Genomic DNA, 44,359 nt, shown 5'->3' with positions numbered 1-44,359 from the left:
GACAGCAAGGCAATACGTGCTGAATATCTATACAGAAAACCGGGCTTATGCAAGACCTTTCAAAACAGAATTCGGATAAGAATCCTTTCTTTCCGGTTAGAATCTGCGTATTACCTCAAGTCGCATCGTGGGGTAAGGGGATGGTGGCTACATATTGATGTTGTGCTGTTGCTTTTTACTGAAAGCTGCTACTAACGACTCATAAATCTACCCTTAATCGTGTATTGGATGATAGTTGCGGATTTTAGGTTAATTAATAATGATAGTGGTTAATCCAAGTTATAGGTTTTTCTCTTCTTATTTATAATAAGGAATAGAGTAAGGAATTCATGTTTCCATAAGCAGTTATTATTTTAAGGTGTCCGACAATTCATTTTTTTGGTTAATGCAAATTTATGGATAATATATCAAGCATAGGTGGAGATTTTGTTTCAAGCAATTGACAGGCGGTTACATACACTTGCATGTACGTTACAAGCTATTGCACACCCGTTACATACCCCTCCCAGAAGCATCCCTAAAGGGTTTGCACGTAACATCAGTAAAAGGAAAAGTAACAAAGCTAATGCTATTTTAATTTAATATAGTATCTTTGTCTATATAAAAAGCACCAATAAACCCTGCTTATATTAATGAGTATGAAAGCACAAATCCTATTCCTTTTTTCCATATACTATTTCCTGATAGGAAGCACTCCTGTTATGAAAGCACAGACCGGCAAATTCTATTCAACAGACAAAGAACTTTCCAACAGTCTGATCAATGCCGTATATCAGGACCGGAAAGGATTTATCTGGATAGCTACCGAAAACGGACTTAATAAATTCGACGGGACACGTTTCTCGATCTATCGACATAATGCTACGGATAGCACCAGTTTGAAAAACAACTATGTACGGACATTATTCGAAGACAGTCGCGGTAATTTCTGGATCGGATGCATCAATGGCTTACAGCGATATGACCGCGCCACAGACAACTTTCACGAATTATTCATCTCTCGGAAAGACGGACGAAAGAATCCTCATATCACTTCCATTATTGAACGCCGGAACGGAGATCTTTGGATAGCAACTTCCGGACAAGGCGCCATATCCCTAAAAAAGAACAGCAATCCCGCCTCCTTCCATATCGAAACCGAACTGACAGACCGGATAGGTAGTAACTACCTGAATGTCATTTTCGAAGATTCCCGGCAAAATTTATGGATTGCTACAGAAGAAAAAGGACTTTACCGTTATTCTCCGGAAAATAAAGAGCTTAAAAGCTATAAAGCACCTTATCATATAGCAGGTGATGACGTTTCTGCCATTTGTGAGGATGCACACGGACAAATTTTCGTAGGAACCTTGACAAAAGGTCTTTTCAGACTATCATCCCGGCAGGAAGGAAACTTCGAACCTGTCCTCTACCAAAACCGGATGAATTTGAATATCCGGACTCTCATCATTGATACCCGTGGAAAACTTATCATAGGAACAGACGGTGAAGGAGTAAAAGAATATCAGCCTCAACAAGATATTATTGTGGACAGTGAGATTAATGCGGGTCCCTTTGACTTCTCCAAATCCAAGGTTCACTCGTTAATCGAAGATAAAGATCACAATTTATGGCTGGGCATTTTTCAGAAAGGTTTGATACTAGTGCCCGGCATTTCAAATAAGTTCGACTACTACGGCTACAAATCAATACACAACAACACCATTGGTTCCAGCTGTGTTATGGCTATTCATACAGATGAACAAGCTACAATCTGGATAGGTACGGATAACGACGGATTATATGCCATAAACGATCAGGGAAAACAATTACGCCATTACACCCATCAGGCAGGTAATCCCCAATCTGTCCCCGGCACTATCCTATGTCTCTATGAAGATTCCAATCAGGAACTTTGGCTAGGATCTTACTTCAATGGTCTGGCACGGATGAACAAACAAACCGGAACATGTCAAGATGCCACCTCGCTTTTACAAGGAAATCTTAACGCAGGCAAGCCCAAAGTTTCCTGCATCATTGAAGACAAAAACAAGAATCTCTGGGTGGGTACTTATGGTTCGGGCTTATACAAAATCAATTTACCAACTCAACATGTCACCTATTACGAATCTACCCGCAACGAAAACGATGACTGGAGCATCAACCGACTTCCAAACGATTGGATCAGCTACCTACTGGAAGATAGAGAGGGAATGATATGGATCGGCACTTATAAAGGTCTGGCCGTACTCAATCCTCAAACGGACAATTTTATCAATTATAAAAAGCAAAACAATCTCCTCCCCGGGTATGTCGTTTACAGTTTATTGGAAAGTAGTAATGGAGAGATCTGGGCTGGTACTTCCGAAGGATTGGTCTGCCTGAATAAAGACAGACTAACACCTGTACTTTTCACTACTGCCGATGGACTCCCCAGTGATATTATTTGCGGCCTGGCTGAAGACGAGAAAAAAAATATATGGATCAGTACCCATCAGGGAATCTCCAAACTGAATCCTCCGGAAAAGAAGTTTATCAACTATTATGCAGGCGACGGTCTGCAAGGAAATGAGTTTACGCGCACTGCTGTATTTAAAGATAAACGCGGCAAGATATTTTTTGGAGGTACCAATGGAGTAACAGCTTTCTACCCCCAGGATATCACCGAAATCAAAAAAGAAATGAATGTATTGATTACCGGCTTTCACGTTGCTAACCGCCCTGTGAAAAAAGGGGATAAATCCGGCAACAATGTCATCACTGATACTGCTGTCATGGATACCGAGCAATTTACACTGGCATATAATGAAAATACATTCAGCATTGATTTTTCTGTTTTGGAATTCAGCAATCCCGACCGGATTAGTTATCAATATAAGATAAAAGAATTAGGCGATGAATGGATCAGTACGCAACCGGGAACAAACCGGGTGACTTATAGCAGTCTGAAACCGGGGAAATACACTTTCTCCGTACAGGCACGCGACCATAATAATTTCTCTAATATCCGCACAGTTACTATTGCCATCACTCCACCCTGGTACCAGACCTGGTGGGCAAAAGTAATCTGGGGATGCCTCGGAGCATTACTAATCTATGCTCTTACCATGTATATTCTGTCACGTATCCGCCACCGGCAAGAAGTGATGCGACAAAAACACATGGAACAGATTAACGAAGCCAAATTACAATTCTTCATTAATATCTCACATGAAATACGTACCCCGATGACTCTTATCATCAGCCCGTTAGAGAAACTGTTAGCCGAACATTCCGAGAAACAACCGGTTTATCTCATGATTTACCGGAATGCCCAACGTATTCTACGTCTGATCAATCAACTGATGGACATACGAAAACTGGACAAAGGACAAATGCATCTGAAATTCCGGGAAACAGACATCGTAGGATTTATCAATGACTTGATGCAAACATTCAATTATCAAGCGCAAAAAAAGAACATCACATTTACTTTCGAAAAAGAACTGGAAGGTGCTGATTCTCTGAAAGTATGGATTGATCTAAATAACTTTGACAAAGTATTGATGAATGTCCTTTCCAATGCTTTCAAATATACACATGAGGGAGGAAATATCGAAGTGTTATTGAAAACCGGTCACAACGATGCCTACCGGGGTGCTTTGAAAGATTATTTCGAGATAGATATCACCGATAACGGAATCGGTATTGACAAAAACAAAATAGAACAAATATTCGAACGTTTCTATCAGATTGACAACGACATGACACAATCTAATTTCGGTACAGGAATCGGACTGCATCTTTCACGGTCGTTAGTGGAACTGCACCACGGCATCATCAAAGCAGAAAACCGCGAAGACGGACAAGGAACCCGTTTCATCATCCGCCTGCCGTTAGGTAGTAATCACTTGAAAGCAGAAGAACTGGAAAATCCTGAAGAAACCGGAAGCGAACCAACAATCTCCCAACTTCCCAAAGATTCGATCTATGAAACGGAAGAAGAAAACAAAACTAACGAGTACAGGAAACCCAAAGCAAAAACACGTTATCGCGTCTTAATCGTAGAAGATGATGAAGAAATACGCCGCTACATACGTAGCGAACTGGATAGTGATTTCCGTATCTATGAATGTACAAATGGACGGGAAGGACTGGAAACCATTTTGAAGGAGAAACCCGATCTCGTCATCAGTGATGTTATGATGCCCGAAATGGATGGGATCACTCTCTGCCGGAAAATAAAACAGAATATCAATATCAATCATATACCAATTATATTATTAACCGCCAAATCGAAAGCCGAAGACCAAATCGAAGGGCTTGAAATTGGAGCAGATGCTTATATCGTAAAACCATTCAACACTGAATTATTACGAACTACTATCAGTAATCTGATAGCCAATCGGGAAAGACTGCGTGGCAAACTGGTAGGTGAACAACAAGTAGAAGAAAAAATAACAAAGATAGAAATGAAGTCCAATGATGAGATCTTGATGAGTAAAGTAATGAAAACCATCAATGACCATCTTGCCGACCCTACCCTTAATGTAGAGATGCTGGCAGCCAACGTTGGAATGAGCCGCGTACATATGCACCGCAAATTAAAGGAGTTGACTAATCAGTCAGCACGAGATTTCATTCGTTCTATCAGACTGAAACAAGCTGCCAATCTGCTACGTGAGAAGAATCTAAGCGTTTCGGAAGTTGCATACGCTACAGGCTTCTCCAACCTCTCTCATTTTTCCAATACATTCAGAGACTTTTACGGAATTTCACCGAGTGAATATAAAGAACAACAGATGTAACAAACAGAATTAGACTTGTTACAAACAAGAATCTAAATTAGAAAGAAAGCCGTTATTGATATGACAAATAATGACTAAAGCTACTTATACATAATCAATGCAGACTGTCCGGGAATAATTACTTCCGGTCCGATCTGCGTACCTAATCCACGCACATCTATCACACCATCTTTGCATACCACTGTATATTTACCAACAGGCACTTCCAAACGCGCAGGAGTCATACGGGAATTAAACGCCACGATAATATCTTCCCAACTATCTCCGTTCGCATGATCCTTCAGGCGGAATGCAATCAGGTTTTGTCCTTCCACCGGAAGAAACTCCAGATGCTTCCAAACCTTTTCCGCATCTCCCATACGGAAAGCGGGATGGGACTTACGCAGATCTATGAGTCGCTTATAATACATGAAAACATCTCCGTTCGTCGTTTTACGTCGCCAATCGATAGCATTGACTGCATCCGGACTCTTATAACTATTGCCCACTCCTTGTTTATCGCGCATCACTTCTTCTCCTGCATAGATAAAAGGAATACCTTGCGAAGTGAAGACTACCGTCTGCGCAAGCTTATCAAGTCGAACCAGTTGCTCGGGAGTAGCTCCCGGCATACTTGCTTTCAAGCGATCAACAAGGCACAAACCGTCATGGCAGGAAACGTAGCTAATCATCTGGGTAGGCTGCTCCGCCCACGGTTTCTGACTGTAATTAACAGAATCACACCGTACTTGCGGATGCTCAATAGCACCCACAATTCCGAATTTAACACTCATTTCTGCTCCCGGAACTCCGGCGAGGAAAGCCCCTTTCTCCTTTTTCCACACAGGTCCGCAAAGCCCATCACGCAATTCATCCGAGAATACGGCAATTCCCGGCATGTGGGAAACATTCCCTTTCATTGCCAACGAATCTGCCGGATATTGGGGAGTGTCGGCTGCCCAACCTTCTCCATAAATACAAATGGTAGGATCAACCTTGTTCACCGCTTTCCGGATCTCATTCATGGTTTCAATATCATGCACTCCCATCAAGTCAAAACGGAAACCGTCAATATGATATTCTTTTATCCAATAAAGAACGGACTCTATCATAAACTTGCGCATCATAGGGCGTTCACTTGCCGTCTCATTACCGCATCCGGAACCATTTGCCAATGTCCCGTCTTCTTTCTGACGATAAAAATAACCGGGAACAGTACGTTCAAAATTACTTTCAACGGTATTAAAAGTATGATTATAAACCATATCCATTATCACACGGATACCAGCTCTATGCAGTGCTTGTACCATTTGTTTGAACTCTTTCACACGAGTGGCAGGTTGATAAGGGTCAGTTGAATAAGAGCCATCCGGCACATTATAATTCGCCGGATCATATCCCCAGTTATAGTGGTTTTCTTCCAGTTTTGTTTCGTCGATAGAAGCATAATCAGAAGAAGGAAGAAGATGTACATGTGTCACTCCCAGTTCTATCAAGTGATCGATACCGGTCAATAACTTATCTGAATTCATGGTCCCGTGTTCAGTCAATGCGAGGTATTTACCTTTATTCTTAATTCCCGAAGTAGAATCAACCGAGAAGTCACGATGATGCATTTCATAGATAATCATATCAGCAGGAGATTTCAGAGAAGGACGTCTGTCACTCTCCCATCCCTCGGGATTTGTAGTCTTCCAGTCAATAATGGCAGCACGTTTCCCATTCACTCCGACAGCATGGGCATTGATTCCCGGCGTGTCTCCCTGCCATTTATCATTGATTTTTACATTGAAGGCATAGAATTTGCCAAGCAGGTTCTCATCTACTGAAGTTGTCCAGGTTCCATCTTCTGTGGGCTCCATCTTTACTGTTTCATAAGCATGTCCGCCTTCACCGGCATCATATAGCATCAGGCGTACTTCTTCTGCAGTTGGTGACCAAAGATAAAATTTGGTTGCCAACGGCGTATATTCCATTTCCGTAAGACTTCCCGTACGAACCGGATACAGCTCAAAAGAAGCATATTCCTTTTTCGCAGGGGAGCAGCTCATTACTGTTGTCACTGTAGTCACCCCTAATATTGCTAAATAATTACCTCCCATCTTCATTTAAACCTCCCCTAGATATTTCCTTTATATCTATCCCTATAATCAGTCGCTTTACTTCACCTTATCCGGATTCTTCGCTATAAAATCCTTCCAGCTATTATAACCTTTTTCCATTGTCGGCCGCCCCATTTGCAGGAAATGACAATAGGCTGCTGCCAATCCGTCTGTTGCATCCATAAAAGTAGGCATATCCTCTTTGGGAAAGCGCAACATCCGCTGCAACATATCCGCTACCTGTTCTTTGGATGCCTGCCCGTTTCCGGTGATAGCCATCTTTATCTTCAAAGGAGCATATTCCGTAATCGGAATGTCCCGGCTCAACGCCACTGCCATCGCTACCCCCTGTGCACGGCCCAACTTCAACATCGATTGTACATTTTTACCGAAGAAAGGCGCTTCAATAGCCAGCTCATCAGGCAGATAACTTTCAATAATACTCAATACCCGTTCATGGATATGGCGAAGTTTCAGATAGTGGTTGGCAAATTTACGCAAGTCGATAATCCCCATCGCAATCATTTCGGGCTTGGTTCCTTTCACTCTTAGAACACCGTATCCCATGATTGTCGTACCGGGGTCAATCCCCAGGATTATCTTTTCTTTTACCGGTTGAATCACTCTATCACCTCCATCAGGGTCGGAAACCCGATCACTTTATCTTTAAATATTTTTGCCAGTTCGTCATTCAAACGTACTCCCTGTTCCAAATGCCAACGATGCAGTAACCCACTGCTTTCCACCTCCCATTGCAAAGAATACGCACTTCCTTCTTCCCGATGACTTAATATCCGGCAAATGCGGGGTGCCTTCAACGCACCGTGTTTCTGTACTTCAGGAATATAACTCTCTTTTATCCAAATCATGAAATTGTCGTGAACGTCATCGTCCACTTGAAAAGTTGTATTATAAATCAGCATATCTTAATTTCATACTATTATTTACCGCAAACATAGCAATTATTTCAGAATAATGCATTATATTTGCGGCAACAAAAAAGATTCGTTTACAAACGTTATCATATAAGATAGAAAAGGGGCGTTAGCTCATCTGGCTAGAGCGCGACACTGGCAGTGTCGAGGTGATCGGTTCGAGTCCGATACGCTCCACTTTTTAAAAGAGCAATTTCCAAAAGAGTTGCTCTTTTTTGATAGCCTTCTTGAAGTAATTATATTGTACGAATCAGAACCAAGTTATTTGATAATTATGGAGCGCAAACTTATCATTCGTAATTTTGGAGCTATCGCTTCAGCAGATATTGCATTGAAAGACTTCAATATCTTCATAGGTGAACAAGGAGCCGGAAAGAGCACAGTGGCCAAACTAATTACTATCTTCGAGAATAGTAGGGATAAAGTTTTGAAGGTTGATTCCGACTATTTAATGACTAAGTTCTCCGAGTACAATATTATTTCGTATTTTAATCCGGACAGCTATATTAGTTATTCTTCAGAACAAGGAGATATCACCTACGAAGATGGTTCCTTCAATTTCACTTTTTCGTACCATTCGACAAGCCATAATTTATACATTCCGGCAGAACGCTTCTTCATTAGTACATTCTCCCGCTCCATAGCTACTTTGGTGTTGTCCAAAGCACCTATACCAGTCACATTGTTGGAATTTGCCTCTTTCTATGAAAAAGCAAAGAACCTATTCGTAAATTATCAAGTTCCTATTTTCAATATAATATTCCAAGTCCGTGAGGCTAGTGAGAATCTAGTTTTAAGCAATTATGATAAAATCATTCCATTCAAAGACGCATCGTCGGGTATTCAATCCGTCGTACCCTTACTCATGGTTATTGATTACATCACCAAGGAGCAATCGGACACTCACTTCGTAATAGAAGAACCGGAACTTAATCTCTTTCCTGAAACTCAAATTGCTTTGCTCCAACACATAGTAAAAGAATGTCATCAGCTGACAATAACAACTCATAGCCCATATCTACTGTCGGCTTTAAACAATATGCTAGAAGCCGGTAACGTATCTAAGTTACACCCGGAAAAAGAAGAAGAGATTGCAGCACTCATGCCTAAAAGCAGTTGGGTTGACTTTAATAAAATTACTGCCTATAAGATAGAAAAAGGACATATCATTTCTATCTTAGATAAAGAATATAACATCATTGTCGCCGACCAAATAGACTCTACTTCAGATGAACAGGGAAGGATTTTTTCTTCATTATTAGATTTAGAATAATATGGCAATATTCAAACAAGCCTGCACATGGGAAGTAACAGATAAGTTGCTGGTAGTAAAAGAAAATAAATGCAAATGCGTTTTCTCAAATCCCAATCAGCATCTACTCACAAAAATAAAGGTTGATGGTTGCCAAATTACTGATGGCATCAGATGTGACTACCTGATACTCGACCATTGTCACAACGAATATTTTGTTGAATTAAAGGGGAAAGATCTGCCTCATGCTGTTGAACAACTGGAAGCCAGTATCCAGCAATTATCAGCCCCCAACCATACAATTAAAAAAAAGGCTATTATTGTATCAAGCCGTAATCCCTCCAATGACACTTCGGTACAAAGAGCTAAAGCTATGTTCAAGAAAAAATATGGAGTAGAGCTTATACCCAAGAATATACAAATAGAAATTACAATCAAATAATATCCCGACAAATCAGACTTCCTTTTTTTTGCATAAATAGCAAAAAAAGGACCTTTATTCAAGGTCCTTTTTAATCACTTCGTCCATTTCTTTTATACGTTTCTCACGATCTTTAATGGGACCGTCTTTCTTGTCATTCTTAAATGCGTCATCGGCACGGTCGGCAACCTCGCCGCTCCATTCCTCAAACTGGTCCTTAGCCGGACGACCATTCGGCTCGATATTTTCCTCGGCTATCGAATCATGCCTGTTAATCATATCATCCATAAGTTTTCGTTTTAAAAGTTTATGGCTATAAGACAATACAAACGAAGAAAAGTTTTCTATTTTAATGATTTTTGAAGAAATCAGCCATGTTATTATACTATCAAAGAAACACTCCAGCCCAATCTGTGTCATTCATCCAGATACCTATATAAATTGCAGTTGCCGGCAACGTCCAGTACATTCAGCTCTTTCAAGCGTTTTTCCACTTTCTTTTGTGAAACCAGCCCGAAATTCCGTAACATATCACGCAACTTCCTAAACCCATATTGAGAAGTGATTTGTAGCAGTTCCCGAAGTGTTTTTATATCAGCTTCAGAAATGATCCGCTGCGAGCGAATATCGAATTTCAATTCTGTGATAGGAGTATCAAGTAAAGCCTTTGCCGCTTTTATATCTTCGGGAATAAAAATTTCCGGATTCGTTTCTTCCGCCTCTCTCATGAACATATCATTATCAAAGCCATTTTGGCGGAATTTCATTTCATACGCCCGTACTGTTGCTTTAAGACGGATATTTTCTTCCTTATAAGTCCTAAGGAATCCCGCTTGAGATTTTATTTCCTGTACAAGTCCCTCAAATGCTTTCTGCGCTTGACGATATTTCATGCGTTTCCGGACACTAAAATCCTTAATATTTCCTTGTAAGACGGTATAAAGAAATAGTTGCCGTCTTTCATCATTCCTTATCATTCCGGCAAGCTCCTTTATTATTAACCGGATCAATGGGGTCAACTCTTTCAGTGATTGAAGTAGAAAAAATTCCTCTTCATTTTCCTTCATCTTCTCATCCATCCGGCGTTTGTGTTCTTCTTCGGAAAGACTGAACCGGATATTTCGTTCAAGACAATCCGTCAGACTGTTTTCATCAAGCATTAGATAATCGCCGACTTCTGAATAAATAATCTCTTGCCTTTTACACCAAGTAATAATACGTCTGGTAGATACCTGATACTTGGTTGCCGCTTCTTCAATACCAATCCATTGTTTTGTTGTCATACCTCGTTTTATTTTTAGATGTATGCGTCGCAACCAGATATAAAAAAAGGTGCGAACGATACATGTATTTCCTAGTAGAGGTAGTCGCATACCCATAGATGAAAAATACAGTATGCCCGCACCAGAACTTATATATCGATAGGGATATAAGCTTGGCACGGACATTTGATTTATCATCTATTCGAAAATGCGACTTTCCTACTAATAAATTAAATGTCCTATAAATACAAGTCCGGCTGTCAAAGGTCCGGTCCTTGATTGCAAATATACTTCTTTTTTCTGAAAAGAAAGATAATAAATGACAAGCTTTTTAGTTACAATAGAATTTTATATAAGACAAATAAGTAAACAACTACACGGGAGAATAGTTTCATCGGTGAGAAACTAAAGTTCCATCAGTGTGAAACTATAGTTTCATCAGTAAGAAACTAATAGTTCCAAGCAAGAGAAACTAAAGTTTCAAGGCGATGAAACTGTAGTTTCGAACCGCAAAACCAATAGTTTCAAGGCTTGAAACTATCGGTTACAAGGCAGGTCCCGCCCCGTAAGTACAGGGGTAATAAATAAAATAGCTTATCTGCCTGTGGTTAATACTATTCAGGCAATGAAACTTCATCTGTGATTTTTACTTGATTTGGGTATGCATCTCTACCATACCGTCTTTGCAGTGCGTTTATATCTTCTTAGCTTTGCAGTGACAGCATTATTGCCGTCACAGTGCTGTCACCATGCTGCTGTCACGCCATTAACTTTTCATAATCAAACAGTTAAGTTACAATCTGTGACAGATGACAGCAAATTTATTTTTTTTATTTATTGGAGAGAGTATAAGTTCAACTTATAAATGCAATATTTCTTTTTTATTAATCGGACTTTAGATGCAAAGTTGCTTATTTATTCCGATAGAGTTGCGGACGGAAAGGAACATAAAGAGTGTAATTACTATCCGCCGGCTTTCCTCCCACCAATGCAGGTGACCATTTCGGCATTCCTTTGACAATGCGGAGAGCCTCCTCTGCAAATTCCGGATGAGTGGAACGTAGAATATGAGGACGAAGGATAACCCCTTCTTTATCAATAGTAAACTCACATAAAGCATAACCCGAAACATTCTTCTCCAAAAGCCCTGACGGATAAACCATTTCACTGGCAATATATTCTTCCGGAGCCATCGCAGAGAAATGAGCAGGTTCTTCCACTTGCCTTCCGGAAAGCGTCTTTGAACGGGGACCCACCGGATAAATTCCGATATACATCGGCCGCTTATAAGCATCCGGCTCTTCCTTGGTGCGCTGTTGCAATGCTTTTAATAAAGCAGCGGCCTCCACTGCCAACGTCTGTTCAGAAATATTTTCCCCTCGGGATAACATATAAGCCGACTGACAAACCAACACGAGACGTTCCATCAACGTTCCCTTTTCCGGCGACCATTTACGTCCCATCTGCTCTTTACCTTTAGCATCCGTAGAAGAGAAAAAATAAACAATTCCATCCAAACCAGCCGTAGAACCGTCCAAATCCTGTACCTGCTCTGTCACCAAACGAAAGATAGCCCCTAAAGACTGATATAGGGAAGCACTAATGACAACCGATTTAGTATCCACCGTCACCGTCCCCTTCTCTGCCTGCCAATAAGTACGCGATAATGTGTTCGAAACCAGGGTATAACGTCCATTCCTCTTCTCTACCGACATTGCATACTCCGGCGAAAAGGAAGGGATAGCTGCAAAACGCGCATAAGGCTGTTTCTGGAAGCCCGTATTAAGTAAAGAAAACACACTACGATAATATTCGCCTAACTCGCCTGTATAAGTGGAAAAAGGTTTCACCGGCTCCAAATAGTCAATCTGGGCCGCAAGGCGAAAAGAAAAGGTTAAAAGCAGAAGACAGAAAACAATCTTTTTCATAAGTTGCCGGATTTTCGGTACATATCGGCAACAAAGATACAAATTATTTCGATGGTTCGTGATAAAATTATATCTTTGCACGGTTTTTACTAAGAAACTGAATAACAATACATCAAAAATATGATAGCTAAGATTGAACAACTTCTGAAAGAGGTGGAAGCCTTACACGCCTCCAATGCCGAAGAACTCGAAGCTCTCCGCATCAAATACCTAAGTAAGAAGGGAGCCATTAACGACTTAATGGCAGATTTCCGTAATGTAGCTGCCGAACAGAAAAAAGAAGTCGGCATGAGACTGAATGAACTGAAAACAAAAGCGCAGGACAAAATCAACGCGCTGAAAGAAATGTTTGAAAGTCAGGACAACGATTGTGACGGACTGGATTTGACGCGTTCGGCTTATCCTGTAGAACTCGGTACACGCCACCCGCTCACCATTGTAAAGAACGAAATCATTGATATCTTTGCCCGTCTGGGATTCAGCATTGCCGAAGGTCCGGAAATTGAAGATGACTGGCACGTGTTCTCGGCACTGAACTTTGCCGAAGACCATCCGGCACGCGATATGCAGGATACTTTCTTTATCGAAGCTCACCCGGACGTAGTATTGCGTACACATACTTCTTCTGTACAGACCCGTGTGATGGAAACTTCACAGCCTCCTATCCGCATCATCTGTCCGGGACGTGTATATCGTAACGAAGCTATCAGCTATCGCGCACACTGTTTCTTCCATCAGGTAGAAGCGCTGTATGTAGATAAAAACGTATCATTCACCGACTTGAAGCAGGTATTGCTGCTCTTCGCCAAAGAAATGTTCGGTGCTGATACAAAGATCCGTCTGCGTCCGTCTTACTTCCCGTTTACCGAACCAAGTGCGGAAATGGATATCAGCTGTAATATCTGCGGCGGTAAAGGATGTCCGTTCTGTAAACACACCGGCTGGGTAGAAATCCTCGGTTGCGGTATGGTAGACCCGAACGTACTTGAATCAAATGGTATAGACAGCAAAATATACAGCGGTTATGCCCTCGGTATGGGTATCGAGCGTATCACAAACCTGAAATATCAGGTGAAAGACCTCCGTATGTTCTCTGAAAACGATACACGCTTCCTAAAAGAATTCGAAGCGGCATATTAATAATGTGCTAAATTTACCAGTATGCCAATGTTCCCAATGAAACCGTCGGACGGTGATCGGGACATTGGCATATTCATCAACAGACCAATCAGGCCAACGGCGTTGGTTTCCAATCAATGCGAATCGGTCGATTGAACGATCATTCATTATGGCAAAGGATAGACTCATTACTCCCAGTTATTGTTTCATCTTGGCAGCCAACTTCCTGCTATACTTCGGTTTCTGGTTGCTGATTCCTGTTTTGCCGTTCTATTTATCCGAATTCTTCCAGGCTGGAAATTCCACTATCGGCATTGTCCTCTCCTGCTACACGGTGGCAGCTCTCTGTATCCGTCCATTTTCCGGTTATCTGCTCGACACGTTTGCCCGAAAACCTCTTTATCTGTTTGCTTACTTCATCTTTATGATGATGTTCGGCGGATATTTAATTGCCGGTTCCCTTACCTTATTTATTATATTCCGAATCATTCATGGCGTCTCTTTCGGAATGGTCACAGTAGGCGGAAACACGGTAGTAATAGACATTATGCCCTCTTCCCGGCGAGGGGAAGGCTTAGGTTATTACGGGCTTACCAACAATACAGCCATGTCCATCGGACCGATGTTCGGACTGTTTCTGCATGATGCGGGAGTTTCTTTTGCTACGATATTCTGCTATGCATTCGGTTCCTGTATTTTAGGTTTTCTATGCGCAAGTCTGGTTAAAACGCCCTACAAGCCTCCTGTGAAACGGGAACCGATCTCGCTCGACCGCTTTATCCTGATGAAAGGACTGCCTGCCGGACTTAGTCTGCTGTTACTTTCCATCCCTTACGGAATGACGACCAACTATGTTGCCATGTACGCCCGCCAAATAGGATTGAACACACAAACCGGGTTCTTCTTCACCTTTATGGCAGTCGGTATGGCCATTTCGCGTATCTTTTCAGGAAAACTGGTGGATCGCGGAAAAATAACGCAAGTAATAGCTGCCGGATTATACCTGGTTGTTTTCAGCTTCTTCCTGCTTTCAACTTGTGTATATCTGATTCAATGGAATGATACAGCCTGTACCCTGCTGTTTTTTGGCATCGCATTATTAATGGGTGTCGGGTTTGGAATTATGTTTCCGGCATTTAACACGCTGTTTGTCAACCTCGCCCCCAACAGTCAGCGGGGAACAGCGACTTCCACCTACCTCACTTCCTGGGATGTAGGAATCGGTATCGGTATGCTGACGGGAGGATATATCGCAGAAATAAGTACATTTGATAAGGCCTATCTTTTCGGAGCCTGCCTGACGGTAGTTTCCGCCCTCTATTTCAGACTAAAAGTGACGCCTCATTACCATAAAAACAAGCTACGATGAGAAAGAAAGAACGTTATGAGAAAGTAATCGCCTGGTTTCAGGACAACATACCTGTAGCCGAAACCGAACTGCATTACAACAATCCGTATGAGTTGCTGATCGCTGTTATTCTTTCTGCACAATGTACGGACAAACGGGTGAATATCATCACTCCTCCTTTGTATAAAGATTTTCCGACTCCGGAAGCATTGGCTGCCACTACGCCGGAAGTGATTTTCGAATATATACGAAGCGTGTCTTATCCCAACAACAAAGCCAAACATCTGGTCGGTATGGCAAAGATGCTGGTGAATGACTTCAATAGCGAGGTGCCGGATAATTTGGAAGATCTGATAAAGTTGCCCGGCGTAGGAAGAAAGACTGCCAATGTGATCCAGTCGGTTGTATTCAAAAAAGCGGCAATGGCGGTAGATACACACGTGTTCCGTGTCAGCCACCGTATCGGACTGGTGCCCGACAGTTGCACCACCCCGTTCAGCGTGGAAAAAGAACTGGTGAAGAATATTCCGGAAAAGCTCATACCGATTGCCCATCACTGGCTCATCCTGCACGGCCGTTACGTTTGTCAGGCACGTACTCCCAAATGTGACACCTGTGGTTTGCAAATGATGTGCAAATATTTCTGTAACACCTATAAAGTTACAAAAGAGGAACCAAAAGCCAAGAATAAATAACGATTTAATAGCAAGGAACCGAAATAAATAGTAACTTTGCGGTCGTTCTAAAAGAAGAATTTTAAAAACACTTTTAAATAAAAATAGAGTATTATGCAGACAATTGACAAATTCAATTTTGCCGGTAAAAAGGCATTTGTTCGCGTGGACTTCAATGTACCCCTGGACGAAAACTTCAACATTACAGATGACACTCGTATGCGTGCAGCTCTTCCTACTTTGAAGAAGATTCTGGCAGACGGCGGAAGCATCATCATTGGCTCTCACCTGGGCCGTCCGAAAGGCGTTGCCGATAAATTCTCTTTGAAACATATCATCAAGCATCTGTCTGAATTGCTGGGCGTTGAAGTTCAGTTCGCTAACGACTGCATGGGCGAAGAAGCTGCTGTAAAAGCTGCTGCTCTGCAACCGGGAGAAGTGCTGTTGCTCGAAAACCTTCGTTTCTACGCTGAAGAAGAAGGTAAACCAAGAGGTTTGGCAGAAGATGCAACTGACGAAGAAAAAGCTGCTGCTAAGAAAGCAGTAAAAGAAAGCCAGAAAGAATTTACCAAGAAATTGGCTTCTTACGCTGACTGCTACGTAAACGACGCATTCGGTACTGCTCACCGTGCACACGCTTCTACAGCATTGATCGCTAAATATTTCGATGTAAACAACAAGATGTTCGGTTACTTGATGGAAAAAGAAGTGAAAGCTGTTGATAAAGTATTGAACGATATCAAACGTCCGTTCACTGCTATTATGGGCGGTTCTAAAGTTTCTTCTAAAATCGAAATCATCGAAAACCTGTTGAGCAAGGTAGACAACCTGATTATCGCCGGTGGTATGACTTATACATTTACTAAAGCTATGGGCGGCAAAATCGGTATCTCTATCTGTGAGGACGACAAACTTGACCTGGCTTTGGATTTGATGAAAAAAGCAAAAGAAAAAGGTGTAAACCTGGTATTGGCTGTTGACGCTAAGATTGCTGACGCATTCTCTAACGATGCAAATACTAAATTCTGTGCTGTTGACGAAATTCCTGACGGATGGGAAGGTCTTGATATCGGTCCTAAGACTGAAGAAATCTTCGCTAACGTTATCAAAGAATCTAAGACTATTCTTTGGAACGGTCCTACAGGCGTATTCGAATTTGACAACTTCACTCACGGCTCACGTGCAGTAGGTGAAGCAATCGTTGAAGCAACTAAGAACGGCGCATTCTCACTTGTTGGTGGTGGCGACTCTGTAGCTTGTGTTAACAAGTTTGGTTTGGCTAGCGGTGTATCTTATGTTTCAACTGGTGGTGGCGCATTGCTCGAAGCAATCGAAGGAAAAGTTCTTCCGGGTATCGCTGCTATTCAAGAATAAGATAATTGTTAAAATCACATAGTTAATTATTAGAAGGGCAGTTCTTTGTGAAAAGAGTTGCCCTTATTTATAAAAACAGAATTCCTCTTATTTATAAAAACGAGGTATGAAAAGACCGATACTATTCTTTTGGTTCATCCTTTTCTTCCTTTACTCTTGTCAGAGTAAGAAAGGAGATAGCTCTTTTTTACCTCTAACCGAACTGCAACCACTTACCCTGGGCATGATGCCTACACTGGACGGACTTCCTTTTCATATAGCCAAAACGCAAGGCATTTACGACTCATTAGGACTGGATTTGACCATTCTTTCATTCAACTCTGCCAACGACCGGGACGCTGCTTTCCAAACCCGGAAAATAGATGGCATGATTACTGACTATCCCAGTGCGGTAGCATTACAAGCTATTCATCATACTGATTTAGGATTCATCCTGAAGAATGATGGTTATTTCTGCTTCATTGTCTCCAAAGAAAGTAACATCAACCAACTGGAACAGCTCAAGGAAAAGAATATCGCCGTGTCGCGCAACACAGTTATCGAATATGCTACCGACCAGCTATTAAGCAAAGCCGGAATCAAGCATGCGGAAATAAACATGCCGGAAATCGGCCAGCTTCCTCTCCGTCTGCAAATGTTGCAGTACAATCAAATTGATGCCTCTTTCCTACCCGACCCTGCCGCATCCATCGCCATGAACAGTAAACATCGTTCATTGGTAAGTACGCAAGAGTTGGGTATCGATTTCACCGCTACCGCTTTTTCACGAAAAGCGCTCAACGAGAAGAGAGAAGAAATCGAGCTACTCATCACAGGATATAACCTGGGAGTAGATTACATAAAAATGCACCCGCAGAAAGAATGGGAGCAAGTATTGATAGAAATAGGTGTACCCGAAAATCTGACAGGACTCGTTGCCCTCCCCGGTTATCAAAAAGCAAAACGTCCCTCCGCTGAAGCGATAGACAAGGCTATACACTGGCTGAAAGAAAATCACCGAATACCCCAAACCTACTCTGAAAAGAATCTGATTGACACTACATTTATTCCCACAGTATCAACTATAATCAAAATCAAATAACAACTAACTCATGCGAAAAACACTACTCCAACTCTTAACCTTTGTATTATGCATTACAAGTATGCAAAATCCTCTCCTGGCACAGGAGCAGACACCATTAAATCAAGTTGTCAACACACTGAAAGAACGGATTAGTCTCTCCGGATATGCCCAACTGGGATACACTTATGACGATGCAGCGAATCCGGATAACACATTCGACATCAAACGAATCATTTTCATGGCACACGGAAAGATCACCAAACGGTGGACTTGTGATTTTATGTACGACTTCTACAACGGGGGCATGTTACTCGAAGTGTATACCGATTATCAGTTTCTCCCCGGACTTACGGCACGTATCGGTGAATTCAAGGTTCCTTATACCATAGAAAACGAATTGTCTCCTACTGCAGTAGAACTTATCAATTGCTATTCACAATCTGTCTGCTATCTGGCAGGAGTAAGCGGCAGCGATAAATGTTACGGAATGACTTCCGGACGGGATATAGGTATGATGCTTCACGGGAAATTATTTCGTGACTTCCTACAATATAAAGTAGCTGTAATGAACGGACAGGGACTGAATACCAAAGACAAAAACAGTCAAAAAGATGTGGTCGGTAATCTGATGGTTAATCCGCTGAAATGGTTGTCCGTAGGTGGTTCGTTTATCCGCGGAACAGGACACGCCATAGCTGACTCTGAATATACCGGAATCAAAGCAGGAGAAAATTACGCCAAGAGACGCTGGAGTGCAGGAGGGGTTGTCACCACTTCCACTTTTAATCTGCGTACGGAATATCTTGCCGGAAAAGACAGGAATGTGAAAAGTGAAGGTTTCTATGCAACAGGAAGCGTGCGCTTCGCCCGGAATTTCGATTTCATCGCTTCGTTCGATTATTTCGACCCGAACAAAGCAGCAGATTTCAAACAAAATAACTATATTGCAGGCGTACAATACTGGTTTTATCCCAGATGCCGGTTACAGGCACAATACACCTTTTGTAATAAGAAAGGAGACGGACAAAAAGATTCCAACCTGATACAGGCACAGGTACAAGTGAGGTTTTAAATTCAAGGACTAAATTTAAGTATTAGGTATCAAGTATTAGAGCCGAAGCATCAGGGTTAAGTTCCAAGAGTAAAGTATCAAGGCTATAGTAAGTAGTACCTTAACAATAGGATTAAAGCAGTAGAGTTGAAGCAAGCCGAATCAAATAATTATAAAATATAAACCTTATTAATAACAGAACAAAAATCATGGAACACAAAATCGCCGAAACCAACGCCCGAATAGACGTGGCCGACGTATTAAGAGGATTGGCAGTAATGGGGATCATCCTCTTGCACAGCATTGAACACTTTAATTTCTATTCTTTCCCGGAAGAAGTCCCTTTTGAATGGATGAAATTTACCGATCAGGCAATCTGGAGAGGATTATTCTTCACATTCAGTAATAAAGCATACGCTGTATTTGCTTTGCTCTTCGGTTTCAGTTTCTATATTCAGGACAATAACCAACAACGGAGAGGGAAAGATTTCCGCCTGCGTTTTTTATGGAGATTATTCATCCTATTCATTATAGGACAATTCAATGCCGCTTTCTTTACCGGCGAAATATTAACCATGTATGCGATTTTAGGAATTATCCTGCCGATATTCTGCCGGATGAGTGACCGTACAGTTGCCATCTTTGCTACTTTATTAATCCTTCAACCTATCGACTGGGCAAAACTGATCTATGCCTTGTGCAATCCTGACTATGTGGCAGGTAAAAGTTTGGCAGGTTATTATTTCAGCATCGCTTTCGACGTACAAAAACATGGCAACTTCCTTGAAACAGTCCGCATGAATATGTGGGAAGGACAAATGGCTAACATGACCTGGGCTTTGGAACATGGACGTATCTTACAAACACCGGGATTATTCCTATTCGGAATGCTGGTTGGCCGCCGCAAATATTTCCTGTATAGCGAACAGAACGAACGCTTGTGGTTAAAAGCATTAGCCATTTCGCTTCTCTGCTTCTTCCCCATCTACGGATTGAACAATATGTTGCCGGAATTCATCGAACGGAGTGCCGTCCTTGTTCCTCTACAGTTGATATTAAGTTCATTCAGCAGCCTTAGTTTCATGGTATTACTGGTGGCAGGATTACTGTTGACTTTCTACCGTGTGAAAGACCGCAGTTTCTTTATGCGTTTCACATCTTATGGTAAAATGAGTTTAACGAATTATCTCGGGCAATCCATTTTCGGTTCTCTTTTGTTCTATCATTGGGGATTCGAATTGGGACGATATTTAGGAATCACATATAGCTTCCTTTTTGGCATCCTTTTTGTTCTATTACAAATGGTATTCTGTTCGTGGTGGCTCCGACACCATAAACATGGTCCTTTTGAGGGTCTCTGGAAACGTTTGACCTGGATTGGAAAAAATAAATAATTAAATAATGATGAACGAAAAAACGATTAATGAACAATACGCATATATACGTACCTTACTTGAAGAGAAAAGGCTCAAGGAAGCTCTGATGCAGTTGGAATCTCTGCTGTGGCAGTGTCCTGACTGGGATCTACGCACTCGCCTGGAACAATTGCAGACTTCCTACAAATATATGCTGGAATACATGAAACAGGGAGCAAATGACCCTGAACGATGGAATCTGTATCAGAAAATGGTATCAGACACGTGGGGAATTGCCGACCAATCACGTTTGCTCATATTGGATAACGCTTCATCAAGATACTATCATGAAGTACGACGTACTCCCAAATCGTCAGATTTGTCAAACTATGGTCTTAAAACCATATTGCACATACTGGAGTCTTTTAATGACGACTTGGCAGTCAGTGGATTACTGTCTGACGAAAAGATGGATGAAGTATTAAAGCGGCATGAGGACACGCTCAAGTTTATGTTTATAAGAACATGGACGAACAGTGCCTGGACTCCCGAAGACGAGGAAGATGCAAAAGCCATGCTTGCCTCGGAATTACTTCCGGGAGATGATTTATGTTTGTTTGTCAGTGCCCTCACATTAAGCTTGATGGAATGTTTCGACTTACGAAAAATAATGTGGTTGCTTGATGCTTACGAGCATCCCAACGTCAACGTCAGCCAACGGGCATTGGTTGGTGCGATGATTATTTTCCACATTTACAGAAGCCGACTTACTTTCTATCCGGAACTGATAAAAAGGGTGGATCTCATGGAAGAAATTCCTTCATTCAGAGAAGATGTCGCTCGCATTTACCGCCAAATGCTATTATGTCAGGAAACGGAAAAGATTGACAAAAAGATGAGGGAGGAGATTATTCCCGAAATGCTGAAGAATGTTTCCTCCATGAAAAATATGCGGTTCGGCTTTGAAGAAAGCGATGAAGAGAACAACGACATGAATCCGGATTGGGAAGATGCATTCGAGAAATCCGGACTGGGGGATAAATTGCGTGAAATGAACGAATTGCAGCTGGAGGGTGCAGATGTATATATGAGTACTTTTGCGGCTTTGAAAAACTATCCGTTCTTCCGCGAGGTGCATAACTGGTTTTATCCATTCAGCAAGCAACAGTCTAATGTGCTCAAGGCAATGAAGCAGGCAGGAAATCAGGGAGGCAGTCTACTGGATTTAATTCTTCAATCGGGATTCTTCAGTAACAGTGATAAGTACTCTCTCTTTTTCACGATCCATCAATTGCCACAGTCACAACAGGATATGATGTTGAGCCAACTGAATGAACAACAGGTTGCAGAATTGGCGGAGAAATCGAATGTTGAGACGATGAAGAAATTCAATGAACGTCCGGGAACGGTCAGCAACCAGTACCTGCACGATTTGTATCGTTTCTTCAAACTTAGTGTGCGCAAGAGTGAATTCAGAGATATTTTTAAAGAGAAGCTCGATCTTCATCATGTCCCTGCACTCGACAATATATTGCACTGGGAAGATGTATTATTCCCCATTGCCGATTTCTACCTGTCAAAGGAACGTTGGGACGAGGCTATTGAAATTTATGAAGAGTTGGAAACGATTGGCGGATTCGAAGGAGAGAGTGCTGAATATTACCAGAAGTTTGGCTATGCATTGCAGAAAAGAAAGAAATATGCAGAAGCTATCCAGGCTTACCTGAAAGCAGACACGTTGAAACCGGATAATATCTGGAACAATCGCCATCTGGCTATTTGTTATCGGTTGAACAGAAATTACCAGGTAGCAATCACCTATTATAAGAAGGTAGAAGAAGCTGCTCCGGAAGATACCAATGTGACTTTCCATATCGGTAGCTGTCTGGCCGAATTGGGGCAATATGAAGAAGCACTGAATTATTTCTTCAAACTGGATTTCATCGAGAACAACTGTATTAAGGCATGGCGTGGTATCGGATGGTGTTCATTTATCAGCCAGAAACATGAACAGGCGATGAAGTATTATGAAAAAATAATAGAACAAAAGCCTCTGGCTATTGACTATATGAATGCAGGACATGTTGCCTGGGTGATGGGAGATATTCAGAAAGCGTCCGTTTTCTATGGAAAAGCCATTACGGCTAGTGGAAACCGGGAACGATTCCTGGAAATGTTCCATAAAGATGAAGAAGCTCTTCTCACACAAGGAATTCGGGAAGAAGATATTCCTCTGATGTTGGATTTATTATAGTCTTCCACATCTTTCAGTTTGGGATATTCAGTAAATGTTCCTGCTTAAAAATACAGAAAAAGGCTGCCTCATTTTCTATTTTGAGGTAGCCTTTGTGCATTATTGGACTAAGTATATCTTATGTATTTCATGTAATCAATAAGTTTATTACACTGATATATTCAGATATATTCAAGATACTTACTACAGCTTTTTCAACTCTCCGTACAGTTTCTGTATGGGAAGCCCCATAATATTATAGAAACTACCGGAAATTGATTTAACCCCGATATACCCGATCCACTCCTGAACGCCATAAGCTCCTGCCTTATCCATTGGCTGATAACGATCTACGTAATACAGGATTTCATCTTCCGACAAGACATCAAACAGCACTTCGGAGGAAGCGGTAAAGCTTTTTTGCCACTCAGTAGTAGTTAGGCAAACCCCTGTGAAAACCTGATGAGATTTTCCCGAGAGAGCGCGAAGCATTTCAATGGCTCCTTCCCTACCCTCCGGTTTCCCAAGTACTTTCCCATCTAACCAGACTATGGTATCTGCCGTAATCAATAATTCTCCCGGCTTCATCATGGTACGGTAGGCATCCGCCTTTTCACGGGCAATATATTCAGGTATTTCAGCACCTACCAATGTATCCGGGTATGACTCGTCTACATCCGGCAATGTTCTGACTACATAGTCTACTCCTAGTCCCGACATCAGTTCTTTCCGACGGGGAGAATTGGAAGCTAATATAATCTGATATTTATTTAAGTTATCAAGCATGGTTTTATTCGTTATTAAACAACGATTATTTATGATTAAGTTACCAACCGAAGGCGTCTTCCACCATCCATAGACCGTGAGCTTTCAGCACCTGCTCCACTACATCACGTCCGCATCCACGACCACCGTCTGCATAAGAAATATACTTTGCAACGGATTTCACTTCCGGCACGGCATCTTTCGGGCAGCATGGCAGTCCGCACTCACACATCACTTCAATATCCGGCACGTCATCACCCATATATAGAATTTCATCATCGGTCAATCCGTACTTATCACGAAAAGCACGATAATCATGTATCTTCACAGCAGAACCCATGTATAAATCCTTCACTCCCAGTCCCTCAAAACGGATACGTACCGCTTCTGTCCGGCCACCGGTGATGATAGCTATGTGAAGTCCTTTTTTCACAGCCAACTGGATGGCGTACCCATCTTTGATATTCACCGTGCGCATCGGTTCTCCGGAAGGATGCAAAGGTACGGTTGTCGAACTCAATACTCCGTCCACATCAAAAGCTAAAGCTTTGATACGGGATAAATCATAATTGATGGTGCTCATGGATACTTTTGCTCATTAGTTTATATATTTCCTGCAATGCCGGAGAATCTACCAACATGGCAAGATGATTACTCATCACATTCTCATCGTAACGAACAGCGGGTCCGGTCTGTGCATCACGTGGCGCCAATTCGTGGACTTTACGTGCTGTTTCATCTATCAGCGGAAGCATGACATCGAAAGGCAAGTTGTATTTTTCAAGCAAATCAGCTGCTAATGCATACATGTGATTGGTGAAGTTACAGATAAAAACAGCAGCCAAATGAAGGCTCTTACGTTGCTCGGAAGAAGCCTCGTAGACCTTTTCCGAAAGTGTGGCGGCAACAGCCTTCAACAATTCCACGTCTTCCGGCCTTTTCGCTTCAACAAAGAAAGGCACTTCCTGAAATTTAACTTCACGTTGTTTGCTGAATGTCTGCATCGGATAAAATACTCCGTAACGTTCTGCATGCCCTTCCCAAACGCTCATCGGAATGCTTCCTGCCGTATGCACCAACAAAGACGCTTGCTTTCCTTCTGTTATCTGCGGTAACAAATCTACTAAAGCATCATCTTTCAACGATACGATATACAATTTTGCATCTTTGGAGACTGCCTGTAAATCTGTTGTATATTCAGCTTCTACTTTCTCGGCTAAGGTACGGGCAGATTCCATAGTCCGGCTATATACCTGTACAATGCGGAAACCTTTACGATAAAGAGCTTTCGCCAGATTAGTAGCCAAGTTACCTGCACCGATAAACACGATCGGTGTATCTTCTATACTTCTTTTCATTATTCTCTTATCGTTTTGCAAACCAGAATAAAACGATTCCGATGATGAGCAGTGTCAATGGCAACAGATATCCGGATAACGAACCCAATAAGGACATGACCAAACCGATATTCATCACTAGCCAAAGCCCAAGCAACACAAAACCAATTGATTTATCGCGTTTGAAAATAAGGAAACAGATCGAGGCGTACAATAGCATATTGTCCTTATTCATCACCCAGGGTAGCCCAATGGAAGAAAAATGAATCAGCTTATCGATCAGAAAAAGTGCTCCGATTACAATAAAGGTAACAGCAGTAGCCAGATAGGTATCTTTACTATTATTCGCTTTAGCAGCTCCCATACTTATTTTCCTCCGAACTTGTTAATATGAATTTTCTCCCATTGAAGATGTTCTTCATTGAAAGGTTTACGTTCCATCCCTTTATGTCCGATAGCAATGACAGAAAGAATCTGAAGTTGCAAGGGAATATCCAAAATTCCATGGACAAATTCATCGGAAGGCATTCCGGTGGCAGTGAAACGTTCACGAACCTGCACCCAGCAGCTTCCCAAGCCGAGATCTTCGGCCTGCAACTGTATCATGATGGAAGCAATGGAAGCGTCTTCAATCCAAACATCACTGGCCAACGGATCGGCCATTACCACAATTGCCAAAGCTGCATCGGCAATGAACGAAGAAGCCTGTTCTTTGCAATGAGACAATTCTTTCAATACCTCTTTATCATCAACCACTACAAACTGCCAACTATTACTACGTTTGGAAGAAGGGGACATCAAAGCTGCTTTCATCAACGTAACGACCTGATCTTGTGTCAACTCTTCATCGGTGAACTTCCGCATACTACGACGGTTCTTTATCAATTCACTGAAATTTTCCATATTATTTCCGGTTTCATTTGATTAATGTATGCAAAGATAATGCAAACCGAGCGTAATAGGAAATAAAAGTTTATACTAAATGAAGAATATATTGTATCTTTGCACAGAGAAATAATTTCATTATGAAAAAGCGAATTACACAGGACGATTACGTTAAAGCGAATCGTAAAGCTAGCCGTGAGGCAGAAATTGAGATGTACGGACACCCTATTTGTCACAAACGAGTGCACCAGTCAAAGAAAGTATATAACCGCAGAAAGATAAAGGCAGCCGACAAAAAGCTGCCTTATTTTTTTGTCTTCAAAATAGCGTCACTATCCTCCAGACATAGCGACACTATACAATAGAAATGGCGTCACTATCATGATAGGATAGCGTCACTATATTTAGGGGATTAAAAAAGAAGTTTATCTATTTACCTATCTATCTAATAATCTATACAATCCGAGTTAATTCTCCGGTCGTAGAATCAATAATAAACCCGTAGACTGTCACATCTGAAGGGATCAAAGGATGACGCACAATAAAATCTACCGTTCCTCTCACCGACTTTTCTGTATCTTCGAAACCATCCAGCCACGAATGAAAGTCAACTCCGCAGAAACGCATCATATCAATATAATCCGGATTGATTCCGCGTGCTTTCATTTTTTCGAGCATTACTTCACTGTGCATGTGGCAAGCTCCACAGTCAGAATGAGCAATCACCATTATTTCCTCTACCCCCAACTCAAAAATAGCTACAAGTAAACTACGTATCACGCTACCGAAAGGATGGGAAATAACGCCACCTGCATTTTTTATCATTTTCACATCGCCATTCTTAATTCCTAATGCTGCTGGCAGCAAAGCAGTCAGTCGGGTATCCATACAGGAAAGAATAGCTATTTTCTTATCGGGATATTTATTGGTAATATACGATTCGTATCCCTTGTTCTCAACAAATTGCTTGTTGTAAGCTAAAATTTCTTCTAACATAGTTCCGCTTTTTAAAAGTTCTGTTCGATTACACAAAGATATAGAAAAAAGGGACATATCATCACGACATATCCCCTCTTTAATCTAAATTTAATCTGTAAGAGTACTAATACCCATTGTTTCCATATTCTTCTGCATTATCAATCTGACTCAAGAAGTTAAAAGAAATCGGACGCAAATAATGCTTGTTTTCATCAAAATTTTCAGCTGCACGAGGATTACCAACAGCAAGACGTTGTTTAAAAGAATCTTTGTGACGCTTCATCAATACCCAACGTTGATATTCTCCACATAATTCACGAGCATATTCGTCCATAACATCATTCTGTGTAGCATTACTCAATTTCATAGCATTGTAAGATGCATCATTGCGAGCGGCACGCTTTTTCAGTACATTTAAATATTCAGCAGCTTTTCCGCCATTTCCTAATTGTTGGTTAGCTTCAGCTGCAATCAGATATACTTCAGCCATACGCATAATGAACACATCACCTGTCTTACGTTGCAAATTGCTACTATATGAATCTTCCGACAACCAATTGTATTTGTTGAAACCAGGGTACATATTTTTGTCATTAGTAACTTTTATATCTGTTTTACGATATTGTCCGTTATCAAACAAATCATCAATATTGATTACATAATATCTACGTTTCGCTTTCTCCGCATCCGAAAGTCTTTCCTTTGATAAGTAGAAACAGATTCTATCATCATCTTCAGCTACAGGGTAAGGTATCACATAGGGGTTCTTCACTTCCTGCAATTTGGAAGGATCACCGCTATTTTCACCTTTCGGCCAAACCTTGGCTATCATTTTGGGCGCCCAAGTTCCATCATAATATGTATAATTCAAATCACCATAAGGATAAATATACTCATTATGGAATTTTGCATCCAATCCATAAGTATCGATTATATTTTGAGTAAGAATTGTAAATGAACTAATATTATCATTTACGCCATGTTTTGTTCCAATTTTTGGTTTTGTACCATCATCCAATGTCTGCTTCTTATTAGTAAATAAATAACTACCTCCTGACTGTACGGCAGAAAACTGTACAAAAGCCGTAGTAAAGGTTACTTCCCACCGCTTATCATAATCAGCATCAAAACAATCCAGCAAATATTTGGAAGGTGCCAACGTATTATTATTAGTACGTCCATACCAATAATTTTGATTATCCGGAGTAGGATAAATAGTGAGAGTATTTGGCTTTGGATACATATAAGTAAAGTTGTTATTACATTGTGTTCCAGCATTCCAATTCTCCAAATTCGTAGCATCCGGACCGGCAGCAATAAATAAAGCTTCTTTATTATTTCGATTATTTGCCGGAGCCCAAACATCTTCCACATCATCATACAGACAGTCACCATACGCTAAAATCATGTCCTCTGCCACTTCTTTAGCACGTTGCCAATAAGATACTCCCTCTTCTGTCAGCCCATATTCGCCACCACCTTGAGCATAAACGCGAGCCAAAAGTCCTAACGCGGTTTTCTTAGTCACACGCGCACGATTATTATCATAAGGAGTATCTTCAAGATTATTGGCCGCAAATTTCAAATCATCAATTATCTGCGTATATAGTTCTTCAATAGAGTTACGCTGCGGAGTCAAAATAGGATCTTGAGACGATTCTTCCAATGTTAACGTTACATTTCCATACGTATTCACCAATATGGAATAATAAAACGCACGAAGACAGCGGGCTTCAGCCACTAAAGTCGTTATATCTTTTTCATTGCCATCCGTTAGTAATTCAGCCCTGTTTACTACTGCATTACAATTACCGATCATAGAATAAGCCTGACCGAATAATTTATTTGTAGCATTCGTATTCGTAGCTAAACCATCATAATAAATCACCTGCTTGGCATAATCCGGATTACCGGCAGGAGTAATCCAGCAGTCCGTACCACCTTCAGCCACAGACAAGAAATCATAGACACTGAATAACTGCCCGTAAAGTGATGAATAACAATAAGACTGTAATCCTTTAAGCCCATCGAACGTTGCAAGAATTTCATCTCCTGTTTTTTGGCTTGGATTATACTCATCAAGCGAGCAGGCAGACATTGAAGCCACAGCGAATGTAAGCGCTGCTATTTTATAGATTGTACTTTTCATTTCAATACTTTTTTTAGTGAAAAACTAGAATGTAACATTTACACCAAATACAAATTGTTTGGTCAATGGGTACTTCAGAGAACCATTCATTTCGGGATCATAGTCTTTCAGCAAATGGCTTTTCGCAAATACAAACGGATTTGTAATGGTAGCATAGAAACGACACTTCTCTATACCGGCTGATTTTAAGATAGATTTCGGCAGACTATATCCCAATGTAATGTTCTTAATCTTTATAAACGAACCGTCTACATAGCGTAATGCGTAATATCCCGTATATTGTTCGAGACCTTTATTAGCATTGGCGGCAGGAAAATCATTTGAAGGGTTGTTTTCAGTCCAGTAATTGAAATAGGTCGGGAAGTTACGTATACCCTTCGGGTCATAAGACGTCAACATATCATAAGCAAACATCTGTCCGTAACGTGCATAAACAAACACACTTAAATCAAAATCCTTCCAGGTAAAATTATTCTGGAATCCTAAAGACCAATCCGGAGAGTTGTGACCCAGAATTTGATAATCTGCATCACTTGGAGTATATTTATTATCAGAAGTGTAATAAATAACATTACCATTTTCATCCACAGCAGCACTACCCGTTTCTTCATCTATTTTATAGAATCTACCATCAGATTCTTTTACTAAATTAGGTATATTGATTTTCAAATCACCAGGTGCAGCACCAAATACCGCCGCATCAGTTTCCTCACCTTTTTGCCATACACCATCCAACTTATAATGATAATAAGAGTTAATAGCTTCTCCCAATGCCAATGCATAACCGGTGTCACCATTATTAAGCACATCTGAATCTCCACCGGACAATTTGGTTATTTTCTCTTTATTATGATTGAAAGTTACACTTGAACTCCAAGTAAAGTTCTTTGTTATAATATTACGTGTATTAAGAGCCAACTCAAAACCTTTATTGCTAGTCTCACACATATTTAAATTAGTAGTATAATTCGCTTTAGGTCCGCCATCCGGGGAGAATGCTCCATTAATAACAGGAAGTGCCTTGTTCCATATAACATCTTTTGTTTTTGTATTATAATATTCCATACTGACATCAATGCGATTATTTAAGAATGCAGCGTCAATACCAATATTCGTGTTATACGACTTTTCCCATGTAAGCAAATAGTTCGGAATATTCTGTGAGAATTTATAAATCGGTGTCAGAACACCTCCTAATATCATATTTACAGCAGTAGCATCCAATGATGCAGCAGACGAATACGGATCAATACCCGCTGTACTACCCGTAACACCATATCCGAAGCGAATTTTCAGATTACTCAACCAGTTAGTCGTACTCTCCATAAATTTTTCATCAGAAATTCTCCATCCCAAAGAGAAAGCCGGGAAAGTATCCCATTTATTACCTTCTGCCAGTCTGGAAGAGCCGTCATGGCGGACAGATGCAGCGAATAAATACCTACCCATATATGAATAGTTTAAACGGCCGACATATCCCATCCCCTTAGACATACTATAAGAAGTACTTCCCGAAGTTGAGGAATTACCATCAAGAATATTATGCCATAAGAATTTATTATCAGAAACACCTTTTTGATACAAAGTAGTGACATCACTACGATTGTGATTCCAAGATGTAACTGCAGTAAGAGTTATATCATGCACTTTCTTAATTTGGAAATTGTAAGTAAGTATATTTTCCCACTTATAATTATACGAACGGTTGTCCTTAACTTGCGCCTTAATGCCGTCTGCCGTTTGATTTGCCTTATACCATTGAACAGACCCCTCTCCTGTGAAAGTGTTACTACGTGAATATCCCAAACTAGCACCAGCACGAGTAATAAAAGTCAGCCCTTTAAGAGGAGTGATTTCCAAGTAAGGATTAAAATAGACCTTAAGGTTTTGAGCCTGATTGCGGTACAAACTTTTATCCTCATTTAAAAGATAATTATATACTGTAGATGAAGGATCGGCAACAGGTTGCGGATTGATGCTTCCATCTTCATTATACAAGGATCCAAGAGGATTTGACGCCATCAAAGTCTGTAAATCAGAATCAGCTTTATTTTGATGTACATAAGACAGTTGAGCATCAATGCCCACCTTCATCCACTTTTTAATCTTATGATCTACCCGGATTTTAGATGAATAAAGTTTATAACTATCTTGTGCAAACTGCCCATCCTCATTAGAGAAGTTCAGAGAAAAATATGCCTTTGTCTTTTCCGTTCCACCAGCCACAGAAACAGAATAATTCTGTGTTACACTGGTTTTCAACAAAGCATCCACCCAATCTATATATTGGCCATTTTGATGTGCATTCCATTCAGCATCAGTAGTAAACAGATTTTTATCATCAGCAACCGAACTCCAACGTCCATCGCCAGCACCAACAGATGCATCTCTCAAGGTTTGTATATAACTTTCTCCACTACGCATCTCCGGAGTCCTTGACCAGCCGTTTACGCCTACGTATGCATTAAAATTAACAATTGCTTTGCCTTCCTTACCACCTTTAGTAGTAATTAAAATAACACCGTTCGCACCACTTGAACCATAAATAGCTGTCGAAGAAGCATCTTTTAAAACTTCAATGCTTTCAATATCATTCGGATTCAATGTAGAATAATCCCCCGGCATACCATCAATTATAAATAAAGGATTTCCAGAATCCTTCTGGAATGACCGGTTACCACGCAACTGCATCTTTACTCCCGAACCGGCCTGTCCCGATTCACGCGTAATATCCAATCCTGCCACCTTACCTTGTAAAGCCTGCATCGGATTTGAACTTGGATTCATCACTACATCTTCACTTTTTACAGAAGTGATAGCTCCTGTCAAATCGCGTTTTTTCATCGTACCGTAACCCACAACAACCACTTCATCCAATGCCTGTGTGTCCGAAACCATTTTCACATTGACCGGTCCGTTGCTCGTCACAGTCACCGTTTGTTCTTTGTAACCGATATAAGAAATGACCAGTTCTTTTCTTCCCGCCGGAAGATCGATAGAGAAGTTACCGTTAAAATCGGTAATCGTACCTGTACTTGTTCCTTTCACAACGATAGAAACTCCAATCAGCGGCTCCCCGCTTTCATCGATGATAGTTCCTTTCACAGTTTTCGTTTGTGTGACAACTTGCACCATAGTATTAGAAACTCCATCTTCTGCATAAACAGCGTATGACAGAGGGGCAGCCAATAAAGACAACCCTAAAATCATGGAAGCGCGTCTATGATAATTCTTCCATGCTTCAACAAATGCATTACATCTCATTCGTTCTAATTTAAAGTTAATATTAATTCTCGTTGTTTTGCAAAAACTATTCGATTATAATCTTAATTTAAGACGAACCTAATTTTAATACGTACTCACTTTTCATACCATATTTCTCCTATAAAATACATTTTTTCCATTAAATATGCAAAGATATATTGTACTTTACTTCAGGCAGTTCCAACAAAATCTCTGTTTTGTTGTTGAATAAAGAATAAAAAGTGTAAATTTGTACCTAGATGCCACTTAAACTAACCACATATTATCATGGGAAGGACATTCCTGAATTGCCCGGAAAAAACGCCTTCCATTCCAAAGAGTTATTTCAGATTTATGAAGCGACTCCGGGGTATACTCCTTTATTAATAGTAGCAACAGAAGACGGCAGACCTGTGGCACGCCTGCTTGCTGCCATCCGCAAAGCGAAAAAGTGGCTTCCCTCCTCTTTAGTGAAACATTGCGTAGTATATAGCGAAGGTGAATTTCTAGATGAGTCGCTTTCGACCAACAAAGAAAAGGCAGAAGAAGTCTTTGGCGATATGCTCGAACATCTCACACAAGAAGCATCGCGTAGCTGTGTCCTGATCGAATTCCGGAACCTCAATAATTCGATGTTCGGTTACCGGGTTTTCCGTGCCAATGATTATTTCCCTGTCAACTGGCTGCGGGTACGCAATTCGCTGCACAGTATGAAAAAGACGGAAGACCGGTTCAGCCCGTCACGCATCCGTCAGATAAAAAAAGGACTCAAGAATGGAGCCAAAGTAGAGGAAGCACATACCGTGGAAGAAATACACGATTTCTCACGGATGCTGCACAAGGTTTATTCCTCCCGCATACGCAGATATTTCCCTGCCAACGACTTTTTCCGTCACATGAACGATATGCTAATCAAAGGACAACAGGCAAAAATATTCGTAGTAAAATACAAAGAGAAAATCATTGGCGGTTCCGTCTGTATCTACTCGGGAGATGACGCGTACCTTTGGTTTTCCGGAGGAATGAAAAAGACATACGCACTTCAGTATCCGGGAGTGCTGGCCGTTTGGAAGGCATTGGAAGACGCCCACCAACGGGGATTCCGTCACATGGAATTTATGGATGTAGGACTTCCGTTCCGCAAACACGGTTATCGTGATTTCGTTCTCCGATTCGGAGGAAAGCAAAGCAGTACCCGCCGCTGGTTCCGTGTCAATTGGAATTGGCTGAACAAACTCTTAGTCAAATTTTATGTCTAAATGTAATCTCAAGATTGCAAAACGACTCTTCATGCTCCTTCCCTACCATTTTTTCTGTTTAATAATCCAATAATTAAATGCAGAAATATTTCTTTATTAGGTAAGAAATGTCTTTCTTTGTGCTGTTTTATGCCATATAAGCACATGATTAAAACCAAATAAAAAAAGTATAGTTATGAAGATTTCACACATTGAACATCTGGGCATTGCTGTAAAAAGCATCGAAGAAGCCCTTCCTTACTACGAAAATGTATTAGGTCTGAAGTGTTACAACATTGAAACAGTGGAAGATCAGAAAGTAAGAACTGCTTTTTTAAAAGTAGGCGAAACCAAAATTGAACTGTTGGAGCCGACTTGCCCGGAGAGTACTATTGCCAAATTCATTGAAAACAAAGGTGCAGGTGTTCATCATGTAGCCTTTGCTGTAGAAGATGGCGTAGCCAATGCTTTGGCAGAAGCAGAAAGCAAAGAAATCCGCCTTATCGACAAAGCTCCCCGCAAAGGTGCCGAAGGTTTGAATATTGCTTTCCTTCACCCGAAATCAACTTTGGGCGTGTTGACAGAACTCTGCGAACATTAATCATAAACTCTAAAACCAACAAGAACTCATGAGTAATCAACTTGAAAAAATTAAAGAGCTTATTGAACGCCGTGCCGTAGCACGTATCGGAGGCGGCGAAAAAGCAATTGCGAAGCAACATGAAAAAGGGAAATACACAGCACGCGAGCGTTTGGCTATGCTGCTTGACGAGGGTAGCTTCGAAGAAATGGACATGTTCGTTGAGCACAGATGCACGAACTTCGGAATGGAGAAAAAACATTATCCGGGAGACGGTGTAGTAACCGGCTGCGGTACAATCGAAGGACGTCTGGTATATGTGTTCGCACAGGACTTCACTGTTTCTGCCGGTTCACTGTCAGAAACAATGTCATTGAAGATTTGTAAAATTATGGATCAGGCCATGAAGATGGGTGCTCCTTGTATCGGTATCAACGACTCGGGTGGTGCACGTATCCAGGAAGGTATCAACGCTTTGGCAGGTTATGCAGAAATCTTCCAACGCAACATCCTTGCTTCAGGTGTTATTCCGCAGATTTCCGGTATCTTCGGTCCTTGTGCCGGTGGTGCTGTTTATTCTCCGGCTCTGACCGACTTCACACTGATGATGGAAGGCACTTCTTATATGTTCCTCACCGGACCGAAAGTGGTGAAGACCGTTACAGGTGAAGACGTTAGCCAGGAAAACCTCGGTGGCGCAAGCGTTCACTCCACTAAATCGGGTGTGACTCATTTCACCGCCCAAACAGAAGAAGAAGGTTTCGAACTGATTCGCAAACTGTTGAGCTATATTCCTCAAAACAACCTTGAAGAAGCTCCTTATGTAGATTGCACAGACCCAATCGACCGTCTGGAAGATTCTTTGAACGATATTATCCCCGACAGCCCTACTAAACCGTATGACATGTACGAAGTGATCGGCGCTATTGTGGACAACGGTGAATTCCTTGAAATCCAGAAAGATTATGCAAAGAATATCATCATCGGTTTCGCCCGCTTCAACGGACAATCGGTAGGTATCGTTGCTAATCAGCCTAAGTATCTGGCTGGTGTGCTCGACAGCAATGCATCTCGTAAAGGTGCACGTTTCGTTCGTTTCTGCGATGCATTCAATATTCCTATCGTATCGTTGGTAGACGTACCGGGATTCCTTCCGGGAACAGGTCAGGAATACAATGGCGTTATCCTTCATGGTGCTAAACTGTTGTATGCTTACGGTGAAGCTACTGTGCCTAAGGTTACTATTACATTACGTAAATCTTACGGTGGTTCTCACATCGTGATGAGTTGTAAGCAACTTCGCGGTGACATGAACTACGCATGGCCTACTGCCGAAATCGCAGTAATGGGTGGTGCAGGAGCAGTAGAAGTATTGTACGCACGCGAAGCCAAAGATCAGGAAAACCCTGCTCAATTCCTTGCAGAGAAAGAAGCAGAATACACGAAACTGTTCGCCAATCCTTACAATGCAGCTAAATATGGCTACATCGACGATGTGATTGAACCACGCAACACACGTTTCCGTGTTATCCGTGCTTTGCAGCAGTTGCAGACTAAGAAATTGAGTAATCCGGCTAAGAAGCATGGTAATATTCCGTTGTAATCCTACTTTTCACATTAAAACAAGAACGATTATGAACAAAACCAAAATCGGAATATTCCTTTCTTTGCTGTTGCTGATTGGTCTGACTTCTTGTGGAGAGCAAAAGTCGAACAATAAGCTGGTGCTAAACGAAATCCTGATAGACAATCAGAGTAATTTTCAGGACGATTACGGATTGCACAGCGCATGGATTGAAATATTCAATAAATCATTCGGTAGCGCCGACCTGGCAGCTTGCTTGCTGAAAGTAAGCAGCCAACCGGGCGATACAGTTACTTATTTTATCCCGAAAGGTGATATACTTACCTTAGTGAAACCACGCCAACATGCACTATTCTGGGCAGATGGCGAACCTAACCGTGGTACTTTCCATACCAGCTTCAAGCTGAATCCGGAAACAGCTAACTGGGTTGGTCTGTTCGACTCCGGCAAGAAGTTGCTCGACCAGATTGTAGTGCCCGCAGGCACTCTCGGTCCCAATCAATCATACGCTCGTGTAAGCGACGGGGCAGCTGAATGGGAAGTAAAAAGTGGAAGCGGTGACAAATACGTGACTCCGAGCACCAACAACAAGACTCTTGACAGCAATTCCAAGATGGAAAAGTTTGAAGAACACGATGCTGATGGCGTTGGAATGTCCATTTCTGCCATGAGCGTAGTATTCTGCGGATTGATTCTTCTCTTTATTGCTTTTAAGATTGTAGGAAAAGTAGCTGTTAATTTGAGCAAGCGTAACGCTATGAAATCTAAAGGCATTGACAAGCATGAAGCTAAGGAACTGTCACAGGCTCCGGGCGAAGTATACGCTGCTATTTCTATGGCATTACACGAAATGCAGGATGAGGTGCACGACGTAGAAGAAACGGTACTGACCATCACCCGCGTAAAACGCAGCTACTCACCATGGAGTTCGAAGATTTACACTTTGCGTGAAACTCCTCCCAGAAAGTAAGTCACCTTTTAAAAAGTAAAAACGATGAAAGAATATAAATATAAAATCAACGGTAACTCATATAAAGTAACCATCGGAGATATTGAAGACAACATCGCTCATGTAGAAGTGAACGGTACACACTATAAAGTAGAAATGGAGAAACAGCCGAAGCCTGTTGCGAAACCCGTGACAGTACGCCCGATGCCTAATGCTCCTACTGCTCCTACTCAAGTAGTGAAACCGACTGCTCCGTCTACCGGAAAATCAGGAGTAAAATCTCCGCTGCCGGGTGTGATCCTCGACATCAAAGTGAATGTAGGCGATACTGTAAAGAAAGGACAGACCATTATCATATTGGAAGCCATGAAGATGGAAAACAATATCAATGCGGATAAGGACGGTAAGATTACTGCCATCAACGTCAACAAGGGAGACTCTGTTCTTGAAGGTAATGACCTCGTAATTATTGAATAATATGGGAGACTTTATAAACTTTTTAGGAAATAACCTGGCCGACTTCTGGACATACACAGGCTTTGCCAATGCTACGGTAGGGCATGTAGTCATGATTCTCGTTGGCTTGGTATTCATCTATTTGGCAATAGCCAAAGAGTTCGAACCGATGCTGCTGATTCCTATCGGTTTCGGTATATTGATCGGTAATATACCTTTTAATATGGATGCCGGGCTGAAAGTCGGTATTTATGAAGAAGGTTCTGTATTGAATATATTGTATCAGGGAGTGACCTCCGGCTGGTATCCGCCACTCATCTTTTTGGGTATCGGTGCCATGACGGACTTCTCGGCACTTATCTCTAATCCAAAATTGATGCTGATTGGTGCAGCTGCACAGTTCGGTATCTTCGGTGCATATATGATCGCATTGGAAATGGGTTTCGACCCAATGCAAGCCGGTGCTATCGGTATCATTGGTGGAGCAGACGGCCCGACGGCCATCTTCCTTTCTTCCAAGCTAGCACCTAACCTGATGGGAGCCATTGCGGTGTCCGCCTACTCCTATATGGCGTTGGTTCCGGTGATACAGCCGCCTATCATGCGTCTGCTCACCACCAAGAACGAACGTGTCATCCGCATGAAACCGCCGCGTGCCGTTTCTCACACGGAGAAGGTGATTTTCCCGATCATCGGTTTGTTGCTGACTTGTTTCCTGGTTCCTTCCGGTCTGCCTTTGCTGGGTATGCTGTTCTTCGGTAACCTGTTGAAAGAAAGTGGTGTAACCCGCCGTTTGGCTAATACTGCCAGTGGTCCGTTGATTGATACAATCACTATCCTGTTGGGTCTGACAGTAGGTGCTTCTACGCAAGCTTCCGAATTCCTGACGCTCGACTCTATCAAGATCTTTGCTCTCGGTGCATTGTCATTTGTTATTGCAACTGCCTCCGGTGTCATCTTCGTTAAGATCTTCAATATCTTCCTGAAGAAGGGTAATAAGATCAATCCGTTGATCGGTAATGCAGGTGTTTCTGCTGTTCCCGACTCTGCACGTATCTCACAAGTGATTGGTTTGGAATATGATTCGACCAACTATTTGCTGATGCACGCTATGGGTCCGAACGTTGCCGGAGTGATCGGTTCAGCTGTTGCTGCCGGTATTCTGCTTGGATTCTTGATGTAAGAAACATTATATAATAGATAAGAACACCCGTGTTACATTCAGTTGTGACACGGGTGTTCTTTATTACAGCCATAGTGTTATCTTCTCTCCGTTCTGAAACGATTAAACGTCATAAAAAAGGCTGCTACCAGTGTTCAAACCGGAGCAGCCTCTTTCTTTTATTTATGGAATAATCCGGAGATTATTACTGTGCCAATTTGTTGTCAGAACCGAGCACGTTGATGATTTTGTGCTTGTACAGTTTTTCCATGTTGTCACGAGCCGGGCCAAGATACTTACGTGGGTCGAATTCAGCCGGTTTTTCAGCGAAAGTCTTACGGATAGCAGCAGTCATAGCCAGACGTGAGTCAGAGTCGATGTTGATTTTGCAAACAGCAGACTTAGCAGCTTTACGCAATTCTTCTTCCGGAATGCCGATAGCAGCTTTCAGTGCACCACCATATTTGTTGATAGTTTCCACTTCTTCTTCCGGAACTGAAGATGATCCGTGAAGAACGATAGGGAATCCCGGAAGTTTTTCCATTACAGCGTCCAATACTTCGAAAGCCAATGGAGGAGGAACCATACGGCCAGTCTTCGGGTCGATGTGGCATTGTTCCGGAGTAAACTTGTAAGCACCGTGAGAAGTACCGATTGAGATAGCCAAAGAGTCGCAACCAGTGCGAGTAGCGAAGTCGATTACTTCTTCAGGGTCAGTATATGTGTGATGGTCGGAAGAAACTTCATCTTCTACACCAGCCAATACGCCAAGTTCACCTTCTACAGTTACGTCAAACTGGTGAGCGTATTCAACAACTTTCTTAGTCAATGCTACGTTTTCTTCGTAAGGAAGGTGAGAACCATCGATCATTACTGAAGAGAAACCTGAATCGATACAAGATTTGCAAGTTTCGAATGTATCTCCGTGGTCAAGGTGAAGAACGATTTCCGGATGTGCGCAGCCTAATTCTTTAGCATATTCTACAGCACCCTGTGCCATGTAACGCAACAAAGTAGCGTTAGCATACTGACGAGCACCTTTAGAAACCTGAAGAATCACAGGAGATTTAGTTTCAACAGCAGCCTTGATGATAGCCTGCATTTGTTCCATATTGTTGAAGTTGAATGCTGGGATAGCATATCCACCTTTGATAGCCTTAGCAAACATTTCTCTTGTGTTTACCAATCCTAAATCTTTGTAATTTACCATTTTGTTTAAAGTTTATTGTTAGTGAATAAAAATTCTACGCAAAAGTAAGCATTATCCATCGAATAACGAACATCGGAAAGAAAAATATAGTAGAAAAAGGTTTAAATCAGACTGCAAAATTTAGCAGGAATACGAGTGTGACATTAGATTGTAATGTCCACCTTGCAAACTTTGGGATTTATGATTTCTGAATTCTGATTGATGCCTTCGGATTTATATCTCCTTATTTATACCTTATTTATACCTCATTTATACCTCATTTTTCATTCATTTAATCACCAAAATCTGCATAGCAAATCAGAAATCATAAATTAGAAATCAGAAATTTTAGAAAACCTTTTTCTATTTCACAGAAAAGCATTATCTTTGCGCTCTGAAAATGACCATTACACTATTTCTTACCAAAATAGTAACAGAATATAAATTAAAAAAACAGATACTGAAATGAAAAAAGGCCTTCATCCAGAATCATACCGTCCGGTAGTATTTAAAGATATGTCAAATGGTGACATGTTTTTGTCTAGATCAACTGTAGCAACTAAAGAAACCATCGAATTCGAAGGTGAAACTTATCCGTTGCTGAAGATTGAAATCTCAAACACTTCTCACCCGTTCTATACAGGTAAATCTACATTGGTAGATACTGCAGGTCGTGTTGATAAGTTCATGAGCCGTTACGGTGACCGTAAGAAGAAATAATTCGATCTTTCGTGAAAGATGAAAAAAGAGGAGATTCTCGCAGAGAATTTCCTCTTTTTCGTTTTCTATATTCCTTAACGTCAAGCATCATCCAACAAGAAATCGGCTATATGACGATGCCTGACACCCTCCACATTATCCTGCCACAAGCTGTCCATGCTAACTACATATTTAGGATAATGGTCGTTAATGGCGAGCAAAGGAGCAAACTCCCTCTCAACAGTGGCCTGTGAAGCTAACTGATACGTTACTTGCACATAAATCTTTTCTTCCCGACGGATGGCTACAAAATCCACTTCTTTATCATCCTGTTTGCCTACATACACTTCATAACCCCTTCTTTTCAACTCCAGACAGACCAGATTCTCCAACATACCTGCAATCAACCGGTCACGATAGCCCATCACGGAATAAATCAAAGAAAGGTCGCTTACAAAATACTTTTCATTCGTCTGCAGAATTTCCTTTCCTTTAATATCATACCGGGGAATACGTTGAATGATAAAAGCACTTTCCAATGCATTCAGATAATTATAGATGGTATTCATATCCACCTTCCGTTGCTGACTTTTGAAGTAATCAGCTATATTTTTAGCGTTCAGCTTATTGCCTATATTATCGAAAACAAACTTCACTACCCGTTCGAGCAATTCCACATTCCGGATATTGTGACGCTGCACCGTGTCACGAAGAATGACAGAAGAATAGATGTCGTAGACAATTTTATAGATAGCCTCATATCCATAATCGGCAGTATGTATGGCCGGAAATCCTCCCATACGGAGATATTTCTGAAATTCCTCCTTCCGGTTGAGCGTCGGATCATTGGCCTGCAAGTCATGGAAAGTCAGATATTCTCTAAAAGACAAGGTCATGACATGGAAAGCGACATACCGTCCCGTTAAATAAGTTGCCAGTTCGGACGATAACATACGTGAGTTGGAGCCGGTCACATAAATATCCGTATCCAAATCTACCAGAAGTGAGTTGACCACTTTTTCCCAACCGTCCACTTCCTGAATTTCATCCAAGAGAATATAATATTTACCCGCATCTCCCGCCTGTCCCCGAATATAAGCATACAAAGCCTTCGCCTCTTTCAGATCTATCCACTGAAAACTTTCAAAATTCAGATAGATGATACGTTCTTCACGAACTCCTCTCCTCAACAGTTCGTCACGAATCAGACGCAGCACTACCGACTTTCCACTGCGACGAATACCCGTTATCACTTTTACAAACGGCTTATCTATAAAAGGAACAATTTGTTCCATATACTGTTCACGATTAATCATATTCAAAAGTTTTTAGGGTTATAAGCACAAAGATATACTATTTTCGGAAAGTTTTTAGGGTTATAACCCTAAATAAATCCATAAATTCAGATTCTTTTAGGGTTATAAGCCGAAAAATAAATAAAAGAAATATGACTAAATCCGATTTATTACCAAATAAAGAAAGTACCTTTACCCGACTAATTAATAAAAAATGGAAATAACCGATTTAAAACAAATGACAAAGGAAGAAGTTTTCAATTTCATCAGACAACGCCTTTCTTTCAGTAAAGAGCTGCAAGAACAATTCAGGCATGTGAATAAAGACGATCTCGCAAAAGAACATCGCAGATTCGAAATGTCCGGAAATGAATCAAAGACAGGCCAATGCACGATTTTCAACACAGCGATTCTGAACGAGTTTGCCGATCTTGGCATCTATGATTATACTTCTTATCTTTTTCTCGACTTCCACAATGGCACTCCAACCGTTTATCTCAAATACTTCTCCGAAAATGAAAATTTGGAATATACATTTACCGGATATACCACAACGGAAATCATCTTTGCAATTCTTGAACTGACTATCTTCTCCGGAAAGCCCAAAAGAAATCGCAGCTAAAAAAAGAATTGCACGGAAAGACAATACGAGGTCAAAAGACTTTTATGGCTTTCATTTAGGCACGGATTACACGGGTTTCACGGTTCCATTAGACTAAAACCGCGAAATCCGTGTAATCCGTACCTAAATAATATCAATCTAATAGATGGTTTTACTTTTGGCTCCCTCCTTTTTATCATCACATTATATTTGCCACCCGTATAGCATATTTACCATCTTTATACCATACTCTCTATTCTCATACCATATTTCCTGCATTTATTTCCTCTTTTCCATCCTATTCCGAAAAAAACATATATCTTTGTCACACGCTTTCTGCCCATCAGCGTGATGAAACAGGCAAAAGCGTTTTTTATTCCTTAATGGAGTAAATAACGTATTGTTTCCCAAATCGAAACTTAGCAAATTTCATGCACCGGGAAATGATACAACAGATACTCCACGTAGATGATCGTATATCAACATATCGATTAGAGATTTGTTATATATAAACGTTTGGCGTGGGTGTCTGTTGTTTATCATTATCTGGTGCACGGTATGCTAAGACCTCGATTTAGATAATGGTACAACAGCACTCACGCTTTTATTGTATCCGGTCGGTTTCAACAATCCTTATACCCCAACCAATTCCCCACCCGACCGAAATCATAAAAATCGTGGGTGTTCGTTGCACCTCTCCGGACAATACGTTATTTACTCCTTTTTTTATAACACATTAAAACAAAAGCAATATGCCAAAATGGATTAGTGTAGAAAAAGCAGTGATTAAGTATCACATCGAAAAAGAAGCGATCCTGCTTTGGGTGGAAATGGGACAATTCCCTATGTTATACATAGACAATGTTCCGAACGTTGACGAAGAATGTATTCTGGAACTCTTTCGCCGAAGTAAAGCCGGCATTACAGCAGAATATATTGATACGCTGGAACAACTGTGCATAGATAAAACAATGGTCTGCGAGAAATACGCCCACATTATTCAATTGAAAGAAAAGGAAATTCAGCTGCAGAAGGAAATAAATACGTTGATAAACGAAATACAGGCAGCAATGAAGAGACAAAATGAACGGATCCGGGATTTGAAAAAAGCGATTGGAGAGAATAATAATGTTATACGTAGCGACAGTTGGATAAAAAGGCTGCGCAAAAAGTTCCAATAGTGAATAATTATCAGCGTACCAATTACCATGTGGGACACAACGTAAACAATTAGCACATTGACACATTATTGCACGGTTTTTACCACAGAGGACACGGAGGGCACAGAGGTGAATTTGTTTTATGACTTACGGTTGTAAGCACAATTTTGATGCGTAATCCTCCTACCATAAAGTTGAAAAAACATGAAAACATCTGCCACCTGCAACCAAACGCGTGTAATGCACTAGTTGATAAATAGTTGGAGCGTTGCAGATACTGTTGCAGATAGGTTGCAGATAAAGTATCTGCAACACAGTATAAACCTTACATAAGCTAATTCTCCAGGAGGGCAAAAGTTTATTGTATACATTAACTTCCCGTTTCCAGGCGGGGAACTGTCGTTTCCTGCATTAGAAATTACAATTTCCACGGCAGGAAACGAGAGTTTCTAAGGCGGGACACTACAGTTTCCACGTAAGGATACTGTCGTTTCCCCGTAGAGACACCACCATTTATCCATAGAGTCACCCCATTTATCCCATAGCTTTGCACAAAGGAATCAAGGCTTTTTCTTTGATTATATAACGCGTTGCAGATACTTTATCTGCAACCTATCTGCCACAGGTATCTGCAACGTTACAATTATCTATTAACTAGTGTATTACACGCGTTTCGTTGCAGGTGGCAGATGTTTTTATGTTTTTCAACTTTATAGTAGGAAAAACTTTCATTCATTTTTGCACTGAAATGAGCAAAATAGTGCGATTTTAGTTTATTTCTGCACACTTCTTTGCTAAATGGGAATTTATATTTCACCACAGAGGACACGGAGGTTTACTATTTTTATTCCCTATAGAGTAATACAGAGTAATCGTATTTATCGCTCTGTTTTGCTTACGGAAAGAGAGAGAAGAACTCTGTGTCCTCCTTTAGATTTGCACTGTGAAAAATAAAGGTTGAAATATTACCTTTGTGGTTAAAACAAGTTAACCAAGGAAAGTAGGTGACCCATTGTGTCCTCTAGGCAGAAGCCCTATCCACGGAATTAGTCCTTCTTTCCTTATCAGTTGAACAGATCCAATTAGAATTTTAGGTCGTTGGCCTATTAAAGGATATAGTTTGTTCAACCTATGGTTAACCCTTTAATAGTGCAAAAATATGGAAAAGAAATGGTTTATTGGCATTGACATCTCAAAAAAAAACTTTGGNNGTTGTTATTTACGTT

37 protein-coding genes and 1 tRNA gene are annotated in these 44,359 nt (G+C 41.1%); 22 read left to right on the top strand and 16 right to left on the bottom strand.

Annotated elements, in window-relative coordinates:
• The first annotated feature begins 632 nt into the window (after positions 1-632).
• A complete protein-coding gene (locus tag HMPREF0106_RS07695; RefSeq protein WP_009040540.1) occupies positions 633-4,766 on the top strand; it encodes a two-component regulator propeller domain-containing protein in 4,134 nt (1,377 codons plus the stop codon).
• An 80-nt stretch (positions 4,767-4,846) separates the two neighbouring features.
• On the opposite strand, the gene pulA is transcribed toward HMPREF0106_RS07695, so the two are convergent.
• From pulA to HMPREF0106_RS07710, 3 genes are read right to left on the bottom strand one after another with little or no spacing between them, the layout of a single operon-like run.
• Positions 4,847-6,853: a type I pullulanase gene (gene pulA, locus HMPREF0106_RS07700; RefSeq protein ID WP_009040539.1), complete on the bottom strand. Its 2,007-nt coding sequence runs from the start codon at positions 6,851-6,853 to the stop codon at positions 4,847-4,849.
• Positions 6,854-6,904: 51 nt separating this feature from the next.
• Positions 6,905-7,471, bottom strand: a complete 567-nt coding sequence (gene ruvC, locus HMPREF0106_RS07705) for a crossover junction endodeoxyribonuclease RuvC (protein ID WP_004300848.1) — start codon at positions 7,469-7,471, stop codon at positions 6,905-6,907.
• On the bottom strand, positions 7,468-7,770 hold the full coding sequence (locus HMPREF0106_RS07710) for a DUF4286 family protein (protein ID WP_004304386.1): 303 nt from the start codon (positions 7,768-7,770) through the stop codon (positions 7,468-7,470). The genes ruvC and HMPREF0106_RS07710 overlap by 4 nt, the downstream gene beginning before the upstream one ends.
• A gap of 115 nt (positions 7,771-7,885) precedes the next feature.
• Here HMPREF0106_RS07710 and HMPREF0106_RS07715 point away from each other — a divergent pair.
• The 3 genes from HMPREF0106_RS07715 to HMPREF0106_RS07725 all read left to right on the top strand — a co-directional run bounded on the left by HMPREF0106_RS07715 (position 7,886) and on the right by HMPREF0106_RS07725 (position 9,476).
• Positions 7,886-7,959 (top strand) — tRNA-Ala (locus tag HMPREF0106_RS07715).
• A 97-nt stretch (positions 7,960-8,056) separates the two neighbouring features.
• A complete protein-coding gene (locus HMPREF0106_RS07720) occupies positions 8,057-9,055 on the top strand; it encodes an AAA family ATPase (RefSeq protein ID WP_004311410.1) in 999 nt (332 codons plus the stop codon).
• A gap of 1 nt (position 9,056) precedes the next feature.
• Positions 9,057-9,476, top strand: coding sequence for a hypothetical protein (locus HMPREF0106_RS07725; RefSeq protein WP_004304388.1), 420 nt, complete (start codon positions 9,057-9,059; stop codon positions 9,474-9,476).
• A 54-nt stretch (positions 9,477-9,530) separates the two neighbouring features.
• Here HMPREF0106_RS07725 and HMPREF0106_RS07730 read toward each other — a convergent pair whose 3' ends face one another.
• From HMPREF0106_RS07730 to HMPREF0106_RS07740, 3 genes are all read right to left on the bottom strand, one after another.
• Positions 9,531-9,743, bottom strand: a complete 213-nt coding sequence (locus tag HMPREF0106_RS07730; RefSeq protein ID WP_004304389.1) for a hypothetical protein — start codon at positions 9,741-9,743, stop codon at positions 9,531-9,533.
• Between the two features lie 128 nt (positions 9,744-9,871).
• Positions 9,872-10,738, bottom strand: coding sequence for a hypothetical protein (locus HMPREF0106_RS07735; RefSeq protein WP_009040537.1), 867 nt, complete (start codon positions 10,736-10,738; stop codon positions 9,872-9,874).
• Between the two features lie 890 nt (positions 10,739-11,628).
• The gene (locus HMPREF0106_RS07740; RefSeq protein ID WP_004304392.1) at positions 11,629-12,645 is read right to left on the bottom strand and encodes an energy transducer TonB; all 1,017 of its coding nucleotides are present in this window, start codon (positions 12,643-12,645) and stop codon (positions 11,629-11,631) included.
• A gap of 120 nt (positions 12,646-12,765) precedes the next feature.
• Here HMPREF0106_RS07740 and pheS point away from each other — a divergent pair, with 120 nt between their 5' ends.
• The 8 genes from pheS to HMPREF0106_RS07780 all read left to right on the top strand — a co-directional run bounded on the left by pheS (position 12,766) and on the right by HMPREF0106_RS07780 (position 22,883).
• The gene (gene pheS, locus HMPREF0106_RS07745; RefSeq protein ID WP_004300862.1) at positions 12,766-13,785 is read left to right on the top strand and encodes a phenylalanine--tRNA ligase subunit alpha; all 1,020 of its coding nucleotides are present in this window, start codon (positions 12,766-12,768) and stop codon (positions 13,783-13,785) included.
• Positions 13,786-13,933: 148 nt separating this feature from the next.
• Complete coding sequence (locus HMPREF0106_RS07750) at positions 13,934-15,133, top strand: MFS transporter (RefSeq protein ID WP_004300864.1); 1,200 nt, start codon at positions 13,934-13,936, stop codon at positions 15,131-15,133.
• Positions 15,130-15,807, top strand: coding sequence for an endonuclease III (nth, locus tag HMPREF0106_RS07755; protein ID WP_004300865.1), 678 nt, complete (start codon positions 15,130-15,132; stop codon positions 15,805-15,807). The genes HMPREF0106_RS07750 and nth overlap by 4 nt, the downstream gene beginning before the upstream one ends.
• 93 nt (positions 15,808-15,900) lie before the next feature.
• On the top strand, positions 15,901-17,160 hold the full coding sequence (locus HMPREF0106_RS07760) for a phosphoglycerate kinase (protein ID WP_004300866.1): 1,260 nt from the start codon (positions 15,901-15,903) through the stop codon (positions 17,158-17,160).
• 106 nt (positions 17,161-17,266) lie between these two features.
• Complete coding sequence (locus HMPREF0106_RS07765; RefSeq protein ID WP_009040536.1) at positions 17,267-18,241, top strand: ABC transporter substrate-binding protein; 975 nt, start codon at positions 17,267-17,269, stop codon at positions 18,239-18,241.
• A 10-nt stretch (positions 18,242-18,251) separates the two neighbouring features.
• Positions 18,252-19,295, top strand: coding sequence for a porin (locus tag HMPREF0106_RS07770; protein ID WP_032851519.1), 1,044 nt, complete (start codon positions 18,252-18,254; stop codon positions 19,293-19,295).
• 188 nt (positions 19,296-19,483) lie between these two features.
• The gene (locus tag HMPREF0106_RS07775) at positions 19,484-20,668 is read left to right on the top strand and encodes a DUF418 domain-containing protein (protein WP_009040534.1); all 1,185 of its coding nucleotides are present in this window, start codon (positions 19,484-19,486) and stop codon (positions 20,666-20,668) included.
• Positions 20,669-20,675: 7 nt separating this feature from the next.
• A complete protein-coding gene (locus HMPREF0106_RS07780) occupies positions 20,676-22,883 on the top strand; it encodes a tetratricopeptide repeat protein (RefSeq protein ID WP_009040533.1) in 2,208 nt (735 codons plus the stop codon).
• A 183-nt stretch (positions 22,884-23,066) separates the two neighbouring features.
• Here the strand turns inward: HMPREF0106_RS07780 and HMPREF0106_RS07785 are convergent, their stop codons facing one another.
• From HMPREF0106_RS07785 to HMPREF0106_RS07805, 5 genes are read right to left on the bottom strand one after another with little or no spacing between them, the layout of a single operon-like run.
• Positions 23,067-23,648 (bottom strand): Maf-like protein, encoded by a 582-nt coding sequence (locus HMPREF0106_RS07785; RefSeq protein WP_004300871.1) that lies wholly within the window; start codon positions 23,646-23,648, stop codon positions 23,067-23,069.
• Positions 23,649-23,688: 40 nt separating this feature from the next.
• Complete coding sequence (locus HMPREF0106_RS07790; RefSeq protein ID WP_004300872.1) at positions 23,689-24,210, bottom strand: KdsC family phosphatase; 522 nt, start codon at positions 24,208-24,210, stop codon at positions 23,689-23,691.
• Positions 24,191-24,985 carry a Rossmann-like and DUF2520 domain-containing protein gene (locus HMPREF0106_RS07795; RefSeq protein ID WP_004311403.1) on the bottom strand — a complete coding sequence of 265 codons (795 nt, stop codon included), beginning with the start codon at positions 24,983-24,985 and terminating at the stop codon, positions 24,191-24,193. The genes HMPREF0106_RS07790 and HMPREF0106_RS07795 overlap by 20 nt, the downstream gene beginning before the upstream one ends.
• A gap of 7 nt (positions 24,986-24,992) precedes the next feature.
• Entirely contained in the window at positions 24,993-25,328 is a 336-nt protein-coding gene (locus HMPREF0106_RS07800) for a hypothetical protein (RefSeq protein WP_004300874.1), read from the bottom strand.
• Between the two features lie 2 nt (positions 25,329-25,330).
• Positions 25,331-25,867 (bottom strand): nitroreductase family protein, encoded by a 537-nt coding sequence (locus HMPREF0106_RS07805; protein ID WP_004300875.1) that lies wholly within the window; start codon positions 25,865-25,867, stop codon positions 25,331-25,333.
• Positions 25,868-25,989: 122 nt separating this feature from the next.
• Between HMPREF0106_RS07805 and HMPREF0106_RS0124970 the strand changes: the two genes are divergently transcribed.
• The gene (locus tag HMPREF0106_RS0124970; RefSeq protein WP_004300876.1) at positions 25,990-26,214 is read left to right on the top strand and encodes a hypothetical protein; all 225 of its coding nucleotides are present in this window, start codon (positions 25,990-25,992) and stop codon (positions 26,212-26,214) included.
• 88 nt (positions 26,215-26,302) lie between these two features.
• Here HMPREF0106_RS0124970 and HMPREF0106_RS07810 read toward each other — a convergent pair whose 3' ends face one another.
• The 3 genes from HMPREF0106_RS07810 to HMPREF0106_RS07820 all read right to left on the bottom strand — a co-directional run bounded on the left by HMPREF0106_RS07810 (position 26,303) and on the right by HMPREF0106_RS07820 (position 32,240).
• On the bottom strand, positions 26,303-26,845 hold the full coding sequence (locus tag HMPREF0106_RS07810) for a beta-class carbonic anhydrase (protein WP_004300877.1): 543 nt from the start codon (positions 26,843-26,845) through the stop codon (positions 26,303-26,305).
• Between the two features lie 106 nt (positions 26,846-26,951).
• The gene (locus HMPREF0106_RS07815) at positions 26,952-28,976 is read right to left on the bottom strand and encodes a RagB/SusD family nutrient uptake outer membrane protein (RefSeq protein WP_004300878.1); all 2,025 of its coding nucleotides are present in this window, start codon (positions 28,974-28,976) and stop codon (positions 26,952-26,954) included.
• A 24-nt stretch (positions 28,977-29,000) separates the two neighbouring features.
• Positions 29,001-32,240, bottom strand: coding sequence for a SusC/RagA family TonB-linked outer membrane protein (locus tag HMPREF0106_RS07820; protein WP_009040532.1), 3,240 nt, complete (start codon positions 32,238-32,240; stop codon positions 29,001-29,003).
• A 239-nt stretch (positions 32,241-32,479) separates the two neighbouring features.
• On the opposite strand from HMPREF0106_RS07820, the gene HMPREF0106_RS07825 reads away from it, so the two are divergent.
• From HMPREF0106_RS07825 to HMPREF0106_RS07850, 6 genes are all read left to right on the top strand, one after another.
• The gene (locus HMPREF0106_RS07825; RefSeq protein WP_008774790.1) at positions 32,480-33,478 is read left to right on the top strand and encodes a GNAT family N-acetyltransferase; all 999 of its coding nucleotides are present in this window, start codon (positions 32,480-32,482) and stop codon (positions 33,476-33,478) included.
• A 175-nt stretch (positions 33,479-33,653) separates the two neighbouring features.
• Entirely contained in the window at positions 33,654-34,058 is a 405-nt protein-coding gene (gene mce / locus HMPREF0106_RS07830; protein WP_002561104.1) for a methylmalonyl-CoA epimerase, read from the top strand.
• A 28-nt stretch (positions 34,059-34,086) separates the two neighbouring features.
• On the top strand, positions 34,087-35,640 hold the full coding sequence (locus tag HMPREF0106_RS07835) for an acyl-CoA carboxylase subunit beta (protein WP_004300890.1): 1,554 nt from the start codon (positions 34,087-34,089) through the stop codon (positions 35,638-35,640).
• A 31-nt stretch (positions 35,641-35,671) separates the two neighbouring features.
• A complete protein-coding gene (locus HMPREF0106_RS07840) occupies positions 35,672-36,592 on the top strand; it encodes an OadG family transporter subunit (RefSeq protein WP_032851526.1) in 921 nt (306 codons plus the stop codon).
• Between the two features lie 24 nt (positions 36,593-36,616).
• Entirely contained in the window at positions 36,617-37,048 is a 432-nt protein-coding gene (locus HMPREF0106_RS07845) for an acetyl-CoA carboxylase biotin carboxyl carrier protein (protein WP_004314215.1), read from the top strand.
• Position 37,049: 1 nt separating this feature from the next.
• Entirely contained in the window at positions 37,050-38,210 is a 1,161-nt protein-coding gene (locus HMPREF0106_RS07850; RefSeq protein WP_004300899.1) for a sodium ion-translocating decarboxylase subunit beta, read from the top strand.
• A 184-nt stretch (positions 38,211-38,394) separates the two neighbouring features.
• Here the strand turns inward: HMPREF0106_RS07850 and HMPREF0106_RS07855 are convergent, their stop codons facing one another.
• Positions 38,395-39,399 (bottom strand): class II fructose-bisphosphate aldolase, encoded by a 1,005-nt coding sequence (locus tag HMPREF0106_RS07855; protein ID WP_009040531.1) that lies wholly within the window; start codon positions 39,397-39,399, stop codon positions 38,395-38,397.
• A gap of 444 nt (positions 39,400-39,843) precedes the next feature.
• On the opposite strand from HMPREF0106_RS07855, the gene HMPREF0106_RS07860 reads away from it, so the two are divergent.
• Positions 39,844-40,098, top strand: a complete 255-nt coding sequence (locus HMPREF0106_RS07860) for a type B 50S ribosomal protein L31 (protein WP_004300906.1) — start codon at positions 39,844-39,846, stop codon at positions 40,096-40,098.
• 80 nt (positions 40,099-40,178) lie between these two features.
• On the opposite strand, the gene HMPREF0106_RS07865 is transcribed toward HMPREF0106_RS07860, so the two are convergent.
• The gene (locus tag HMPREF0106_RS07865) at positions 40,179-41,393 is read right to left on the bottom strand and encodes an ATP-binding protein (protein WP_004300908.1); all 1,215 of its coding nucleotides are present in this window, start codon (positions 41,391-41,393) and stop codon (positions 40,179-40,181) included.
• A 193-nt stretch (positions 41,394-41,586) separates the two neighbouring features.
• Here HMPREF0106_RS07865 and HMPREF0106_RS07870 point away from each other — a divergent pair, with 193 nt between their 5' ends.
• A complete protein-coding gene (locus HMPREF0106_RS07870; RefSeq protein ID WP_004304410.1) occupies positions 41,587-41,994 on the top strand; it encodes a hypothetical protein in 408 nt (135 codons plus the stop codon).
• Positions 41,995-42,725: 731 nt separating this feature from the next.
• Positions 42,726-43,154, top strand: a complete 429-nt coding sequence (locus HMPREF0106_RS07875) for a hypothetical protein (RefSeq protein WP_008774791.1) — start codon at positions 42,726-42,728, stop codon at positions 43,152-43,154.
• Positions 43,155-44,359 lie beyond the last annotated feature (1,205 nt).

Origin of the sequence: Bacteroides sp. D22 (assembly GCF_000163675.1) — a bacterium.
Lineage (GTDB): Bacteria > Bacteroidota > Bacteroidia > Bacteroidales > Bacteroidaceae > Bacteroides > Bacteroides xylanisolvens.
Note: the sequence above shows the minus strand (reverse complement) of the source record. Positions and strands in the feature narration are given on the sequence as shown.

Coding starts and splice junctions, on each gene's coding strand:
- HMPREF0106_RS07875 (WP_008774791.1), top strand. CDS start 42,726: ATGCCAAAATGGATTAGTGTAGAAAAAGCAGTGATTAAGTATCACATC.
- HMPREF0106_RS07790 (WP_004300872.1), bottom strand. CDS start 24,210: ATGAGCACCATCAATTATGATTTATCCCGTATCAAAGCTTTAGCTTTT.
- HMPREF0106_RS07850 (WP_004300899.1), top strand. CDS start 37,050: ATGGGAGACTTTATAAACTTTTTAGGAAATAACCTGGCCGACTTCTGG.
- HMPREF0106_RS07795 (WP_004311403.1), bottom strand. CDS start 24,985: ATGAAAAGAAGTATAGAAGATACACCGATCGTGTTTATCGGTGCAGGT.
- HMPREF0106_RS07860 (WP_004300906.1), top strand. CDS start 39,844: ATGAAAAAAGGCCTTCATCCAGAATCATACCGTCCGGTAGTATTTAAA.
- HMPREF0106_RS07720 (WP_004311410.1), top strand. CDS start 8,057: ATGGAGCGCAAACTTATCATTCGTAATTTTGGAGCTATCGCTTCAGCA.
- HMPREF0106_RS07840 (WP_032851526.1), top strand. CDS start 35,672: ATGAACAAAACCAAAATCGGAATATTCCTTTCTTTGCTGTTGCTGATT.
- HMPREF0106_RS07865 (WP_004300908.1), bottom strand. CDS start 41,393: ATGATTAATCGTGAACAGTATATGGAACAAATTGTTCCTTTTATAGAT.
- HMPREF0106_RS07740 (WP_004304392.1), bottom strand. CDS start 12,645: ATGAAAAAGATTGTTTTCTGTCTTCTGCTTTTAACCTTTTCTTTTCGC.
- HMPREF0106_RS07775 (WP_009040534.1), top strand. CDS start 19,484: ATGGAACACAAAATCGCCGAAACCAACGCCCGAATAGACGTGGCCGAC.
- HMPREF0106_RS07735 (WP_009040537.1), bottom strand. CDS start 10,738: ATGACAACAAAACAATGGATTGGTATTGAAGAAGCGGCAACCAAGTAT.
- HMPREF0106_RS07815 (WP_004300878.1), bottom strand. CDS start 28,976: ATGAAAAGTACAATCTATAAAATAGCAGCGCTTACATTCGCTGTGGCT.
- HMPREF0106_RS07780 (WP_009040533.1), top strand. CDS start 20,676: ATGATGAACGAAAAAACGATTAATGAACAATACGCATATATACGTACC.
- pulA (WP_009040539.1), bottom strand. CDS start 6,853: ATGAAGATGGGAGGTAATTATTTAGCAATATTAGGGGTGACTACAGTG.
- HMPREF0106_RS07825 (WP_008774790.1), top strand. CDS start 32,480: ATGCCACTTAAACTAACCACATATTATCATGGGAAGGACATTCCTGAA.
- HMPREF0106_RS07820 (WP_009040532.1), bottom strand. CDS start 32,240: ATGAGATGTAATGCATTTGTTGAAGCATGGAAGAATTATCATAGACGC.
- nth (WP_004300865.1), top strand. CDS start 15,130: ATGAGAAAGAAAGAACGTTATGAGAAAGTAATCGCCTGGTTTCAGGAC.
- pheS (WP_004300862.1), top strand. CDS start 12,766: ATGATAGCTAAGATTGAACAACTTCTGAAAGAGGTGGAAGCCTTACAC.
- HMPREF0106_RS07810 (WP_004300877.1), bottom strand. CDS start 26,845: ATGTTAGAAGAAATTTTAGCTTACAACAAGCAATTTGTTGAGAACAAG.
- HMPREF0106_RS07845 (WP_004314215.1), top strand. CDS start 36,617: ATGAAAGAATATAAATATAAAATCAACGGTAACTCATATAAAGTAACC.
- HMPREF0106_RS07730 (WP_004304389.1), bottom strand. CDS start 9,743: ATGGATGATATGATTAACAGGCATGATTCGATAGCCGAGGAAAATATC.
- HMPREF0106_RS07710 (WP_004304386.1), bottom strand. CDS start 7,770: ATGCTGATTTATAATACAACTTTTCAAGTGGACGATGACGTTCACGAC.
- HMPREF0106_RS07870 (WP_004304410.1), top strand. CDS start 41,587: ATGGAAATAACCGATTTAAAACAAATGACAAAGGAAGAAGTTTTCAAT.
- HMPREF0106_RS07750 (WP_004300864.1), top strand. CDS start 13,934: ATGGCAAAGGATAGACTCATTACTCCCAGTTATTGTTTCATCTTGGCA.
- HMPREF0106_RS07695 (WP_009040540.1), top strand. CDS start 633: ATGAGTATGAAAGCACAAATCCTATTCCTTTTTTCCATATACTATTTC.
- HMPREF0106_RS07760 (WP_004300866.1), top strand. CDS start 15,901: ATGCAGACAATTGACAAATTCAATTTTGCCGGTAAAAAGGCATTTGTT.
- HMPREF0106_RS07785 (WP_004300871.1), bottom strand. CDS start 23,648: ATGCTTGATAACTTAAATAAATATCAGATTATATTAGCTTCCAATTCT.
- HMPREF0106_RS07765 (WP_009040536.1), top strand. CDS start 17,267: ATGAAAAGACCGATACTATTCTTTTGGTTCATCCTTTTCTTCCTTTAC.
- HMPREF0106_RS07770 (WP_032851519.1), top strand. CDS start 18,252: ATGCGAAAAACACTACTCCAACTCTTAACCTTTGTATTATGCATTACA.
- mce (WP_002561104.1), top strand. CDS start 33,654: ATGAAGATTTCACACATTGAACATCTGGGCATTGCTGTAAAAAGCATC.
- HMPREF0106_RS0124970 (WP_004300876.1), top strand. CDS start 25,990: ATGAAAAAGCGAATTACACAGGACGATTACGTTAAAGCGAATCGTAAA.
- HMPREF0106_RS07835 (WP_004300890.1), top strand. CDS start 34,087: ATGAGTAATCAACTTGAAAAAATTAAAGAGCTTATTGAACGCCGTGCC.
- HMPREF0106_RS07800 (WP_004300874.1), bottom strand. CDS start 25,328: ATGGGAGCTGCTAAAGCGAATAATAGTAAAGATACCTATCTGGCTACT.
- HMPREF0106_RS07805 (WP_004300875.1), bottom strand. CDS start 25,867: ATGGAAAATTTCAGTGAATTGATAAAGAACCGTCGTAGTATGCGGAAG.
- HMPREF0106_RS07725 (WP_004304388.1), top strand. CDS start 9,057: ATGGCAATATTCAAACAAGCCTGCACATGGGAAGTAACAGATAAGTTG.
- HMPREF0106_RS07855 (WP_009040531.1), bottom strand. CDS start 39,399: ATGGTAAATTACAAAGATTTAGGATTGGTAAACACAAGAGAAATGTTT.